35 protein-coding genes, 1 tRNA gene and 1 pseudogene are annotated in these 42,004 nt (G+C 62.0%); 17 read left to right on the top strand and 20 right to left on the bottom strand.

Features of this window, described 5'->3' with window-relative positions; all coding sequences use genetic code 11:
• Positions 1–3,332, bottom strand: a pseudogene (locus Q0063_RS07795) (hypothetical protein); the annotation flags it as partial.
• 558 nt (positions 3,333–3,890) lie between these two features.
• Between Q0063_RS07795 and Q0063_RS07790 the strand changes: the two are divergent.
• From Q0063_RS07790 to Q0063_RS07750, 9 genes are all read left to right on the top strand, one after another.
• Entirely contained in the window at positions 3,891–5,885 is a 1,995-nt protein-coding gene (locus tag Q0063_RS07790) for a type IIA DNA topoisomerase subunit B (protein ID WP_297871415.1), read from the top strand.
• Positions 5,886–6,263: 378 nt separating this feature from the next.
• A complete protein-coding gene (locus tag Q0063_RS07785) occupies positions 6,264–6,482 on the top strand; it encodes a helix-turn-helix domain-containing protein (RefSeq protein ID WP_297871414.1) in 219 nt (72 codons plus the stop codon).
• Between the two features lie 136 nt (positions 6,483–6,618).
• Entirely contained in the window at positions 6,619–6,741 is a 123-nt protein-coding gene (locus Q0063_RS07780; protein ID WP_297871413.1) for a hypothetical protein, read from the top strand.
• 12 nt (positions 6,742–6,753) lie between these two features.
• A complete protein-coding gene (locus Q0063_RS07775) occupies positions 6,754–7,023 on the top strand; it encodes a hypothetical protein (protein WP_297871412.1) in 270 nt (89 codons plus the stop codon).
• 206 nt (positions 7,024–7,229) lie between these two features.
• Entirely contained in the window at positions 7,230–9,497 is a 2,268-nt protein-coding gene (locus tag Q0063_RS07770; protein ID WP_297871411.1) for a DNA topoisomerase (ATP-hydrolyzing) subunit A, read from the top strand.
• The gene (locus tag Q0063_RS07765) at positions 9,494–10,351 is read left to right on the top strand and encodes a YitT family protein (RefSeq protein ID WP_297871410.1); all 858 of its coding nucleotides are present in this window, start codon (positions 9,494–9,496) and stop codon (positions 10,349–10,351) included. Before Q0063_RS07770 ends, Q0063_RS07765 begins: the two co-directional genes overlap by 4 nt.
• Before the next feature lie 51 nt (positions 10,352–10,402).
• Positions 10,403–10,999 carry a lactate utilization protein gene (locus Q0063_RS07760; RefSeq protein ID WP_297871409.1) on the top strand — a complete coding sequence of 199 codons (597 nt, stop codon included), beginning with the start codon at positions 10,403–10,405 and terminating at the stop codon, positions 10,997–10,999.
• Positions 11,000–11,053: 54 nt separating this feature from the next.
• The gene (locus Q0063_RS07755; RefSeq protein WP_297871408.1) at positions 11,054–11,953 is read left to right on the top strand and encodes a hypothetical protein; all 900 of its coding nucleotides are present in this window, start codon (positions 11,054–11,056) and stop codon (positions 11,951–11,953) included.
• Positions 11,954–12,014: 61 nt separating this feature from the next.
• Positions 12,015–12,090: transfer RNA gene (locus Q0063_RS07750), tRNA-Gly, on the top strand.
• Between the two features lie 392 nt (positions 12,091–12,482).
• Here Q0063_RS07750 and Q0063_RS07745 read toward each other — a convergent pair.
• Positions 12,483–13,451: a D-2-hydroxyacid dehydrogenase gene (locus Q0063_RS07745; protein ID WP_297871407.1), complete on the bottom strand. Its 969-nt coding sequence runs from the start codon at positions 13,449–13,451 to the stop codon at positions 12,483–12,485.
• A 504-nt stretch (positions 13,452–13,955) separates the two neighbouring features.
• Positions 13,956–14,249, bottom strand: coding sequence for a zinc ribbon domain-containing protein (locus Q0063_RS07740; RefSeq protein WP_297871406.1), 294 nt, complete (start codon positions 14,247–14,249; stop codon positions 13,956–13,958).
• 155 nt (positions 14,250–14,404) lie between these two features.
• Here Q0063_RS07740 and Q0063_RS07735 point away from each other — a divergent pair, with 155 nt between their 5' ends.
• Positions 14,405–14,701 (top strand): helix-turn-helix domain-containing protein, encoded by a 297-nt coding sequence (locus tag Q0063_RS07735; RefSeq protein ID WP_297871405.1) that lies wholly within the window; start codon positions 14,405–14,407, stop codon positions 14,699–14,701.
• 96 nt (positions 14,702–14,797) lie between these two features.
• Here the strand turns inward: Q0063_RS07735 and Q0063_RS07730 are convergent, their stop codons facing one another.
• The 9 genes from Q0063_RS07730 to Q0063_RS07690 form a co-directional block, all read right to left on the bottom strand.
• Positions 14,798–15,820, bottom strand: a complete 1,023-nt coding sequence (locus tag Q0063_RS07730) for an alpha-hydroxy-acid oxidizing protein (protein ID WP_297871404.1) — start codon at positions 15,818–15,820, stop codon at positions 14,798–14,800.
• Positions 15,821–15,859: 39 nt separating this feature from the next.
• Entirely contained in the window at positions 15,860–16,516 is a 657-nt protein-coding gene (locus tag Q0063_RS07725; RefSeq protein WP_297871403.1) for an HAD hydrolase-like protein, read from the bottom strand.
• Position 16,517: 1 nt separating this feature from the next.
• The gene (locus Q0063_RS07720; RefSeq protein ID WP_297871402.1) at positions 16,518–17,252 is read right to left on the bottom strand and encodes an MBL fold metallo-hydrolase; all 735 of its coding nucleotides are present in this window, start codon (positions 17,250–17,252) and stop codon (positions 16,518–16,520) included.
• A 203-nt stretch (positions 17,253–17,455) separates the two neighbouring features.
• Entirely contained in the window at positions 17,456–18,478 is a 1,023-nt protein-coding gene (locus Q0063_RS07715; protein ID WP_297871401.1) for a DUF4349 domain-containing protein, read from the bottom strand.
• Positions 18,479–18,793: 315 nt separating this feature from the next.
• A complete protein-coding gene (locus Q0063_RS07710) occupies positions 18,794–19,744 on the bottom strand; it encodes a hypothetical protein (protein ID WP_297871400.1) in 951 nt (316 codons plus the stop codon).
• A 431-nt stretch (positions 19,745–20,175) separates the two neighbouring features.
• On the bottom strand, positions 20,176–20,712 hold the full coding sequence (locus tag Q0063_RS07705; protein ID WP_297871399.1) for a CD3072 family TudS-related putative desulfidase: 537 nt from the start codon (positions 20,710–20,712) through the stop codon (positions 20,176–20,178).
• Between the two features lie 152 nt (positions 20,713–20,864).
• Positions 20,865–21,485, bottom strand: a complete 621-nt coding sequence (locus Q0063_RS07700) for an NUDIX hydrolase (RefSeq protein ID WP_297871398.1) — start codon at positions 21,483–21,485, stop codon at positions 20,865–20,867.
• 136 nt (positions 21,486–21,621) lie between these two features.
• Positions 21,622–22,116 (bottom strand): polymer-forming cytoskeletal protein, encoded by a 495-nt coding sequence (locus Q0063_RS07695; RefSeq protein ID WP_297871397.1) that lies wholly within the window; start codon positions 22,114–22,116, stop codon positions 21,622–21,624.
• Positions 22,117–22,149: 33 nt separating this feature from the next.
• A complete protein-coding gene (locus tag Q0063_RS07690) occupies positions 22,150–23,307 on the bottom strand; it encodes a hypothetical protein (RefSeq protein ID WP_297871396.1) in 1,158 nt (385 codons plus the stop codon).
• A 183-nt stretch (positions 23,308–23,490) separates the two neighbouring features.
• On the opposite strand from Q0063_RS07690, the gene Q0063_RS07685 reads away from it, so the two are divergent.
• Positions 23,491–24,972 (top strand): DUF1846 domain-containing protein, encoded by a 1,482-nt coding sequence (locus Q0063_RS07685; protein WP_297871395.1) that lies wholly within the window; start codon positions 23,491–23,493, stop codon positions 24,970–24,972.
• A gap of 76 nt (positions 24,973–25,048) precedes the next feature.
• Here the strand turns inward: Q0063_RS07685 and Q0063_RS07680 are convergent, their stop codons facing one another.
• The 6 genes from Q0063_RS07680 to Q0063_RS07655 all read right to left on the bottom strand — a co-directional run bounded on the left by Q0063_RS07680 (position 25,049) and on the right by Q0063_RS07655 (position 32,311).
• Entirely contained in the window at positions 25,049–26,497 is a 1,449-nt protein-coding gene (locus Q0063_RS07680) for an aminoacyl-histidine dipeptidase (RefSeq protein WP_297871394.1), read from the bottom strand.
• A 113-nt stretch (positions 26,498–26,610) separates the two neighbouring features.
• Positions 26,611–27,120, bottom strand: coding sequence for a DUF6672 family protein (locus tag Q0063_RS07675; RefSeq protein WP_297871393.1), 510 nt, complete (start codon positions 27,118–27,120; stop codon positions 26,611–26,613).
• Complete coding sequence (locus Q0063_RS07670; protein WP_297871392.1) at positions 27,117–28,244, bottom strand: ABC transporter permease; 1,128 nt, start codon at positions 28,242–28,244, stop codon at positions 27,117–27,119. The genes Q0063_RS07675 and Q0063_RS07670 overlap by 4 nt, the downstream gene beginning before the upstream one ends.
• Positions 28,241–29,311, bottom strand: a complete 1,071-nt coding sequence (locus Q0063_RS07665; RefSeq protein WP_297871391.1) for an ABC transporter permease subunit — start codon at positions 29,309–29,311, stop codon at positions 28,241–28,243. The genes Q0063_RS07670 and Q0063_RS07665 overlap by 4 nt, the downstream gene beginning before the upstream one ends.
• Positions 29,312–29,329: 18 nt before the next feature.
• Complete coding sequence (locus tag Q0063_RS07660) at positions 29,330–30,925, bottom strand: sugar ABC transporter ATP-binding protein (RefSeq protein ID WP_297871390.1); 1,596 nt, start codon at positions 30,923–30,925, stop codon at positions 29,330–29,332.
• A gap of 99 nt (positions 30,926–31,024) precedes the next feature.
• The gene (locus Q0063_RS07655; RefSeq protein WP_297871389.1) at positions 31,025–32,311 is read right to left on the bottom strand and encodes a DUF3798 domain-containing protein; all 1,287 of its coding nucleotides are present in this window, start codon (positions 32,309–32,311) and stop codon (positions 31,025–31,027) included.
• Between the two features lie 411 nt (positions 32,312–32,722).
• Here Q0063_RS07655 and Q0063_RS07650 point away from each other — a divergent pair, with 411 nt between their 5' ends.
• The 6 genes from Q0063_RS07650 (at position 32,723) to galT (ending at position 39,826) form a co-directional block, all read left to right on the top strand.
• On the top strand, positions 32,723–34,075 hold the full coding sequence (locus tag Q0063_RS07650) for a uracil-xanthine permease family protein (RefSeq protein ID WP_297871388.1): 1,353 nt from the start codon (positions 32,723–32,725) through the stop codon (positions 34,073–34,075).
• Between the two features lie 2 nt (positions 34,076–34,077).
• Positions 34,078–34,533 carry a YbhB/YbcL family Raf kinase inhibitor-like protein gene (locus Q0063_RS07645; protein ID WP_297871387.1) on the top strand — a complete coding sequence of 152 codons (456 nt, stop codon included), beginning with the start codon at positions 34,078–34,080 and terminating at the stop codon, positions 34,531–34,533.
• Positions 34,534–34,720: 187 nt separating this feature from the next.
• Entirely contained in the window at positions 34,721–35,920 is a 1,200-nt protein-coding gene (locus Q0063_RS07640; RefSeq protein ID WP_297871386.1) for an acetyl-CoA carboxylase biotin carboxylase subunit family protein, read from the top strand.
• A 382-nt stretch (positions 35,921–36,302) separates the two neighbouring features.
• Positions 36,303–36,827 carry a hypothetical protein gene (locus Q0063_RS07635; RefSeq protein ID WP_297871385.1) on the top strand — a complete coding sequence of 175 codons (525 nt, stop codon included), beginning with the start codon at positions 36,303–36,305 and terminating at the stop codon, positions 36,825–36,827.
• Positions 36,828–36,997: 170 nt separating this feature from the next.
• A complete protein-coding gene (locus Q0063_RS07630) occupies positions 36,998–38,293 on the top strand; it encodes a galactokinase family protein (RefSeq protein WP_297871384.1) in 1,296 nt (431 codons plus the stop codon).
• 33 nt (positions 38,294–38,326) lie between these two features.
• On the top strand, positions 38,327–39,826 hold the full coding sequence (gene galT, locus Q0063_RS07625; protein ID WP_297871383.1) for a UDP-glucose--hexose-1-phosphate uridylyltransferase: 1,500 nt from the start codon (positions 38,327–38,329) through the stop codon (positions 39,824–39,826).
• 125 nt (positions 39,827–39,951) lie between these two features.
• On the opposite strand, the gene Q0063_RS07620 is transcribed toward galT, so the two are convergent.
• Together Q0063_RS07620 and Q0063_RS07615 are read right to left on the bottom strand one after the other, a co-directional pair.
• The gene (locus Q0063_RS07620) at positions 39,952–40,866 is read right to left on the bottom strand and encodes an amidohydrolase family protein (protein WP_297871382.1); all 915 of its coding nucleotides are present in this window, start codon (positions 40,864–40,866) and stop codon (positions 39,952–39,954) included.
• Positions 40,863–41,600, bottom strand: coding sequence for an amidohydrolase family protein (locus tag Q0063_RS07615; RefSeq protein ID WP_297871381.1), 738 nt, complete (start codon positions 41,598–41,600; stop codon positions 40,863–40,865). Before Q0063_RS07615 ends, Q0063_RS07620 begins: the two co-directional genes overlap by 4 nt.
• Between the last annotated feature and the right edge of the window lie 404 nt (positions 41,601–42,004).

Below are 42,004 nucleotides of genomic sequence, written 5' to 3'. Positions count from 1 at the left end.
GCGGGAGGCGTATTCCCGGCTCCGCCGGTTCCCTCGTCCTGAGCGGGAGGCGTATTCCCGGCTCCGCCGGTTCCCTCGTCCTGAGCGGGAGGCGTATCCTCGGCTCCGCCGGTCCCCTCGTCCTGAGCGGGAGGCGTATCCTCGGCTCCGCCGGTTTCCCCGTCCTGAGCGGGAGGCGTATCCTCGGCTCCGCCGGTTTCCTCGTCCTGAACGGGGGGAGGCGCCTCGGGGCCGCCGTCCTCGGGCTCCGGAGCCGTGGGCTCTTCCTCAGAGCCGTCTCCAACGCCGCCCTGGTCCTCCATGTCCTCCTGATAGTAGTACTCGTGGACAATCTGGTAAGAGCCGGTGGTCTCCTCCGACCCGACTTCCCGGTAATAGCGCAGGATGATGATATTCTGTCCGTCCTCTGTGGCTAAAACGCTGTCCGCGCCGCTGTTGGGCAGATAGTGGTGATGATTCGGGTCTGCCGGATCATCCGTGACGGGAACCAGCTCTATAAACGGAGCGGTGTGATCGTCGGTCAGCTTGCCGTAGTCGGGCCGGTTATTATGGACATAGCGGTAGGTCTTTTCACTGCCCGCCGGCTTGTAATCAGGCTTCAAAGTGACGTTTTTGGCGGAATAGGTCATTCCAAGCTGGCCGGGCACAGTGGTGATTGCGCTGGTGCCCTCCCAGTGGTCGCCCTCGGCATCCCGGAGGTAGTACACATGGACATACTTGTAGCTGCCCTTCTGGTCCTCCGGCAGCACCCGGAAATAGCGCAGAACAATAATCTGGCTCTTATCCTCAGTGACTCCGATGTACTTCTGACTGCCCAGCGTATCGTCCGAATGATAATAGAGCGTTTTGCCGCTGTCCTTTTCCGTGCCCTCGTTCAACGGGTGGAAATCCGAGCCGGGTTTCCCGGTCCAGGGCGTTTCGGTCACATACCCGTAGGCGTTCTTCTCGGGCATATACTCATAGGCATAAGTCTGCGGCTTGCCGTCCGAGCCGGCGAACCTGAAATTCGGTTCCTTTGTGATATCAAGGGAACCGTAGAACTCACTCGCGTCGTTCCGTCCGCCCACCGTGGTAATGGGGCTGTTCCCCTCGTAGTGGTAGTTCCCTTTGTTGTCCTTCAGGTAGTATTCGTGGACGTACCGGTAACCCATGGTACCCGGCGTGAACACATTGGTAAAGGTCACAGTGGCGGAGCTGGTAGAAGGAACCGCCGCCTGAACCTGGCTGGTGTCGCTGCACGTCAGCTGGAACACCTCGGTCATGTCGTCCGTGGGCGTAACTGTGTATTTGCCCTCTGGGAGGACGATGCTGCTGTCGCTCGCCCCCGCCTTGAGGGTCACGGTCTTTTTGAACGCTTTGTTGCCGTCTGTCTGCTCAATCTCAAAGGTATAGGTCCGGCCTCCGTCCTGGGTGCTCTGCGGCTTCGTGATGGTCAGCTGGCGGTCGCCCTTCACGGTAAGCTCAAAGGCCTTTCCCGCCTCGTTGGAGCCGAAGGGGTCGCCGGAAATCTTCATGGTAAAGCCGTCCGGCTGGTCCAGGTTCACCTTCTCCATCAGGAGATAACTGCCCGCCTCCAGACCCTCTATTCTGCGGGTTTCGCCAGGGGTCAGGGTCAGCGTCTCAGCAGCTCCGTCTTCCTCCTTCCGGAGCTCATAGGTGTAGGTGATCTCGTTCGCGCCGGGTTGGCCGGAATCGACCGTCGGCGCGGTAATCTCCATCCAGCCCCGTTCGTCTACAGTGTAAGAATAATTGACGTTGGCAAGTTCCGGTGTGTAGATGCTTTCTTCTTTTCTGGTGTGCTCCGTCCACTGGATTTGAAGTCTTGCAGGTGCAGGCATATTGGAGGGATTCTGAACATTATGTACGCCGAACCACAACACTCCCTGATAAGGTGTAAACTTCCTTGTTGAGCTGTATCGTGTATTTGCCTTTTTACCCTTCTGGCTCCAATAAGTATATTGATTCGAGTCCTCGTCCTTGTACTGACCATAATACATGTCATAGGTCACCGTCGAAGAAACGGCTACATACTTTCCATCTTTGAGATACTGCATCGGGCCGTATTTGAATGTATCAATATAATCTCCGCCGGCGTTCAGTGTCCACATTTTCGGCTTGGACGCCGAGCTATCTGTGAAGTATTTGCTCAACAAATATTTTGTTACAGGGTTTTCCTCCGTCTCGGCCACATTGACTGTAAATTTGGTGGGCACATCGGTAACGCGGTACTCCGTCACCTCATACTCGCCCCGGGGCAGGTTTTCAAGCGTATAGGCCGCTCCGGACACGACGGCCTCGGTGGTCCGCTTTTCAAAGGGCTCCGCATCCCCAGGGGCATTGACCCGCTCCACCGTATAATAGTGCTTCCCGCCGTCGCCGGCTGTGCCGCCTGCGGTAATCACCAGCCTGCCGGGCTTGCTGTTGATGTAGAAGGTACCGGTGTCCCCCGCCTGGACCTCCTCACTCCGTTCTCCCAGCTGGATGTTATAGCCGGAGACGGACAGGTCCTCGATGGTATACTTCCCCGCCGAGAGGCCGGTCCACCGGTAGCCTTCTTTTCCGGGAACCAGCGGCACCGTCTCGTCAAACGCCTTCCAGTTGCCGGGCTTGACCACCGTGTTATCATTCCAGGGCCATTCGCTGTGAATCCGGAAGGCGGATTCGGTGGTGACCTCCACCTCTTCAAAGGCGTCGCCGCCTGTGTGAACCAGCTTTGTCGAGGGCCGGGAGATGCTGATTTTGCCGTTGCTGTTCAGGTTCCGAATCTGGGGGCTCTCTGTAAACAGGGTGCTCATTTCAACCCGGGAGTCGCCCATATTGTAATCAATGCCCTCCACCTTGAGAGTCACGTCGTTGGTAATCTCCGTCACCGTGACGTGGATGGGACCCGGCGCGTACAGGGTTTTTGACATCTTCCAGGGGAGGACGCCCTCCTCGCTTTCGTCCGGCTTCCACTCCTCCGACTTCGGTCCGATCTCCACAATGTCGTCAATCTCGATTTCCTTCAGCGACCCGTCGCCCTGTCTCTCCAGGTAATAGCCCTTGATGTGGAAGCGGTAGGTTTGTTCCTTCGCCGCATCCAGAACCTCCTCGGGAATCTCCACTTCCTTCATGACTGGCTGGCCGTCCGGGCCAAGGACCGGCTTGCCGTCCGGGCCCAGCTGCGGCTGCTCCGTCACGGTGGCGAACTGCTTCTGAATCACCAGACTGTAGGAGCCGCTCTCCGCCCACTGTCCGCTGGCCGCCAGAACCGCCGTGGCCAAGGCCAGCGAGGCCATCAGCAGAAGCAGCACACCGCCAAATATCCGCTTTCTCTTCTGGGGGATTTCCATAATCCACTCTCCCTTCTGCAAAGGTCTTTGTGCTGTCTCCTCTGGAGACAGCACACTGGGGCATGCCCCAGTACAATTTATATAAAACGCGCTTTCGCGTGAATTTTCCCCTGCCCTCCGCGTCCGGAAAGGGCGCGGGCCCTTGCGGCATAAGCCTTCCGGCCCTCCGGCTGTACAGCTTTATTATAGGCGCTTCCCGCCCCTGCGTCAAGGGAAAGAAGACCATTTCGTTCAGAATTCAAGGTTTCCGTACGAAAGTACCAACGCACTGCCGCAGAGGCGTTTGGACGTCTCCGGAGGCGGCGGGGGCGGCTCCCGGCGGAACGGGAACCGGGAGGGGCGGAAAATGCCCCTCCGGCCCGAAAAAGGGCGCGAAACCGCGGAAAAAACGTGACATACTTTGTTGCCGGAAGGGTTGAACCCGGCGAAAAAGTGTGCTACAATAGCCCCAAACGCCCGGGGGCCGCCCCGGAGAACCATACGGACGACCCGGATTCTTTGCAATCCGGATTTTTTATGGCGGATTTCTCCGCCCATCTTGCCAGCTTGGGAGGATATATGACAGCAAAGAAGCAAGCCTATGGAAACGACAGCATTTCCGCCCTGAAGGGGGCCGACCGGGTGCGGAAGCGCCCCGGGGTGATTTTCGGCTCCGACGGGCTGGACGGCTGTGAGCACGCGGTGTTCGAGATTCTGTCCAACTCCATCGACGAGGCCCGGGAGGGCCACGGCACGTCCATCTCCGTCACCTATTATCTGGACCACAGCGTGGAGGTGGAGGACGCGGGCCGGGGCTGTCCGGTGGACTGGAACGAGAAGGAACAGAAATACAACTGGGAACTGGTATTCTGCGAGCTCTACGCCGGCGGAAAATACGACAACGTATCCGGCGACAATTATGAATACTCCCTGGGGCTCAACGGCCTGGGCTCCTGCGCCACCCAGTACGCCTCCCGCTATATGGACGTCACCGTCTGGCGGGACGGCTTTGAGTACCATCTCCATTTTGAGCGGGGCGAAATCGTGGGGGAGCTGGAGAAAAAACCCCTGCCCAGGTCCCAGAGCAAAAAGACCGGCACCCGGACCCGGTGGCTCCCCGACCTGGACGTATTCACCGACATTGCCATTCCGCCGGAGTACTTCGCCCACGTCTGCAAGCGGCAGGCGGTGGTCAACGCCGGGGTCACCTTCCACGTCCGGACCCAGACCGGGGCGGATACCTTTGAGACCCAGGACTTCGTCTATGAAAACGGCATTGCCGACTATGTGGCCGAGCTGGCGGGCGAGGGAAGCCTCACCGCCCCGGTGTTCTGGCAGGGGGAGAAGAAGGGCCGGGACCGGGCGGACAAGCCGGAGTATAAGGTGAAGCTGTCGGCGTCCTTCTGCTTTTCCAACAGGGTCAGCGTGGTGGAGCATTATCACAATTCCAGCTGGCTGGAGCACGGGGGAAGCCCGGAGAAGGCCGCCCGGTTCGCCTTCGTCTCCGCCGTGGACAAGTACCTCCGGGAACAGGGGAAGTACCAGAAAAACGAGAGCAAAATCACCTGGGCGGATATCGAGGACTGCCTGATTCTGGTCAGCAGCAACTTTTCCACCCAGACCAGCTATGAAAACCAGACGAAAAAAGCCATTACCAACAAATTCATCCAGGAGACCATGACGGAATTCCTCCGGTCCAATCTGGAGATTTATTTCATCGAAAACCACTTCGACGCGGAAAAAATCGGTGAGCAGATTCTTCTGAACAAGCGCAGCCGGGAGAAGGCGGAGGAAGCCCGGCTGAACATCAAGAAAAAGCTCTCCGGCAGCGTCGACATTGCCAACCGGGTTCAGAAATTCGTGGACTGCCGGACCAAGGACCCCGGCCGCCGGGAAATCTACATCGTGGAGGGCGACAGCGCCCTGGGCAGCGTGAAGCTGGCCCGGGACTCGGAATATCAGGGCATCATGCCCATCCGGGGCAAAATTCTCAACTGCCTGAAGGCGGACTACGCCCGGATTTTCAAAAGCGACATCATCACGGACCTCATCAAGGTCCTGGGCTGCGGCGTGGAGGTCCAGAACAAGCACGCCAAAGATGTGTCCTCCTTCGACCTGGGGAACCTCCGCTGGAGCAAGGTGGTCATCTGCACCGACGGCGACGTGGACGGCTTCCAGATTCGCACCCTGGTCCTCACCATGCTCTACCGGCTGACCCCCACCCTGATCCGGGAGGGCTATGTCTATATCGCTGAGACCCCCCTCTTTGAAATCACCTCTGGTGAAAAAACCTGGTTCGCCTACTCAGACCGGGAGAAAAACGACATTGTCAAATCCCTGGAGGGGAAAAAGGTCAAGATTGACCGCTCCAAGGGTCTGGGCGAGAACGACCCGGACATGATGTGGCTCACCACCATGAACCCGGAGACCCGGCGGCTCATTCGGGTCATGCCCGAGGACGTGGAGCGGACGGCGGCGGTGTTCGATTTGCTGCTGGGGGACAACCTCCAGGGGCGGAAGGAGCACATTGCCGAGAACGGATATAAATATTTAGAGATGGCAGACATTTCGTAAGATTGGGCTCCGCCCACACCCGCCAGAGGGCCCCGCCCTCTGGACTCCCGCCGGGGGAAACCGGTCCCCCCCTTCTCATTTATTCCTATAGTCAACGCCTCTTTCTGTAAAATCCCGGTGCAGAAGCCACCTCAGATAACCGGACCGGGTGCGCAGGGTTTCATACGCCAGCCGGGTCAGATGTTCATGGTCCTGCTCGGTCATGGTCACGCAGACGCGTTTGCTTTTTTGCTTTCTCTGCTTACTGTCAGCCATATCACTCAGCACTCCCCGCCTAAGATCGAATAAGATGCTTTTAGTATACCTGAATTTATTCATGAAGTCAATACCTGAATATTTTCATGCTCCGATTATCATATTCACCAGGAAGGAACCATAATGGAACATACAGAAAGAATCCTGAACATCCTGAAGGAGAGGAACATTGTTCCAAACCATGTAGCGACTGCCATTGGAATTTCGGACAGCCTGTTCAGCAAATGGCGGGCAAAGCCCACATCAAAAGTATCCTCCGATATTCTTGTCGCAATCGCCGACTATCTGGACTGCTCTGTGGACTATCTCCTGGGCCGGACAGAGGACCCTGAACTCAAATAGCAACGGAAACCAAAAGAGGAGGCGCGTTCAGCCTCCGCTGAACGCGGAAACAAAAAATGCCAAAGAAGAAAACACCTGACACCGGAAAGCCCAATTTCCCCGGCGAGATTTCCGGCAATATACAGGAGACCCTGAAATGAATAACGCGCTCTGCATTCTGGCGGCGTCCATCCTGGTCTCCGCCCTGGCCCTGTGCTGGGCCGTCAAAACCGCCGTCCCGGACGCCCTGGACGCTCCGGACGGGGCCCCGCAGGAGTGAGGAGGCCCCGCCATGGAAAAAACGGAGCTGTTCTTTCTGATCTGGGGCGGACTGTGCGCGGCGTTCTTCTTCCTGGCAGGCCTGGCTTTCCTGCTGACGGACCTGTCCGGCCTGTTCTGCTTCTATCAGAACGGCGGCATCTACCTGCTCCGCTGGGAGAAGGCCCCCATCGCCCCGGATACGCCGGAAAACCGGCGGAAGGTCTCCCGCCGCATGGGGGCCTTTCTCCTGGCGCTGGACAGTTTGTTTGCCCTGGGACTGCTGGGGGTTGCGTTGACTTAACGGGACAGAGCCCGCACCCTGCAAAATATTACCGGCACCATGAAGACGGACCGGCGATATCGAAACCCGGGGATGCCTTCTGAAACAAAATTATGGCAGTTCAGCTATTATGACCACATCATCCGCAACCGAAAAGACCTTGAAAGCACCCCCGAATACGTTTAAAACAACCCTGTGAATTGGATTTTAAGTAAGGAATAGACAGTATGCCGAAAAAGAAAACACCCGAAACCAGAAAGCCCAAAGCCGGAAACCCCAACGTCATGGGCCTCCACGCCGCGGTGGTGGAGCAGCCCATCACCGACACCCTGGAAACCAACTACATGCCCTACGCCATGAGCGTCATCGTCTCCCGGGCCATTCCGGAGATCGACGGCTTCAAGCCCTCCCACCGCAAGCTCCTGTACACCATGTACACCATGGGCCTTTTGACCAAGCCCCGGACCAAATCCGCCAACATCGTGGGCCAGACCATGAAGCTGAACCCCCACGGCGACACGGCGATTTATGACACCATGGTCCGCCTCAGCCGGGGCTACGGGGCCCTGCTGACCCCCTTCGTGGACTCCAAGGGCAACTTCGGCAAGCACTATTCCCGGGACATGGCCTGGGCCGCCCCCCGGTACACCGAAGCCAGGCTGACCCCCATCTGTCAGGAGCTCTTCCGGGACATCGACAGCGACACGGTGGACTTTGTGGACAACTATGACAACACCATGAAGGAGCCCGCCCTGCTGCCCACCACGTTTCCCAACATCCTGGTGTCCGCCAACAGCGGCATCGCCGTGGGCATGGCCTCTCAGTTCTGCGGCTTCAACCTGCGGGAGGTCTGCGAGACCACGGCGGCCTATCTGAAAAATCCGGACTGCGACCTGGCGGACACCCTGCTGGGGCCGGACTTCCCCACCGGCGGCGAGCTCATCTGCGACCCGGACGCCCTGCGGGAGATTTACAGCACCGGCCGGGGCAGCGTGAAGGTCCGGGCCAAATGGCGCTATGTCAAAGAGGAAAACCTCATTGAGATTTACGAGATTCCCTATTCCACCTCCACCGAGGCCATTCTGGACAAGGTGGCGGAGCTCATCAAGGCGGGCAAGGCCCGGGAGATTGCCGACATGCGGGACGAGACGGACCTCTCCGGCCTCAAGCTCACCATCGACCTCAAACGGGGGGCAGACCCGGAGAAGCTCATGGCGCGGCTGTTCCGGCAGCCCCCCCTGGAGGACGCTTTTTCCTGCAACTTCAACGTCCTCATCGCCGGACAGCCCCGGGTGCTGGGGGTCCGGCAGATTCTGGAGGAGTGGACCGCCTGGCGCACCGAGTCCGTCCGGCGGCGGGTGTTCTTCGTCCTGGGAAAGCGGAAGGAAAAGCTCCACCTGCTCAAAGGCCTGAAGCGCATCCTGCTGGACATTGACAAGGCCATCCGAATCATCCGGGAGACCGGGGCGGAGGCCGAGGTGGTTCCCAACCTGATGATCGGCTTCGGCATCGACCAGGTTCAGGCGGAATATGTGGCGGAAATCCGGCTGCGGAACATCAATCAGGAGTACATCCTGAAACGGGTCCAGGAGACCGAGGCCCTTCAGAACGAGATTGACGACCTGGAGGACACCCTGCAGAATCCCCGCCGGGTGAAGAAACTCATACTGGACGAGCTGAAGGAGGCGGCAAAGAAGTACGGCGAGCCCCGCCGCACCTCCATCGTCTACGCCCACGAGCTGCCGGAGGTGACAGTGGACGAAACCCCGGCGGCCTACCCCGTCCATGTCTTCCTCTCCCGGGAGGGATATTTCAAGAAGATCACGCCTCAGAGCCTCCGGATGAGCGGGGCTCAGAAGTTCAAGGAGGGGGACGGCCTCCGCCAGAGCTTCGAGACCGACAGCGCCGCCGAGGTCATGTTCTTCACCGACCGCTGTCAGGTCTACAAGACCCGGCTGACGGAGTTCGACGACGCCAAGGCCAGCGTCCTGGGGGATTATCTCCCGGCCAAGCTGGGCATGGACGCCGGGGAGAGCGTCATCTTCATGGTGCTGCCGGGGGACTATTCCGGCGGGCTGATTTTCTTCTTTGAAAACGGCAAGGCGGCCCGGGTGGAGCTGAAGGCCTATCAGACCGCCTCCAACCGCCGCAAGCTCACAGGGGCCTACTCCGACAAGGCCCCCCTGCGGGCCATCATCCGTCTGGACCGGGAACGGGAGCTTGCGGTCTGCTCCACGGAGCCCCGCTGCCTGATTCTCAGCACCGCCCTGCTGGCCCCCAAGACCACCCGGACCACCCAGGGCGTGGCGGTGATGACGCTGAAGCCCAAGCACCAGCTGGACACCGTCCGCCCCCTGGAGGAGACCGGCATTGTCAGTCCCAGCCGCTACCGGGTCCGGGCCGTTCCCGCGGCGGGAGCCCTGCTGCGGCAGGAGGACTCCGAGGAAAAGCAGCTGACTCTTCCGGACGGCCCCGGCGGAGAGGAGACCACATGAAGCGTCTGGTGAAAAGCTACGGACTCATCACCGCGGGCTGTCTGATCTACGCTCTGGGCTTCGCCTGGTTCATCGCACCCAACCAGTTCGCCATGGGCGGCGTCACCGGCCTGGCTCAGGTGATTCACTTTTACTGCCCGCCGCTGACGGTGGGCCTGCTGACCATCGCCATGAATGTACCGCTGTTTGCGGTGGGCTGGCGGAAGCTGGGGGGCCACATGCTGGTGTCCTCTCTCTATGCCATGCTGGCCAGCTCCGCCGCTATAGACGTCTTCGCCCTTCTGTATGACTTCGGACCCATGGACCCCTTCCTGGCCTGTCTTTACGGCGGCGGGGTGATGGGCGTGGGCAGCGGCATGATTTTCGCCCAGGGGGCCACCACCGGTGGCACGGACATCGTGGGCAAGCTGATGAAGCTGAAATGGCCCTGGCTCCCCATCGGGGATCTGCTGATGGTTCCCAATCTCTTGGTGATGCTGGTGGTGGCGGCGGCCTTCGGCACGCTGGACGCCCTGCTGTACGGCATTGTGAAAATGGTCATCAGCTCCAAGGTGATGGATTCCATTCTCTACGGCATGGAGAACTCCCGGGTGGCCTACATCGTTTCGGACCGCTGGCGGGACATTGCCGACAGCCTGATGCGGTCCCAGCACCGGGGCGTCACCATCCTCCAGGGCCACGGGGCCTATACCGGTGCGGAGAAGCAGGTGCTGATGATTGCCTTCAAGCAGCGGGAGATTGTGGAAATCAAGCGGCAGATTCACGACCTGGACCCCGCCGCCTTCCTGATTGTCTGCGACGCCCACGAGGTCATGGGCCGGGGCTTCCGGCAGTATCAGAAGGACGAAATCTGACCCGGAAAACCCTTTCACCCGGCACACAGCACAGAGAGGAGTACAGATGATATGAAGCTGGAGACTGTCAAAAAAAATCTGGAGGACCGGGGCTACACCGTCCGGCTCTTCCCCACCGGCGCGGAGGCGGCGGACTATCTGGAGGGCGCCGTCACGGGGATGACCGTGGGCTTCGGCGGCTCCGTCACCCTGGACGCCCTGGGGCTTTACGAGCGCCTGGGGAAGCGCTGCAAAACCATTTGGCACTGGAAATGGGAGGACGCCGCCGCCGCCCGCCGGGAGGCCCAGACCGCGGACATCTACCTGACTTCTGTCAACGCCCTGGCGGAGACGGGGGAGCTGGTGAACATCGACGGCGCGGGAAACCGGGTGGCCTCCACCCTGTTCGGCCACAAAAAGGTCTATTTTGTCATCGGACGGAACAAGCTGGCCCCCACCGTAGACGCAGCGGTCTGGCGGGCCCGGAATATCGCCTCCCCCCGGAACGCCCAGCGGCTGGGCAGGAAAACCCCCTGCGCCGTCAAGGGGGACCGGTGCTATGACTGCAGGAGCCCGGAGCGCATCTGCCGGGGACTGGTGACCCTCTGGGGCCCCATGATGGGCATGGAGGCCGAAGTGCTGCTGATTGACGAGGACCTGGGCATGTAATGTCCTTCGCCAGTCTGCCGGCATCTCACGGGAAACGGGAAAGGAGGTCCGCCGATGCGGCAAACCATCTGCTGTATGCTGCTGGCTCTGTGCCTGCTGACGGGCTGCGCGCCGCTGCTGGAACGGACCTATTCCGTATCCGAGCCTCACAGCAGCAAGTTCTGGGAGAGCGAGGCCGCCGGCACCCTCCGGGCGGAAAACCACCAGGATATCGTCAACGACCTTCTGCTGCTCATCGGCCAGCACCGGGAGACCGCCACCCTGCGGCTCTATAACTTCGAGAGCGACCTGTCCGTGGCGGACACGCTGGAGCGGGCCGCCGCGGAAATCCAGCAGGAAACCCCCATGGGGGCCTATGCTGTGGAGTATATCACGTCCTCCAGCCAGGCCCAGCGGGGCTATTATGAGGCGGCAATCCGCATCAGCTACCGCCGCAGCCTGGAACAGATTCAGTCCGTCGTAAACGCCACCAGCCCTGAAGCGCTGTACAGCCTTCTGGCCGCCGCCCTGGCCGGCGGTCAGAAGGAGCTGGCGGTGCGCATGGGCTATTGGGGCGAAACCGGCCTGACCCGGCTGGAGGAATCTGTGGCCCTTCTCCGCGAGGAACAGGGTCTGACGGAGACGCCCGCCTGGGTAGTGAACTTCTACCCCAACCCAGAGGAACCGGGGCTGGTGGAATTCCTTCTGGACCCCCCGGAGCTTCCGGAGGAGGACGGGGAAGGCGAAAATCCGGAGGACGGAGAGGAACCGGAGGGCGAAGAAGAACCGGAGGGCGAACAGGAACCGAAGGGCGAAGAAGAGCCGGAGGGCAAAAAGGAACCAGCGGGCGAAAAAGAACCAACGGGCGAACAGGAACCGGGGGGCGAAGAAGAACCGGAGGGCGAGCAAGAGAACGGGGACGGTCCCATGCCGTCAGATACCCCGGAGGGCAATATAGCCGATAAAAAAATATGAAAAAAATGGAGCAAACCCCTTGACAGAAAGGCGGAACTCTGCTAAGATACTTCTTGTTCCCGCGGGCATAGCTCATCTGGTAGAGCGCCACCTTGCCAAGGTGGAGGTAGCGAGTTCGAGCCTCGTTGCCCGCTCCAGCTCAGAAAAAGTCCTAAGGCGATAAAAAGCCTTAGGGCTTTTTATTCGCCGAACGGGCTTTTTCTTCGCTTCCCCACCGGAACCGCTTCGCTGGGTTCCGGCGGGGGACCCCAAAATAATTCCCAACACCGTAGCCTTTCCGGCCTTGCTGAAAACGGCACTCAGGCGGGAATCTTTTGCTTTTGCTTTCGCATTCAGCCGCGGTCCGTTCTGGTTCGCGGCTGGCTTTTTGCCTTATCCCATCGCCGCTTTTAATAAACCTCTCCCGCTTCGACGGGCCGTGATTTGGGTTTGCAGTCACCGCGCCGGACATAAAAACACCCCTCCTGCCCGGAGGGGTGTTTTTGCGCTCTTTCGACCTTTTCCGCTTTTCGTCCTGCTCTTTCTCTGCTTATGGATTCACCACATGGATGGGCGCGCCCGCCAGGAAGGCCTTCACATTCTCCACGGTGCAGTCCATGATGCGCTGGCGGCTCTCCTTGGCGCCCCAGGACATATGCGGCGTGATGATGCAGTTCCTGGCCTTCAGCAGGGGGTTGTCCTCCCGGATGGGCTCGGTGGACACCACATCCAGAGCGGCGGCGGCCACCTTGCCGGAATTCAGGGCGTCGGCCAGGTCCTGCTCCACCACCATCTGTCCCCGGCTGTTGTTGATGATGATAACGCCGTCTTTCATTTTGGCTATGGTTTCCCGGTTGATGATACCGGTGTTAAAGGGGAGCAGGGGCATCTGGAGCCCCAGCACGTCGGACCGGGCAAACAGCCCGTCCAGCGTCACATACTCCACGCCCAGGGCATGACCGGCCTCGGTCTCCCTGGCGTCATAGGCGATGACCTGCATTCCCAGGGCCCTGGCGATTTCGGCGGTGTGAATGCCGATATTGCCGCAGCCCAGCAGGCCGTAGGTCTTCCCCGCCAGCTCGATCAGGGGGTAGTCCCAGTAGCACCAGTCTTCATGATTCTGCCACTTTCCGTCATAGACCGTCCGGCTGTGGTGGCCGATGTGGTGGCAGACCTCCAGCAGCAGGGCAATGGCAAACTGGCTGACAGACCGGCTGCCGTACACCGGCACGTTGCAGACGGGAATCCCCCGCTCCCGGGCGCAGGCGCAGTCCACGACGTTGTAGCCGGTGGCCAGCACGGCGATCAGCCTGACCCCGGGACACCGCTCCAGAACGGCGCGGCTGACGGGGGTCTTGTTGGTGACGACAATTTCCGCGTTTCCGATGCGGGAGACAATCTCCTCCTCATCGGTGAGGCTGGTGCGGTCATAGACCGTCAGCTCTCCCAGGGCCTCCAGCCCTGCCCAGCTGAGGTCCCCGGGGTTTTCGGTGTATCCGTCCAGAACGGTGATGCGCATACCATATTCCTCCAGTCATCGGACCCGCCCCGCGGGCCTCTTCAGAATCTCGTGAACAAGGCTGAAGCCTGCAAACCGCACGGTTTCAACCGGCGGACAAAGGCCGCCGGCGTGGGAAGCACGCCTTGTTCGCTATGAAGTCCAAACCGCGGCTGCAAATGCGGCCATCTGCGGCGGCATTTCGCCCCGGAGCTGAAAAAACTGTTGATTCCTTTCAGCTTGTTTGACTATAATTTCAGTTTAACAAAATCCGCCCGGCTTGTCATCCCCTCCGGCGGAATTCTCCTAAACTTTTTTGGATTTTTTGAAATCTTTCGAAATTTTTCGAAGCCCTTCGAAACCTTCCGAAGCCCTTCGGAGCCTCCCGGAGCCTGTCGGATTTTCTCCGTCTCCGCCGGGGCGGAGGAGGGCGGGAAAAAAGGTCTCTATTGCCGAACAAAGAAAGAGACGGTCTCCCGTCTCCTTCCCCGCCCGCAAGGGGCTTTTTGCATTTCAGGCTCTTCCTCAGATGGCGGAAAACAGCAGCGCCGCGCTGCACCCGTACATCAGAACGGTAAATGCAATGCCGGCAATGAAGCCGATCAGGGCCCATTTCCCCAGAGCGGACGCCTTCCTGGGGGTTTTGTCCCGAAACACCAGATACAGGATCAGTCCCACCAGGGGGAAGAAGAAGCTCAGTATATTCAGTCCCGTGCTGGGAATGTCCACACTGTCCCCGCCCTGCACCGCGCAGCCGCAGTGGGGGCAGACCACCGCCTGATCCGAAACCTCTTTCCCGCAATTTGAGCAAAATTTCATAACTGTGTCTCCTTTTTCTGTCTGTCGTTTCCTGCCGCCGCTCCCGGCGGCAGTTCAAGTATAATAGAAATCACCCAGCTTGTCAATTATAAACACCATTATGATAATGAAATATCATTTTGATGTTTTAAAATACAGGCAGCGGAGGTGATGGAATGGTTGCCGCGAGAATCAAGCTGCTTCGGGATCAGCGGGGCATGACGCAGACCGAGCTGGCGAAACGGCTGGGAATTACACGCTCCAGCGTCAACGCCTGGGAGATGGGCATTTCCGTTCCCTCTACCCAGTATATTGTCGAACTGGCCAGACTGTTCAAGGTATCCACGGACTATCTGCTGGGGGTTGCCTCCTCGGCCACGGTGAACGTCTCCGGCCTTACGGAGAAGGACATTCAGCTGGTCTGCGCTCTGGTGGAGCATCTGCGGGAGAAGGGGAAGCATCCCCAGTCATGAAAACATGAGGGCATAAAGACAAAAAGACGCAAAAACGCAAAAAGGTCGCCGGGAGTCTGTCGGACTCCCGGCGGCCTTCCGCGTTTCTGTCAGCGCTCAATATCCATAAATCATATCCCGCCGGATTTCCTTCAGGGAGTGGGCCCCACACATGGCCATGGTATCCGCCAGCTCGGCCTTCAGCTTGTCCGCGTACACCTTCACGGCCTCGGCGCCGCCGCCGTAGACCATGGTGACGAAGGGCCGGCCAATCAGCACGCCGTCGGCCCCCAGGGCCAGGGCCTTGAACACGTCCATGCCGGTCCGGATGCCGCCGTCCACCAGAATGGTCATTCTGCCGCCCACGGCGTCAGCAATGCCGGGCAGGACCTCGGCGGTGGAGGGGCACTGATCCAGCACCCGGCCGCCGTGGTTGCTGACCACGATGCCGCTGGCTCCGGCCTCCAGGGCCTTCTCCGCCCCCCGGACGGTCATGATGCCCTTGAGGATGAAGGGAATCCCCTCCATCATGTCCACAATCTCCCGCAGCTCCGCCACGGTTTTGCTGCCGGCGGGAGGCTGGAGGTTTTTCAGGAAGGGCAGTCCCGCCGCGTCGATGTCCATGGCGATGGCGGCGGGCCCGGCGGCCTTCACCAGGGCCAGCTTTTCCCGGATGGTCTCGATGTTCCAGGGCTTAATGGTGGGTACGCCCCGGCCTCCGCAGGCGGTCAGGGCCTTGGCGGCGGCCTCCATGACGGCGGGGTTGGTGCCGTCGCCGGTAAAGGCCAGGGTCCCCGCCTCCGCGCAGGCGGCCACCAGAATGTCGTTATAGGCCAGATCGTCGTACTTGTCGCCATAGTGGAGCTTCATGGCTCCGATGGGCGCGGCGAACACAGGCAGGTCCGTCCTCTGACCGAAGAAGTCAAAGGCGGTGTCCACCGGTCCGTTTTCGCAGATGGTGTCCATGTTGACGCAGAGCTCCTGCCACTTCTGGTAGTTGCGGATGAAGCCGGTGCCGATGCCCTTGGCCCCGGGGCCGGGAACCGTGTTCCGGCAGCCCAGGCCGTTGCAGGTGGGGCAGGCCTTGCAGTAGGGGCCCACACAGCCCCGGGCCTGTTCCAGAATCTCCTGATAGGTCATAATGATTTCCTCCGTTTCCGTCTTTATGTGAATAGGTCCTCAATGACTGAGAATAAACGCCTCCAGCTCCTCCACGGTCTCCGTCACCGCGATGGCGCCGGCCTCCTCCAGCTCTCCCGGCGGCGCGTAGCCGAAGAACCGCACGCCCGCGCAGTCCACGCCGCATTCCCGGGCCCCCAGCACGTCAAACTTCCGGTCTCCCACCATCAGTATGGCGGGCCGGTCCGCCTCCGTCAGACCCAGCTGGGCCATGGCCTCCCGGATGACGTCGGCCTTGCTCCGGTCGCCCAGGGGCGGACTGCCCACAATGGCGGACAGGTGAGGCGTGAAGCCGAAGCGCTCACAGATGGAGACGCAGAGCTCCTCAGGCTTGGATGAGGCCAGGGCCAGCACATAGCCCTTCCCCTTCAGCCGGGCCAGCAGCTCCGCCGCCCCCGGCGCGGCCCGGTTCTCAAACTGGCCCACCGGCAGATAGCGCTGCCGGAACACGGCCACGGCCTCGCCGGCCCGCTCCGGGGAAAAGCCGCAGAACCGCTCAAAGGAGTCCTGTAAGGGCGGGCCGATGAACAGCTGGAGAATCTCCTCCTCCGGAACCGGCGCGTCCATTTTCCGGAGGGTCCAGCGGACACTGTTGACGATGCCCTCCTTGGAGTCCGTCAGGGTACCGTCCAGGTCGAACAATATGTATCGGTACATCTCAGCCCTCCTCGGAAAAGCGCGGCGCCAGCACGCCGGAACAGCCGCCGGTGATCTCGCAGAGAGGTCCGTCCAGCCGGTGGACCTGTTCCCCGGGCCACAGCTCCAAAAATTCCTCCACGCCGCCCACATTGGGCAGGCCATAGGGGGCGTGTCGGTAGTGCATGGGGACGACGCACCCGGGTCTCAGGGCCTCACAGACGGCCCTGGCCCCCGCCGCGTCCACGGTATAGGTGCCGCCTACGGGAATGAGGACGGCGTCCAGAGGGCCGATCTCCGCAATCTGCTCCGGTGAAAGCTGGTGGCCCAGGTCACCCAGGTGGGCCACGGTGACGCCCCCCGCCGAGAGGATATGGACGGTGTTGTTTCCCCGGAGGGCTCCGCCCTGGTCGTCGTGGAAGGTCTCCACGGTGCGGATGGTAAAGGGACAGGGGGCCTCCGGCAAAAGCGCCGTCAGCTCCACGGCGCTGTGGTCAAAGTGGCCGTGGCTGCACAGGACCCTGTTGACATAGATTTTTTCCTCCCCAGGGGTGACCGGCCCGTCTGTATACTCTATATGCATCCGGACGGGGATCCGGATACACACGCCCCCCTCCTTCATCCTGGGATTCGTGGACCGGACGGCGGTCTCATACAGGGGCGGATAACCCTCCACGCCGGTGTAGGGGTCCAGCAGAATGGTATAGCCGTCCTGCTCCACCAGAAAGCAGGCGTGGCCCAGCCAGAACAGTTTCATCGCGGGTTCCTCCTTTATTTTTTAAGGATGTTCTTCTGCACGGAAGGAAAAGGGAGCTTGAGGGAAAAACCATCAGGGTTTTTCCCTCATGTTCAATCAAAAAGTTTTCAAAACTTTTTGGAAGTTTTGAAAACTTGCTCAGGCTGGCAAAAAGACTTTTTTGACAGCCTGAGGGGCGGACCGCGGTCCGCCCCTTCAGTATATCAGTCTTTGGGTTGTTTGTCATCCGGTTTTTTTGCGTCTTTCCTCTTCTTCCGGCCCAGGGAGAACCCCTGCCGCTCCTCCTCCGGGGAGGGCCCGGCCTGCCGCTCTGCCCGGCGGCGGGCAGTCCTCACGGCGATCAGCACGATTCCGGCCAGAACCAGCAGCCAGATCCAGTTATAGGCCGCGAAAATGGCAATCCACTGAAGGATGTCGCCAAAATTGACCAGTCCCCCGGAGAAGGCGGCGCTCAGGCGGGTGGAAAAGCTGGGTGGCGTGGTCTCCACGTCGGAGAGCCGGGCCACCTCCCGGAGCTGAATCTGAATGGTGGAGAAATCCACCAGGGCGTCGTAATGGCGGAGGGAGCCGGTGAGCTGCTCAATCTGATACTCCGTTTCGGCAATGGCGGACTCGATGGTAATGATGTCCTCCATATTCTCCGCCCTGGCCAGCAGGGCCTGAAGCCGCTCCATTTTGGTCCGCTGGGTGGTGAGGCGGCTTTCAAGGTCGTAATACGCCTCGCTGATGTTTTCGCTGCTCTTCTCCTGCCAGGTGACATGGGCGATGTCCCCCACGCTCTTCAGGAAAAGGGTGAACCGGGCGGCGGGAATCCGGGCGGTATAGCTCCCGCTTCGGTAGCCGTCGCCGTAGCTGTGGACGGAGGCGTACTCCAGATAGCCCCCCGTCTGCTCCACCAGGGTTTCCAAATCGGCGGCGCAGGTATCGAACTCCATGGTCTGGGCCTCGATGCTGGCGGAGTAGATCATCTTGGCGTTGGCCAGACGGTCCTCTCCGGCGTTCGTCTCCCCCTCGTCCGGGGACGCTGCCTCGGGTTCCTGCGGGCCGTAAAACAGTCCCCCGAAGTCCTCCCCTCCTCCATAGCCGCCTTCCATCTCGTAGGCGTAGTCCATGGAGCCGGAAGGACTGGCGGCCGCGGTGTCTCCTTTGGCGCTTCCTCCGCAGGCGGTGAGGGTCAGGGCGGCCAGCAGGGCCGCCAGGGCCAGGGCTCCAAATTTCCTGTTCATCCTTTCATCCTCCTGTTCCGTCTTCCAATCGTTCAATTGCTTCTTCTAATTTCATTTTCTCGAGCTTCCGATCTTCGTCTCTACAGAGTAAGACGGCTTTTCCAGCCAAAAGGTTCCGGAGCATTGAAATTTTGTGACGGCCCCCGGACAAAACAGGACCGCCCGGGGATTCCGGACGGTCCAGGGTTCCATGCGGCTGCCTCCGAACCGAAACGACGGAAGTCATATGCGCCATGCGTTGCGGCTGCCGCCCCTTGCGGCGGCAAGCCAAACGGCCTCAATCAAATATTATGATTCCCGCATTCGGGAATTCTGTCAGGCCACCGCCGAGAAGGGCGTACGGGTCTTTTCCTCTTCCCTGCTCTGCCGGGCCAAGTCCTGCCGGGCGGCGTTGTCCGTGTCCGCCTTGGTGACGGTGCGGGTGGTGCCGCCGGAGACAAAGGACTCCCCGCACTCCGGGCAGATTTCCGTGTGCATGGTCACTGTCTGGCTGACCACCTTCCGGTCCTCCCGCTCTGCCTTGGCCTGCTCCCGGTAGACGTGTTCCATCTCGTGGCCCCGGACGGCGGAGGCCGCCTGCTCCGGCGCGATATTGGTGGGCGTCTTGAAGGAAACACCGGGGTCATCGGACCCGTCCTGATATTTCCGTTCCTTGCAGGTCTGGCACTCGCCTTCCTCCAGAGCCTTCTGCGCGCCCTGGACGCCGCCGGCTTCGGACCCGTTCTCAGCACGCTCCGCCGCCTGCTTTTCCGCCCCCAGGTTTTCTGCCCCCGGGTTTTCTGCACCCAGTTTTTCCGCTCCTGGCTTCTGTGCCTCAGGCAGGTCCGCCGCTCCCTGGGCAGGCGGGTCCTGCTTCAAAATGCCGTCGGCCTGGGTCAGATCGTTCCGGGCCAGGGCGTCCTCCGCCCTGGAGAGACGGCCCTCCAGCGCCGCCAGCTCCGGGCCCCGGACAGCGTCTCCGCCGTTCTCCGCGAACCGGCCCTCCGGCGTCACGTCGCCGTACTGTATCCGCATCCGGCCCGCCATGGCGGCGGGGTCGTTTTCCATCCGGCTCAGCAGCGCCGGAATAGAGGCCTCATCCGCCGACACCCTCCGGACCGGGCTGACCGGCTGGACCGGCGTCTCGGGAGAGGCCGGCCGCCGCACGGCCCATGCGCTGCCGTCCTGGGCGGTCCGGGCCTGCCGGGTCTGCTCCGCCTGCTGCTGACGGGTATAGAGAGAAACCGCGTAGGGGCTGTATCCCGCCCCGGAAATCGCTCCAACCATATCAAACACCTCGCTGACCGTATGATTTGGCCCGCGCCGGACGGCGGCGGGCGGCAATTGCTGTTACAGGGTCATTATACCAGAAGCCCGGCGCAATGGCAAGAGCATTTTGCCCCCGGGGCGTGCCCGCATTTTATAACAGGGATGCCATGCAGGGACGGGGCTCTGTCCCCTCCCGTTCTTCCGGGCGCTCCATGCTTTAGGGGGACGGGGCGGGACAAAACCCGCCCGGTCAATCCGTCGCGGTTATAGCCAAACAAGTTGAAAAGAATCAACCGATTCTTTTCAACCCTGCGGCGAACCTTCGCCGCAGAGGGCCGCATTGGCGGCCCTGGTTTGTGCTTCATAGAGAATCAAGCGTGTTTCACACGCCGGCGGGCCATGGCCCGCCGGTTGAAAACGTGCAACATGCACGTTTTCAACATGATTCACTATATGAGCCGCCGCAGCTGTTCTGCAATCGGACCGCTTCCCGTCAGGCCGATCATGGGAACGGATATCCGGTTTTCGGAGAGCAGCCGGGAGAGCTCCTCCATAAACAGCCCCATTCCTTCGACCTCCTCATTGTGGTCCGAGGTGGTGTCTACGCCGCAGCTTGGTGAGCGGTTTGCCCCGATGATTCCAAGGATTTCAAATCCGAACCGGCGGTATTCCAATATCTGCCGCACCACACCCTCGGCCAGCAGGGTTAATGTCTGACTGGCCTTTTCCTGTTTCAGCGCCCCGCGAATCCGTGTGTTTTCGACCACCACCGGACTGCCGGCTCCTTCGGCGTTTCCCCGGTCCAGGCCCAGACAGCACAGCTCCGGGCAGGGCATTTGAACCATGCCGATGTCGGCGTTCATCAGGCATTCGACCAGCTCCCTGCATACAGCCGGGCAAACCGCCGTCCCATCGGAGATGGAATTCTGGTTCAGAAAGCAGTGGGCAATGAACACAATTTTTTTGCTTCTCCCGTCACAAAACATAGGGGCCTCCTTTTCAGCCGCTGTTTGACAGGCTGATGATATCACAGCCGTTCTATCCATACCGCCTTTGCGGGCATGTCCGTTTTCGAGGATGGGGTGCGCAGGCTCCGCCTGTTTGAATATTGCCAGGGGAACCGGGGCCCGCCGGACCGCTAATCCAGCAGAGTGGTCCACCGCTCCGCCGCCCGGGCCCGAAAACACAGCTCCACCTGCTCCCTGGTGTTCTTTTCCTCCGCCAGGGGCGGCAGGTCCTCCAGGGAGAACCAGCCCCGTTCCACCGTCTCCAGGTTGGGGCGGAAGCTGCCGCCCAGAGGCGTGCAGAGAATGAAAATCTTGCACACCTTACAGGCGTAAACCGGGCGGTTGTGCTTCTCCCGGTCCTGTACGGCGATGACCAGCTCCGCCGTCACCTCCAGTCCCGCCTCCTCCCGCACCTCCTTGACGGCACTCTCCCTGACGGACAAATCCACGTCCACCCAGCCCCCCGGCAGGGACCAGCGCCCGTCCCGCTCCTTCACCAGCAGAATCCTGCCCTCCCGAAAAACCGCCGCCCGGGTGTCCAGCTTGGGGGTCTGATAGCCGGTCTCGCAGCAGAAGAGGTCCCGGACCTTCTCCAGGGGAATCTCCGTTTGGAGGCTGAGCATCTCGGCGGCAATGGAGCGAATCCGCTCATACCGCTGGCGGTCGAAGGGATCCCTGCCGTAATAGAGACCGGCCTGGGCGATGCTTTGCAGCTCCACCGCCCATTTCAGCCACGCGCCGTTCTGTTCCATGTCTCCGCTCCTTTCTCTCGCCCATCTTCCCCGGCCTTTTCAGCGGGCTGCGGAAAAACCGTCCGGCGGCTGTGAATGCGCCGTTCAAGGGGAGGACCCGGACCGCCGGGGATTCGGCGGTCCGGGTCCTGTCCGGTCAGTCTGTGTTCTCCTCTGTGTCCGCAGCCCGAACGGTCGGTCCGTGTCGGGGCGTCTTTTCCACGCTTCCGTCTGCCTTTACCATGGTGGTCCGTCCGTTCAGACAGCCGCCGTTCTCGATGACAAAGGAAACTGTTGTGACGTCCCCCTGAATGGTGCCGGTGCGCTCCAGCTGCAAGTGGTCCCGGCAGTTGACGCTGCCCTCCACGTTTCCGGCCACCCGGATTACGTCCGCCTCCACGGGGCCCTTTACGCGGCCGGTGTCTGTGACGATTACGTAGCCCTTCAGGCAGACCTCGCCCTCCACGGTCCCCTCGATCTGCACCACGCCCTCGCCGCTGAGGCGGCCGGTCAGGGTGATATCCTTGGCGATGACCGTGTTATCCCGGGGCTCGGGGAGCTCAGGAAGGTCGCTGTGCTGTTCCTCCCGCATATCTGCGGGCTGCGGGTCCACCTGGGGCGCCGCTTTTGACTGTCCTCCAAAAAAAGCCATTCGTTCCACCTCGTTTGCCAGAATACCATCAGTTTACCATAAGCGCCGGCGTTTTACAAGTATGGATATCACCCTGGGCCGCCTGAATGTGACAAACCGGCCCCGCCGCCTGTTCCGCGATGAAGCCCGCAGAATTTTGCGGACCCCCACAGTGAGCATAGGCAGGGCGTAGAGAACCAGGAAGACCCGGCCCGCCGCGCCATAGCCCCGTTCCACCAGATTCCCCAGCCCCAGGGCGGAGACCCGCAGGCCGGCGGCGGCCAGCCCCAGGGCGGCCGTCAGGCGGACCCCCTTTCCCCTCCAGGCGGCCTCCGCCCGGTCCGCCGCCGCTTTGATGAAGCCGGCGGCGGTTTCAATCAGCGTGCCGAACAGGACAATCTCAAAGAGCCCCCGCAGCCACCCCATATCCAGCATGCGGAACATGCCGGCGACAGGGGCCTCCGCCTCCAGAACGGCCTCCAGCCCGCAGCCCATGGCAAGCAGCAAAAACACGCCGGGCAGAATGGCCAGCAGACCCGCCAGAAGGCCGCAGGCCGCCGCCTCCCTCCGGCTTTCGACGTCCCGGACGCTGTAGAGCACCAGCGGCACCATCACCAGATTATAGGCGGCGTACCGCAGGCCGCTGCCCAGCCAGCCGGGAGCCGCGGCCCACCGGGTCAGCTCTCCGCAAACCGCGCCGCCGAAGCGCCGGAACACCGCCAGAAGAAACAGCAGATATACGGCGTAGAGCACATAGGACCACACAGACAGCGCCCGTTCCACCGCCTCCGTGCCCCGGAGCACCAGCCAGACGGCGCAGCCGGACACCAGGACCCCGCCGGTCCAGGGGGGCAGTCCCGCCAGGGCGGCCATGGTCCCGGCGGTGGCGTCCGCCACCCCCAGCACCAGCAGCGTCATGGCAAAGCAACACAGGTCATACCAGACGCCCCACCGCCCCAGCAGCGCCCGCATCAGGGAACCATAGTCCCAGGTCCGGAACACCCGGGCAAACTCAAAGGTCACGGCGCAGACCAGGCTCCACAGCGCCGCCGCCGCTCCCATGCCCAGCAGGCCGCCCCACAGGCCGTATCTGCCGAAATACCGGGCAATCTCCGCCCCGGTGCCGTAGCCGCCTCCCACCAGAAGGGACTGAAACATCAGTCCGGGCACCAGCAGTCGGGTCCACCGCCGTATTTTCCCTTTTTCCGCCAACACATCAGCCCCTTTTCTCTCGTCCTGGTTCAGTATAGAGGGCGGAGGGCGAAAAAATGCCCCTTTTCCGGCGGAGAAAAAAGGGCGGGAGAAAAACGGAAAAAGTAAAATAGTGTCTTTTCATTCGGCGGGAATCGTGCTACAATAGGCGGATGTGAATTTCATAATGAGGGGGAAGCAGAGATGAAAACCGGTTTTGACAATGGAAGCTATGTGGAAACCCAATCCCGCCATATCAGGGAGCGCATCGCCCAGTTCGGCGGCAAGCTCTATCTGGAATTCGGCGGCAAGCTCTTTGACGACCACCATGCCGCCCGGGTGCTGCCCGGCTTCGCGCCGGACAGCAAAATCCGGATGCTCACCCAGCTGAAGGAGCAGGCGGAAATCGTCATTGCCATCAATGCCGCCGACATCGAAAAGAACAAGGTCCGGGGCGACCTGGGCATCACCTATGATGTGGACGTGCTGCGGCTCATCGACGCGTTCCGCTCCATGGGTCTGCTGGTGGGCAGCGTGGTCATCACCCGCTGGGCGGGCCAGTCCGCCGCCGGGGCCTTTCAGCGCCGTCTGAAGGACCTGGGCATCCGGGTATACCGGCACTACCCCATTGAGGGCTACCCTCACAACATCCCCCTGATTGTCAGCGACAGCGGCTTTGGCAAAAGCGAGTTCATCGAAACCCGGAGACCCCTGGTGGTGGTCACCGGCCCCGGACCCGGCAGCGGAAAAATGGCGGTGTGCCTCTCCCAGCTCTACCATGAATACCGCCGCGGCCATCAGGCGGGCTACGCCAAGTTCGAGACCTTCCCCATCTGGAACCTGCCTCTGAATCACCCGGTGAACCTGGCCTATGAGGCGGCCACCGCCGACCTCAACGACGTGAACATGATCGACCCCTTCCACCTGGCGGCCTACGGCGAAACCACGGTGAACTACAACCGGGACGTGGAGGTCTTCCCCGTCCTCTCCGCCATCTTCGAGACCATCACCGGCGAGAGCCCCTACAAGTCCCCCACGGACATGGGCGTGAACATGGTGGGCAACTGCATCACCGACGACGAAGCCGTCCGGGAGGCCGCCCGGCAGGAGATTGTCCGCCGGTATTACGACGCCCTCTGCGAGCGCCGCCAGGGCCGGGGCAGCGACGAAACGGTGTACAAGCTGGAGCTTTTGATGAAGCAGGCCAAAATCGACGCCTCCATCCGGACGGTAGCCTCTGCCGCCCGGGCGGCGGCGGAGGAAACCGGTCTGCCCGCCGCCGCCATCCAGCTGGAGGACGGGCGCATCGTCACCGGCCGGACCTCCGACCTGATGGGGGCCTCCGCCGGGGCTCTCCTCAACGCTCTGAAGGCCCTGGCAGGCATCGAGAAGGGCGTCCACCTGATTTCGCCGGAGTCCATCCTGCCCATCCAGCGCCTGAAGGTGCAGTATCTGGGCAGCGTCAACCCCCGGCTCCACAGCGACGAAATCCTGATTGCCCTGGCCACCAGCGCTAAGGCGGACCCCCTGGCCGCCAGGGCCCTGGACCAGCTGGCCAATCTCCGGGACTGCCAGGCCCACGCCACCGTCATCCTCTCATCCACGGACAACGGCGTCTACAAAAAGCTGGGCCTGCAAATCACCTGCGAGGCCCAATACGAGACCAAGAAGCTCTATCACCGCTGAGAACGCCAGAACGGCCCCGGACCTGTGACAGGTCCGGGGCCGTTTTCAGTCTGTATGGAGGACCTTTCCGCCGGTCTCAGCGGCTCCGCTTCAAAAATTCCAGAACCAGCCGGTAGACCCGTTCCGTGGAAGGGACGCTGAGCTTCTCCCGGATGGAATGGACGTCGTGGAGCTCCGGCCCCAGGGATACCGCGTCCAGACCGGGCATCTTCTCGATGAACAAGCCGCACTCCAGTCCGCCGTGGGTGGCCTCAATCCGGCCCTCCCGGCCGCTGAGCTCCTTCCACACCGACAGCAGCCGGTCCCGCATGGCGGACTGCCGGGCGTACTGCCAGCCGGGATAGGCGTTCCGGGAAACGGCGGAGCCGCCGGCGTGGGTCACCAGGGCCCGGACCCGCTGGAGCATCATTTCCTTTTGAGAGGCAATGCAGGAGCGGATGGAGACGGTAAAGTGCAGGCCGTCGGCCTCCATCTTCATCACGCCCAGGTTCAAAGAGGTCTGCACCAGGCCGGGGAAATCCACATTCATGGCCTGAACCCCCTGGGGCAGAGCCAGCAGCACATGAAGCACGGCAGAGGTGTCCTCCGGCGTCAGGGCGGCGTCCAGCGGCGCCGTCTCACAGCTCAGGGCGACGTTTTCGTCACAGCCGGCGTACTCGTTTTTCAGGATGCCGTCAAACTCCCGGATGAAGGACTCGAATTCCGCCTCTTTCCCCGCCGGGACCGCGGCAAGGGCATTGTTCCGCGAACAAATCACGTTGTCGAACCGGCCGCCCCGGATGTCCGCCAGACGGAGGCCGGGGAATTTCTCCATGGCGCTGAACAGCACCCGGCCCATTAGCTGATTGGCGGAGCCCCGGCCCTTGTGGATGTCCGCGCCGGAGTGGCCCCCCTGGAGGCCGGAAATGGAAACGGCATAACCGGTCTCTCCCGTCAGCGGCGCCTGCCGGCCCGGCAGGAGGCAGTCCACCCGCATGCCCCCGGCGCAGGAAACGGTGAACACCCCCTCCTCCTCGGAGTCCAGATTCAGCAGCTGCCGGCCCTTGAGGTCGGAGCAGTCCAGGGCAAAGGCCCCGTCCATGCCCGTCTCCTCGTCCACGGTGAACACCGCTTCCAAGGGCGGGTGCGGCAGGCTGTCATCCGCCAGAATGGCCAGAATCATGGCCACGGCGATGCAGTTGTCCCCGCCCAGGGACGTCTGTTCCGCCCAGACCCACTCCCCGTCGGTGCGGAGATCCAGGCCCTCCTTCGCCATGTCCTTGGCGCAGTCCTCCGTCTTGGCGCAGACCATGTCCATGTGCCCCTGGAGAATGACGGGGGCGGCGTTCTCATAGCCGGGAGAAGCGTCCTTCCAAATCACAAGGTCGTTGGCCTCGTCCTGCCGGCAGCGAAGGCCCAGCTCCCGGGCAAAGCCGGCGCAGAGGTCGCTGATCTGTCTGGTGTTGCCGCTGCCGTGGGGCACGGAACAGAGCTTTTCAAAATATTCAAAGACCGCCTTGGGCTCCAGCCCGGATAAAATCGCCATATGGGTACACTCCTTCTAAAACATGCAGCCTGCCGGAGCATTCCGAACCTCGAACCCAGCAGGCTACATCTATTTTGTCCTGTCCTTCAGGAATGATTCGAGCCCGAGGCCTGTCAGACGCCTAAATCGCCCTCCAGGCCCATGTCGCCTTCCAGACCCATGTCGCCCTCCAGGCCGAAGGCGTCGCCCTCGCCGGGCAGCGGTTCTTCGTCCTCTTCCTGCACCTGGGGCACAAACTCGGAATACCAGGCGTCCTCCGGCAGCCCGGCCAGCAGGGCCGGCAGGTTGATGACGATGCCGTCCACGCTGTAGGGCAGATCCACGGTGACCACCTCTGTCCGGGGCTCGTCCCCCTTCTTCTCGGTGATCTCCAGGGTCATGGTAAAGGACTGGCCCATACAGGTGGCCATGCCGCGCTCCCGCTTGTTCAGCTTGGCGGCCTCCTCGCCGTCCACGGTGACGACCACCCGCTCAAAGGACTTGTATTCCTGACCCTGGTAGTCCTCGATGGTTTTGTTGTCCAGATAGATGGTGTGGCCCCGGCCAATGACCATCATGACCGCCGCCACGGCAATCACCGCCGCCAAAACGGCCAGACGGATAACCAGCGTTTTTCCCTTCATGACTGGGCGCCCCCTTCCCTCCGGGCCCGCTGGGCCTGGGCCAGCAGCTCGCCGCCCTGGCTCCTGGCCCGGCGCTTCTTAATCTCATACATGACCAGGGCCAGCGTGATGACGCCGTAGGAGACGAAGACCCGGAAATACTCGCCGATCATGGCATCGCCGGTGATGGCGACGCCTGCCCGGGGGGCCACGATGAACATGGTGTGAAACAGGATGACCCCCAAAAACACGTTGCCGATGGAGGCCTTTTCCACCGACGCGCCGCCGACCAGCAGCGCGGCGATGCAGAACATGCCGATCTGGGAGTGGGCGGTGTAGGTGGGGAAGTTGCCGATGTTCTGGAGATAGATGATCTGGCCGAAGCCGGCGAAGACCGTGGAGATGATGATGGAGATAATCCGGGTGCGGTCCACGTTGATGCCGGCGGCCTGGGCCACCTCCATGTCCTGGCCCACGGCCCGCATGTCCTGGCCCAGCTTCGTCCGGCGGAACCAGATAATAATCAGGCACATCACGCCGATGATGATGAAGTTCAGTACCGGGATTTTCACGCCCTTGTAGAGGATGGCAAACTCATTGTCCAGGCACTGGCGCATATTCGCCAGGTTCACGGTGGTGCGGATGCCGAAGCCTCTGGGCAGACGGATGGAGGCGTGCCTGATAGGGATGATGGACGCCATAAAATAGAGCACCACCAGTTGATAAAGGCCTGTGACGAAGTAGTTCATCATATAGCCCAGAATCATCTCCCGGCCCTTGGCCATGTTCATGAGCTTGCCGCACAGCAGGCCCAGAAGCACGGAGACGGGCACGGAGAGAATCATAGCCAGCACCACGCCGGGAATGCCCCAGATCTGCCAGTCGGTGACAAAAATCAGGGCCACCTGCCCCGCCATGGCCCCCAGGGTCATGCCGAAGTTCAATCCCATGCCCGCCATAATGGGAATCAGCAGGCTGAGAATCAGGAAGATGTTCCGGCCCATGCGGGTGACAATCTCGTTGATGAGATAGCTGGCGGAGAAGCCGGACAGGGGGATGCAGACGGCGCAGATGATGATGAACATCAGGGGCACCAGGTTGTTTTGCAGGAAGTCCAATCCGTCGAAATTCTTTTTCAGTTTCATGCCGCTTCCTCCGTCTTTCTCGTCAGGGCGTAGACCACCATGCCGTTGGAGACGATGATCCGGATGACCTCGCTGACGTCCGTGTGGATGAGGGCGGTGATGACGGTGGGCGTCATGGTCACAAGGCCCTGGAAGAGGAGGGTGCCGATGATGACGTTGGAGATGCTGGCCTTGTTCACAGACGCGCCGCCGATGAGAACAGCCGCCACCGCCGGCATGGTCATATTCAGGGGGGCTGTATAGAGCTGCACGAAGCCGAAGCCCTGCTGATAGGTCAGAACGCCCACAGCGCCCAGCCAGGTGGACAGAATCACCGACAGGGTCCGAATCCGGTCCACGTTGATGCCGGAGGCCCTGGCGAAGGTGGGGTTGGAGCCCACGGCGGTCATGGCGGTGCCGGTCTTGGTGTGGAGGAACGCCCACACAGCCAGGCCCAGCAGGGCAAAGAACAGGATGGACCCGGTGGGAATCACCAGATTGATCCCCAGGGGATTCAGGTCAATCTTCAAAAACTCGGAGAGCGCGCCGGCATAAAAGCTGTCCAGTGCGAACATGTTCCGCAGGCCCACGCCGGTGTAGGCCATGACGATGGAGGGGTTTCTGTAGGGAATCAGCAGCCACATAATGCACATCAGGGACACGGAAGAGAGTCCCACGTAGGTGGCAACCATCATCTCGCCGCCCTTGATCTTGTTCAGCAGCATGCCGTAGCCCCCGCCGAAGAGGACGGCGAAGGGCGTGGACACCACAATGGCCATGACAAAGCTCATGGGCCCGGTGAAGCCCAGCTCAATGGCCAGGGTGCCCCCCAGAAGACCCGCCAGCACGCCCAGGGGGATGCCGAAGTTCAGTCCGCAGCCGGAGTGAATCATGGGCACCATGGCCAGCACCAGAACGGCGTTCCAGCTGAAGCGGTTGATGACGTTGGTGACCTGCGTGGCAAGGTCGGACCCGGTGACAGGGGCCATGATGAACAAAAAGAGGAGGAAGCCGGCGATAATCAGCCGGGGATAGCCCATCTTTTTGAGCCAGTATCGCAGCGCGATGGCAGACGCATATTCATGCATATCGTTCTCTCCTCCTTCTTATATGACCTTGCTGACCATCAGCGCGCCGAAGTCCTCCGAGGAGTCCGCCGCCGGAAGAATGCCGGCCACCTGTCCGCCGGAGATGATGGCGATGCGGTCGCAGGTCTGCCGCAGCTCCTCCAGCTCCGAGGAAATCATCACCACAGTGACGCCGCTCTCCCGGTTGAAGCGCTTCAGGGCGTCCAGCACCAGGGCCTTGGCGCCCACGTCGATGCCCCGGGTGGGCTCGGAGACGAAGAGGAAACGGGGCTCCAGAGCGAAGGCCTTGGCCAGGCAGATTTTCTGCTGGTTGCCGCCGGAGAGCTCCCGGGCGTTCTGCCTGGAGCTGGTGCATTTAATCTCCAGCGCGTCAATGTATTTCTTTGTCACGGCGTGGATGGCTTTCTCGTCCCGCCACCTGACGGGGCCGTACTTCTTCAGGAATTTGTTCTGAATCTGCATGGCGGGGAAGGCCACATTCCACTCCAGACTCTCGTCCAGCAGCAGGCCCACGCCCCGGCGGTCCTCCGACACGAAGGCCAGAGAGGCGTCCAGGCACTTCCGGGGGCTGTTGAGCTGAATGGGCTTCCCGTCAAACTCCACGGTTCCGCCGGCCTGATAAAGGCCCATAATGCCGTTGGGGATTCCCAGCTTGCCCTGACCGGCCAGGCCGCCGATTCCGAAAATCTCGCCGTCCCGGATATCCAGGGACACGTCCCGCACCGTCTCGCCGGGCATGTCCACCCAAAGATTCCGGATGGACATGACCACCCTGGCGTCCCTGTTCTCCGCCCGGACGGGCTCCGCAGGGGCCGCGGCGGCCTTCTGCACCTCCCGGCCCACCATCCAGCGCGTAATGTCGGAGACGCTGGCCTCCGCGGCGGGCACATCCTTGACCACATACCCGTCCCGCATGACCACCACCTTGTCGCACACGGCCAGAATCTCGTGGAGGCGGTGGGTGATGAAAATGACGGCGATGCCCTGGGCGGCCATGTTCCGGATGGACTCCAGAAGGGCCTCGGCCTCCTTTTCCGTCAGCACAGCGGTGGGCTCGTCCAGAATCAGCAGCTTCAGCTGATCCTTGCTCAGCTCCCGGGCAATCTCCGTGAACTGCTTGTGGCCCACAGGCATGCTGCTGATGGTCATGCCCGCGTCGATTTCCACGCCCATTTTTCGGATGGCCTCGCCGGAGCGCCGGTCCATCTCCTTATAATCCAGAGTATTCAGCCGGTCGCCAAACACCTCTGAAATCACATTCTTCTTCTTAGGCTCCCGATTCAGGAGGATATTTTCCGTGGCGGTGAAGCCGGGGATCAGGGAAAACTCCTGATGCACCATGCCGATGCCCGCCGCCAGCGCGTCAAAGGGGGTTTTAAACTCTGTTTTCTGACCGTTGAGCAGCACGTCTCCGTCATAGCCGCCGGTCTCGCGGATAACGTCCATACCGAAGAGTATCTTCATCAGCGTGCTTTTGCCCGCGCCATTTTCACCGCACAGGCCCAGAACCTGGCCAGCCTCCAGGGTGAAATTGATGTCGGTGAGAACCTGGTTGCCAAAAAAGTCCTTTTTAATATTCTGCATCCGCAACAGGGGAGTACCGTTGTTTGTCATACATCCACCCTAACCTAAAATATAACCTGATTATGAATCGCGGGGAGGAGGACGAGTCCCCCTCCCCGCAGTTTGAGAAATTTGATTGTTCCGCGGAACTCAGCTGACGGTGTAGTACTTCTCGGGCACCTCCACGTCGGTAGCACCCATGAAGCGGCCGGGATTGCCCATGATATAGGTGTCCTGGTAAATCAGGAACACGTTGTCCTCTTTGACGCCGGTGTCAGCGTTGGTATAGCCGGAGCCGTTCCACGCGGCCTTGGGAGAGAACTCCTGCAGGGCAGCGGCAACGTCGTCCATATTGGTAATTTCGGCTTTGCCCTCGATGACATTGATGGCGTGCTGGGCCAGGCCGGCGGACAGGCAGTAGCCATAGGAATAGGCCCAGGTGCCGAAGCGGCCGTCGCCGCCGGCGTCCACAACGGCCTGCTCGACCTTGGCCAGGATGGCGTCAAAGTCGCCGGCCTCGGCGGTCAGGTCCAGATCGCCCAGAGCGTTGGGATAGCCCATCAGAGGAGAGGGCAGGTCGGCCTCGATGAAGTAGCCGCCCAGCTCCAGCAGACGCTGCAGCAGGGGCGCGGTGTGTGCGTCGTTGGTGCAGAAGTAGGCGGAGTTCTGGCCGTACTTGGAAATCCACTCGGGAGCCTTCTCCAGAACGTAGGCCTGGGCGCCGGTGACGCCGACGTCGGTGGTGGGATCGGGAGCGGTCTCCTGAACGAACGTCATGCCGAACTCCTTGCAGGCCTCTTCCATGACGGCCACGCGGCGGCTCATGGTCTCATAGGACATGTGCCGGGGGAAGGAGATGTGGACGAAGGTGTCGCAGCCCAGCTCGTGGGCGGTGCGGATAATCAGGTAGCCACGGGAGACGAAGTCGTTGTTGCAGACCAGGTCGGCGGAAGCGCCCACAACGGGCAGGTCCTCGTGGGCCTCGCCGGCGATGCAGAGGATGTCGGGGCGGCGCTCCTTGATCTGGGTGAAGGCCTCGGCGGTGCCGGGGACGGACTGGTTGACGATGATGGCCTTCATCAGAGGATCGTCGGACATGTTGACGATGGTCTGGATGGTGGTCTCCAGCTCCTCGGTGAAGTTGTCGGGATAGGTGGCCAGCTTGACCACATCCTCGCCGTACTTGGCCTGAATGGCCTCGGCGCCGCGCAGGTCGTCCTCAGACTGGGAGACGGTGCCGGTGATGATGCCGATGTGGTACTCGCCGGCACCCTCGCCGTCCGCCTCGGGCTGAGCGGCGTCGCCGCTGCCGGTGTCCTGGGACTGTCCGGCGTCGCTGCCGCCGGTGGTGGAGCCGCTCTGGCCGGAGCCGCTGCCGCAGCCCACGAGAGCCAGAAGCATCACGAGGGTCAGCAGCATGCTGATGATTCTTTTCATACAAACCTCCAAAAATACTTGTTTGTGTCCTGACGTATACAGATATTTTTGTTTCCCCCGCCGGGGAAACAAAAAAGGCGTACGCCTTTTCACCTGTTCCATTCTAACAAATATTTCCCAGATGTCAACTATAATTTGCGGCATTGCCGAATTAAATTGATACTTTTTTCAAAAATAGCTCCCCCTTTCCCCAAAACCCGCGCCGCCGCCCCGCTTCCCCTCCCGACGCAGATTTTCTGTTTTGCATAAATATCGGCCTCAATTTTGTCAACCTTTCAGCATCTTGACAGAACCCCTGCCGTAGGGTAAACTGAGAGGGTCACTGCGGCTGAAACCACGGGTCCGCGTTTCAGCCCCTCTATTTCCGCGGAGCCGAACCGCGGCCACCGTTTGAAAGGAATTGCCGACATCATGAAACAAGACAAACAGCAGCTTCTTTTCCAGCCCAGAGGCGTGCCGCCGCTGGGGGCCTCCGTCTCGCTGTCCCTTCAGCATCTGGTAGCCATGATTGTGGGCTGCGTCACGCCGCCCATCATCATCGCCGGGGCCATCGGCCTGAGCCAGGCGGACCAGGTCCTCCTGATTCAGGCGTCCCTGGTGATGTCCGCCGTGTCCACCCTGCTCCAGCTCTATCCCGCCGGGCGGCGCTTCGGCTCCGGCCTGCCGGTGATTCTGGGGGTCAGCTTCGCCTATGTTCCCAGTATGCAGGCCATCGCCTCCTCCGGCGGCGGCGTGGCGGCCATTGCCGGGGCCATGATCGTGGGGGGCGCGGTGGCCGCCATTGTGGGCCTGTTTGTGAAGAAAATCCGCCTGCTCTTCCCTCCGGTCATCACGGGCACGGTGGTGTTCACCATCGGACTGTCCCTCTATCCCACCGCCATCAACTACATGGCCGGCGGCACGGGGAACACCGCCGCGGCCATTGAGGCCAGGGGCCTGACCCCCGCCCTGATCTACGGCTCCTGGCAGAACTGGACGGTGGCGGTGCTGACCCTCATCATCGTCATGGTGCTGAACCACCACGGAAAGGGCGTCTGCAGGCTGGCCTCCATTCTCATCGGGATGCTCTGCGGCTATGTGATTGCCTGCCTGTTCGGCATGGTCTCCTTTGCCGACGTGGGAGCCGCCGCCTGGGTCTCCCTGCCCAGGGTGATGCACTTCGGCGTCCGGTTCGACTTCGCCTCCTGTGTGGCCATCGGGCTGCTCTTTGCCATCAACGCCATTCAGGCCATTGGCGACTTCACCGCCACCACCGTGGGCGGCCTGGACCGGGACCCCACGGACCAGGAGCTCCAGGGGGGCATCATCGCCTATGGCTTCAGCAACATTCTGGCGGCCCTCTTCGGGGGCCTGCCCACCGCTACATACTCCCAGAACGTGGGCATCGTCACCACCAATAAAGTGGTGAACCGCATGGTCTTCGCCATGACCGGCGGCTTTCTGCTGCTGGCGGGGCTGTCTCCGAAGTTCGCGGCGGTGCTGACCACCATCCCCCAGTGTGTCCTGGGCGGGGCCACCATCACGGTGTTCTCCACCATCGCCATGACGGGCATGAAGCTCATTGCCTCCCAGGAACTGACGGCCCGGAACACCACCATCGTGGGCCTCTCCGCCGCCCTGGGCGTAGGCGTATCCCAGGCCGGCGGCGCGCTGAGCCAGTTTCCCGAAGCTGTTACGATGATTTTCGGAAAATCCCCGGTGGTCATCGCCACGCTGATGGCGGTGCTTCTGAACCTGATTCTGCCCGGAGAGGGGGAGACCTGAGCATGGAACCCCTAGGCTTTGCCTGTCCCGGCCTGGAGGACGGCGGGACCTTTCCCCCGGACCACACCGGCCGGGGCCGGGACCTGTCGCCGGAAATCCGCCTGGAAAACCTCTCCCCCAGCGCAAAGACTCTGGCCGTGACCCTGGAGGACTTGTCCCATCCCATAAAGGCCTTCACTCACTGGGTGCTGTGGAATTACCCGGCGGGGCCCGTCATCCCCGGGGGCCTCCCCAGGGGAAAACGGCTGGAGAACGGGGCGGTTCAGGGAACCGCCTACGGCCTCCACCGCTACGCGGGGCCCAAGCCGCCGCCCTTCGCCCGGCACCGCTACCGCCTGACGGTCTACGCCCTGGACTGCCTCCTGAACCTGCCGCCCTCCGCCCGGAAACGGCAGTTTTTGCAGGCGGCGGAGGGGCACATCCTGCAAGCGGGAAGCCTGACGGCCCGGTTTCCCTGACCGTTTCCGGCCCAGGCCCCGGAGGTCCGCGGACCTCCGGGGCCTCTTTGCGCGGCGGGAGTCGGGAGTAAAGAAAACGCCCCCGCCCTCTTGCAATTTTTCCCCGGGTGGTCTATAATTCATTGCTATAAAGCGTTAAATAACCATGGCGCTCAAGCGCGGCCCCACCAACAAAGGAGGAAACCCCATGAATTTCGTCTTTATCTCCCCCAACTTCCCGGAAGCCTTCCGCTGGTTCTGCATCCGCCTGCGGGAAAACGGCGTCAACGTCCTGGGCGTGGGAGACGCCCCCTATGACGGCCTGCACCCGGACCTGAAAAAGGCCCTCAGCGAGTATTACCGGGTGGACAGCCTGGAGGATTATGACCAGGTGCTCCGGGCCCTGGGCTATTTCACCGGCCAGTACGGCAAAATCGACTGGGTGGAGAGCAATAACGAATACTGGCTGGAGCTGGACGCCCGTCTGCGGACGGACTTCAACATCACCACCGGCCTGAAAACCGACCAGATAGAAAAGTTCAAAAGCAAGCTGGCCATGAAGGCCTTTTACCGGGAGGCCGGCCTGCCCTGCGCCCGGCACTGCCCCGTCACTGACCTGGAGGCGGGCCTGGCCTTCGCCCGGGAAGTGGGCTATCCCATTGTAGCCAAGCCGGACAACGGCGTGGGGGCCATCGCCACCTATAAAATCAAAAACGACGGGGACATGGCCCGGTTCTTCCGGGACAAGCCCGACGCCCTGTATCTCATGGAGGAGTATGTCTCCGGCTCCGTCACCACCTACGACGGCATCTGCAATTCCAAGGGCGAGGTCCTTTTCGCCGCCAGCCACATCACCCGGAACTCCATCATGGACATGGTGAACGAGGGCGTGCCTACTTATTACTATGTGGACAAGGAGGTCCCCGCCGACGTGGAGGCGGCGGGTCGGGCCACCCTGGCGGCCTTCGGCGCCTTCAGCCGGTTCTTCCACCTGGAGTTCTTCCGCCTGACGGCGGACAAGCCGGGCCTGGGCAGCGTGGGGGACATCGTGGCCCTGGAGGTCAACATGCGCCCCGCCGGCGGCTTCACGCCGGACATGCTGAACTTCGGCCAGAGCGCCGACGTCTATCAGATCTGGGCGGATATGGTGGCCTTTGACGAACTGCGCCACAGCTACGGCGGCCCCCACAGCTACTGTGTCTATGCCGGCCGGAAGGACGCCAACCGCTACGTTCTCACCATGCCCCAGCTGAAGGAGCGCTGCGGCAGCCACGCCCGTCTCTTCACCCGGATGCCCGACGCCCTGGCGGGCACCATGGGCAACCAGGTGGCTATCGCCTGCTTTGACACGCTGGAGGAGGTGGACGCCTTCGTCCGCGACGCCTTCCAGCTGGAGGACGGGGACTGAGAACCTTTGTTCACAGCCGCCCCACGCCGTCCGGCCGGTCTTTTTCCCACCATACCGCGTCGATTTCCCTTGCTATCCGTCAGGATTGCTGCGGGCGCAAAAGAGTTCCTTGTCTGACGAGAAAGATCCTCGCCCATCCGGCGCCCTGCGGCTATGAATACAGGTTCTGATTTTGCGGGAGCGTTCCCGCCTGTCAAAAAATTTTTGGCGGGGCGGGAACCTTTTCGCGCCTGTCTGCGTCATACTGTCATGCGAATTTCCCATGAACATGGGGCGTGCCGCCTCCGGCGCAAAGCGGCGGGTTTGCATGGCCTCACCGTTCAGCGGCGAATCACAAGATTATCTAAAAAATCTAAAAAATCTGAAAACAAGGAGAACACACATGAACAGACATTTCTTCACCCTCAAGCCCCTGGCCGCGCTGGCTCTGGCGCTGGCCCTGATCCTGTCCCTGGCCGCCTGCGGCGGCAAGCAGGGAGACGCCTCCGGCAGCTCCGAGCCCGTGGACCTCACCGCCTTTTACGAGACCCTGACCCAGAACGAGAACGCCCCCGCTCTGATGCCTCTGGAGGAAGCGGAGCTGATGGACGCCCTCTATCCCGGCCTCTCCGAGATTGAGACCAGCCAGCGCATCGTGGCCACAGCCGCCATCACCTCCGTGGCGGCGGAGCTGGCCCTGGTGGAGGTGGCCAACGCCGAGGACGTGCCGGCTGTGGAGGCCATTTTCCAGGCCCGCATCGACTATCAGGTGGGAGACGACGCAAACCCCGGCGGGGCCTGGTATCCCGAAACCATTGAGAACTGGAAGCAGAACGCCCGCATCGTCTCCAACGGCAGCTGTGTCATGCTGGCGGTCTGGGAAAACGCGGACGACGTGGCGGAGCAGTTCAACGCTCTCTTTGCCTGAGCCCGGCCGGTCCCAATGAAGCGAACACCCTCCGGGGGAGCGCGGAAGCGCTCCCCTTTTGTCCGCATCAGACAACGGTTTCACCTGTCCGGACAACCTTTTCCCCTTGCCTTTTTTTGCCGGTTATGCTATGCTGAACCCATGAAAATCACATAAGGAGGCGGTGCCCCATGTATTCCTGCACCCAGCTGCTTCAAGCCCTTGAGGACGGTTCCCTGGACCAGCGGCTGGCCCTGGTCTACGCGCCGGACGGCGCCGGGCTGGACCAGGCCCGGACCAGAGCTCTTCGGGTAACAAACTCGCTGCTGAAGACCTTTGCCCCCCCGTCTCAGAGTCCCGCCGGCCTGTTCAGCGGCCCCGGCCGCACGGAGATCGGCGGCAACCACACGGACCATCAGCGGGGCCATGTCCTCTGCGCCAGCGTGGACATGGACATGCTGGCCTGCGCCGCCCCCAACGGCAGCCGCCGCATCCGCATCCAGTCCGAGGGCTATCCCTTTCTGGAGGTGGACCTGGACGGCCTGGCCCTGCGGCCCGAGGAGGCCAACAGCTCCGCCGCCCTGGTCCGGGGCGTAGCGGCCAAGCTGGTTCAGAAGGGCTATCCCATTGCCGGGTTTGACGCCTGCATCACCTCCAGCGTCCTGTCCGGCTCCGGCCTCAGCTCCTCCGCCGCCTATGAAATTCTGGTGGGCAACATCCTGAATCACTTCTTCTGCGGCGGCGCTCTGGACGCCATTGAGCTGGCCAAGGTGGGCCAGTACGCCGAAAACGTCTATTTCGGCAAGCCCTGCGGATTGATGGACCAGATGGGCGCCTCCATCGGCGGCGCGGTTGCCATTGACTTCCAGGACCCCGCCAACCCGGTGGTGGTTCAGGCGGACTACGATTTTGCCCAATCCGGCCACGCCCTGTGCATCATCGACACCGGCTCCTGCCACGCCGATCTCACCGGGGACTATGCCGACATCACCACCGAGATGGGCGGCGTGGCGGCCTGCTTTGACAAGGAGGTTCTCCGGGAGGTGCCGGAGGAGGAATTCCGGGCCGCCATTCCCCACCTGCGTCAGGTCTGCGGCGACCGGGCGGTTCTCCGGGCCCTCCACTATTATGACGACGACCGCCGGGCCGTTCAGGAGGCGGAGGCCCTGAAGCGGGGCGACTTCGCCGCCTTCCTGGCCCTGGTAAACGCCTCGGGCCTCTCCTCCTCACTGCACCTGCAAAACGCCTGGTCCCCCGCCAACCCCAAACAGCAGGCCATTCCTCTGGCCCTGGCCCTGGGCCGGGAGCTGCTGGGGGGCAGCGGCGCGCTCCGGGTCCACGGCGGCGGCTTCGCCGGAACCATTCAGGCCTTTGTGCCCACGGAGCAGCTGGAGGCCTTCAAGGCCGGCATGGAAGCGGTACTGGGCCAGGGCAAATGCCACGTGCTGCGCATCCGGCCTCAGGGCGGCTGGGTCGTCGCCTCTTAAATCAAGAAAAAACCGCATACAAGGAGGACGCTCATGGTTAACGAAGCGATTTCCAGGCTGGCAGGCTACGCCTTCCGCTCCGGGCTGATTGAGGAATGCGATTACACATGGGCCATCAACACCATACTGGACGTATTAAAACTGGACAGTTATACAGAACCGGCGGAGAAGGACTGGGAGACAGGGGACATCGAGCTGGCCCCCATTCTGGAAGAGCTGCTGGATGACGCCTACACACGGGGCGTGCTGGCGGAGAACTCCGTGGTCTACCGGGACCTGTTCGACACCGAGCTCATGGGCCGGCTGACACCCCGGCCTTATGACGTGCGGGAGATGTTCCGGCTCTACTATGAGATAGAGCCGAAGAAGGCCACCGACTGGTTCTATGCCTTCAGCCAGGACACCAATTACATCCGCCGGGACCGCATCGCCAGGGACGTGCAGTGGAAGGCCCCCACCGAGTATGGCGATCTGGATATCACCATCAACCTCTCCAAGCCGGAGAAGGACCCCAAGGCCATTGCCGCGGCCAAGCACCTGCCGGCCTCCGCTTATCCCCGGTGCCAGCTCTGCGCCGAGAACGAGGGCTACGCCGGCCGGGTGAACCACCCCGCCCGGCAAAACCACCGGATTGTCCCCATCACTATCAACGGCTCCCCCTGGTTCCTCCAGTACTCCCCCTATGTGTACTACAATGAGCACTGCATCTGCCTGAACAGCGTCCACACCCCCATGAAAATCGACCGGGCCTGCTTCGGCAAGCTCCTGGACTTTGTCCGGCAGTTCCCCCACTACTTCGTGGGCTCCAACGCCGACCTGCCCATCGTGGGCGGCTCCATCCTGGCCCATGACCATTTCCAGGGGGGACACTATACCTTCGCCATGGAAAAGGCCCCGGTGGAAACAGCGGTCTCCTTCCCCGGCTTCGAGGACGTGACGGCGGGCATCGTCAAATGGCCCATGTCCGTGGTCCGGATTTCCTCCGAGAACCCGGACCGGCTCATTGACCTGGCGGACAGGATACTCACCGCCTGGCGGGCCTATACCGATGAGGCGGCCACCATCTATGCCGAGACGGACGGCGAGCCCCACAACACCATCACCCCCATCGCCCGGCGGCGGGGAGCGCAGTACGAGCTGGACCTGGTGCTGCGGAACAACCTGACCACGGAGCAGTACCCCCTGGGCCTGTACCATCCCCACGATGAGCTCCACCACATCAAGAAGGAGAACATCGGCCTGATCGAGGTCATGGGACTGGCCGTTCTCCCCGCCCGGCTGAAGGAGGAGCTGGCGGCGGTGGCGGAGGGTCTGGTCTCCGGCGCGGACCTTCGGGCCAGCGAGCTCACCGCCAAGCACGCCGACTGGGCGGAAGCCTTCGCCCCGAAGTACCAAATCACGGCGGAAAACGCCCTGGAGATTGTTCAGAAGGAAACCGGCCTGGTGTTTGCCCAGGTGCTGGAGCACGCCGGCGTCTACAAGCGGACAGAGGAGGGCAAAGCGGCCTTCTTGCGCTTCCTGGGCAGCATTTAATCCCAATAATCCCAAACAGCGAGAAGGAACCCCTGTGCAGGGGTTCCTTTTCATCTGTCACAGCCGCCCTTTCCTGCCGTCCATGAAACTGCGTTCAGCGGGCGTGTCCGTTCCCTCCGTCCGGCTCAGCGGTTCCGTCCCCTTTCGGCAAATTCCAGCAGGCGGCGCATATTCGCCCCCATCACCAGTTCCCATTCCGCCTCCGTCAGGCCGGCGTGCTCCTCTATATCCTGGATAAACAGGGAGAAATCCTGCCCCTGGCACTGCCGGGGGTAGACGGTCAGGGGGAAGTCCGTGCCGAACAGCACCCGTTCCGGCCCTGCCAGACGCACCGCCGCCGTCACGGCCCGGATGTCATACAGCAGCGGGTTGGCCGCCAGGTCATACCACACGTTCCGGAAGGCCTGCCGCACATGGGGCAGCAGCTCATAGAAGGGCAGTCCGCCTCCCATGTGGGCCAGAATCAGCCGGAGGTCCGGAAAGCGCCTGGCGATGTCATAAAACCCCTCAATGGGGGTCCGGTCCTTCCCGGGGTACACGTGCCCCACCGGCTCGCCCACGTGGAAGCAGACCGGCAGACAGAGCCGCTCCGCCGTCTCCAGCACCGCCAGCAGGCCGGGGTGGTTCAGGGAATAGCCGTTCCCGCCGGGGCCCAGCTCCCCCACGCCGGAAAAGCCCATGTCCCGGCAGCGCTCCACCTCCCGCACCGCCGCCTCCCCGAAGACGGGGTTGATGCTGGCATAGGCGGCAAAGCGGCCGGGGTAGGCCCGGACCACGCCCTCCATATAGTCGTTGTGGCGGCGGCAGAGGTCCATGTCCCGCCAGTACCAGCCCTGCATGACGATGAGCTCCACCCCCGCCCGGTCGGCGGCCCGAAGGGCCTCCTCCGGCGTGGCCCAGGCCTCCCGGACCCGGCTTTGGGGCGTCTCCCGGGTCAGCTCCGCAAAGCAGCTGTCCCGGGCGGCGTACCAATCCCAACGGGCGGGAATGTCCGTGGGGAACATGTGGGTATGGCAATCGACAATCCATCCCCGGTTCATAACATCCCCTCCCATTCCTCCGGCAGATCCCAGCAGGGACCGGCGTCAAAGACGGGCCCCGGCAGGTGCGAGCCGAACAGCAGCCGGTCCGCACCCAGGCACAGCCGCACGCAGTCCGCCGCCCGGGGCGGCAGGACGCAGGCCTCCGGCGCGGCGTCAAACCAGACGTTTTTCAGCTTCCGGGCCACCTCCGGCATCAGGGCATAGAAGGGCAGTCCGCCGCCGCAGTGGGGCAGCAGCAGCCGCAGATTCGGACGGGCCTCAATCAGCCGGAGACAGTCCGCCGGCAGAACCGCCCTCCCGCCGCCTTCCCGGCCCACGGTCATGTCCAGATGCAGGCACAAAACCCGGCCCCGTTCCTCACACAGGGCGCAGAGGTCCAGGAAAACCGGGTCCTCCAGGGAAAAGCCCTGTCGGACCGGGTCCAGCTCACCGACGCCGGAGCAGCCGGCGTCCAGACAGGCGGCGGCCTCCTCCAGCGCCGCCGCTCCCGCCCCGGGAGCCGCTGTGCAGAAGCCCCTGAAAAAGTCCGGGCGGGTACGGAGGGCCTGCAATATGGCCTGATTCTGGACCCGGCAGTCCTCCAGACTCCGGAAGGGCCAGCCCTGAATCACCGCCCGCTCCGCTCCGCCGGACCGGCAGCGGGCCTCCAGGGCCTCCGGCCCCAGGGCCGGCGCGTCCGCCCCGGACGCAAGTTCCGGAGGTATCAGATGGACATGGATATCCGTTTTCACGGGTCTTTCCCCCTTTTTCCCGGGAGCGGAGCGCCGCAGCCCGGTTTTTCTATAGTCACCGCAGTTGAAAAGAAGCATCCGCTTCTTTTCAACAAGTGCGGCGATGATTCGCCGCACAGGCCGTAAAACGGCCTTGCGGTGGACTTCATAGTCAGCACAGAGGCTTTTTACCTAGCCCGTCAGCGGCTCCGCCGCTGTTTGAAAATCGGTAGATGCCGATTTTCAACTGCGCTGACTATACATCATAGGTGCTCTGACCCCTGGTTGTCAACAAAATTCCGGCGGCGGACCTCCGGACCCTCCGGCAGGGAAACAGGCGGGGCCGCAGGGCCCCGCCTGTTTCCTCATGGGTTTTGCTCCGGCTTACAGATTCTTGAGGACGCCGGTCTCCTCGTTGAAGGCGT

It is taken from the genome of uncultured Oscillibacter sp. (assembly GCF_947654275.1).
GTDB lineage: Bacteria > Bacillota > Clostridia > Oscillospirales > Oscillospiraceae > Oscillibacter.
The sequence above is the reverse complement of the archived record's forward strand: the minus strand, read 5'-3'. Positions and strand labels throughout refer to the sequence as shown.

Coding starts and splice junctions, on each gene's coding strand:
- Q0063_RS07665 (WP_297871391.1), bottom strand. CDS start 29,311: ATGCATGAATATGCGTCTGCCATCGCGCTGCGATACTGGCTCAAAAAG.
- Q0063_RS07620 (WP_297871382.1), bottom strand. CDS start 40,866: ATGAACCGGGGATGGATTGTCGATTGCCATACCCACATGTTCCCCACG.
- Q0063_RS07735 (WP_297871405.1), top strand. CDS start 14,405: ATGGTTGCCGCGAGAATCAAGCTGCTTCGGGATCAGCGGGGCATGACG.
- Q0063_RS07700 (WP_297871398.1), bottom strand. CDS start 21,485: ATGGAACAGAACGGCGCGTGGCTGAAATGGGCGGTGGAGCTGCAAAGC.
- Q0063_RS07645 (WP_297871387.1), top strand. CDS start 34,078: ATGGAACCCCTAGGCTTTGCCTGTCCCGGCCTGGAGGACGGCGGGACC.
- Q0063_RS07725 (WP_297871403.1), bottom strand. CDS start 16,516: ATGTACCGATACATATTGTTCGACCTGGACGGTACCCTGACGGACTCC.
- Q0063_RS07785 (WP_297871414.1), top strand. CDS start 6,264: ATGGAACATACAGAAAGAATCCTGAACATCCTGAAGGAGAGGAACATT.
- Q0063_RS07655 (WP_297871389.1), bottom strand. CDS start 32,311: ATGAAAAGAATCATCAGCATGCTGCTGACCCTCGTGATGCTTCTGGCT.
- Q0063_RS07745 (WP_297871407.1), bottom strand. CDS start 13,451: ATGCGCATCACCGTTCTGGACGGATACACCGAAAACCCCGGGGACCTC.
- Q0063_RS07730 (WP_297871404.1), bottom strand. CDS start 15,820: ATGACCTATCAGGAGATTCTGGAACAGGCCCGGGGCTGTGTGGGCCCC.
- Q0063_RS07695 (WP_297871397.1), bottom strand. CDS start 22,116: ATGGCTTTTTTTGGAGGACAGTCAAAAGCGGCGCCCCAGGTGGACCCG.
- galT (WP_297871383.1), top strand. CDS start 38,327: ATGGTTAACGAAGCGATTTCCAGGCTGGCAGGCTACGCCTTCCGCTCC.
- Q0063_RS07780 (WP_297871413.1), top strand. CDS start 6,619: ATGAATAACGCGCTCTGCATTCTGGCGGCGTCCATCCTGGTCTCCGCC.
- Q0063_RS07715 (WP_297871401.1), bottom strand. CDS start 18,478: ATGAACAGGAAATTTGGAGCCCTGGCCCTGGCGGCCCTGCTGGCCGCC.
- Q0063_RS07630 (WP_297871384.1), top strand. CDS start 36,998: ATGTATTCCTGCACCCAGCTGCTTCAAGCCCTTGAGGACGGTTCCCTG.
- Q0063_RS07720 (WP_297871402.1), bottom strand. CDS start 17,252: ATGAAACTGTTCTGGCTGGGCCACGCCTGCTTTCTGGTGGAGCAGGAC.
- Q0063_RS07660 (WP_297871390.1), bottom strand. CDS start 30,925: ATGACAAACAACGGTACTCCCCTGTTGCGGATGCAGAATATTAAAAAG.
- Q0063_RS07705 (WP_297871399.1), bottom strand. CDS start 20,712: ATGTTTTGTGACGGGAGAAGCAAAAAAATTGTGTTCATTGCCCACTGC.
- Q0063_RS07675 (WP_297871393.1), bottom strand. CDS start 27,120: ATGAAGGGAAAAACGCTGGTTATCCGTCTGGCCGTTTTGGCGGCGGTG.
- Q0063_RS07755 (WP_297871408.1), top strand. CDS start 11,054: ATGCGGCAAACCATCTGCTGTATGCTGCTGGCTCTGTGCCTGCTGACG.
- Q0063_RS07790 (WP_297871415.1), top strand. CDS start 3,891: ATGACAGCAAAGAAGCAAGCCTATGGAAACGACAGCATTTCCGCCCTG.
- Q0063_RS07740 (WP_297871406.1), bottom strand. CDS start 14,249: ATGAAATTTTGCTCAAATTGCGGGAAAGAGGTTTCGGATCAGGCGGTG.
- Q0063_RS07765 (WP_297871410.1), top strand. CDS start 9,494: ATGAAGCGTCTGGTGAAAAGCTACGGACTCATCACCGCGGGCTGTCTG.
- Q0063_RS07640 (WP_297871386.1), top strand. CDS start 34,721: ATGAATTTCGTCTTTATCTCCCCCAACTTCCCGGAAGCCTTCCGCTGG.
- Q0063_RS07670 (WP_297871392.1), bottom strand. CDS start 28,244: ATGAAACTGAAAAAGAATTTCGACGGATTGGACTTCCTGCAAAACAAC.
- Q0063_RS07650 (WP_297871388.1), top strand. CDS start 32,723: ATGAAACAAGACAAACAGCAGCTTCTTTTCCAGCCCAGAGGCGTGCCG.
- Q0063_RS07775 (WP_297871412.1), top strand. CDS start 6,754: ATGGAAAAAACGGAGCTGTTCTTTCTGATCTGGGGCGGACTGTGCGCG.
- Q0063_RS07770 (WP_297871411.1), top strand. CDS start 7,230: ATGCCGAAAAAGAAAACACCCGAAACCAGAAAGCCCAAAGCCGGAAAC.
- Q0063_RS07685 (WP_297871395.1), top strand. CDS start 23,491: ATGAAAACCGGTTTTGACAATGGAAGCTATGTGGAAACCCAATCCCGC.
- Q0063_RS07680 (WP_297871394.1), bottom strand. CDS start 26,497: ATGGCGATTTTATCCGGGCTGGAGCCCAAGGCGGTCTTTGAATATTTT.
- Q0063_RS07760 (WP_297871409.1), top strand. CDS start 10,403: ATGAAGCTGGAGACTGTCAAAAAAAATCTGGAGGACCGGGGCTACACC.
- Q0063_RS07710 (WP_297871400.1), bottom strand. CDS start 19,744: ATGGTTGGAGCGATTTCCGGGGCGGGATACAGCCCCTACGCGGTTTCT.
- Q0063_RS07635 (WP_297871385.1), top strand. CDS start 36,303: ATGAACAGACATTTCTTCACCCTCAAGCCCCTGGCCGCGCTGGCTCTG.